General features: G+C 56.2%; 49 protein-coding genes, 1 tRNA gene and 1 pseudogene (1 of these 51 running past the window's edge). 19 read left to right on the top strand and 32 right to left on the bottom strand.

What is annotated here, in order from left to right:
• The first annotated feature begins 23 nt into the window (after positions 1-23).
• On the top strand, positions 24-1,802 hold the full coding sequence (gene sppA / locus ACESTR_RS02615) for a signal peptide peptidase SppA (RefSeq protein WP_130062893.1): 1,779 nt from the start codon (positions 24-26) through the stop codon (positions 1,800-1,802).
• 116 nt (positions 1,803-1,918) lie between these two features.
• Here sppA and ACESTR_RS02610 read toward each other — a convergent pair whose 3' ends face one another.
• The 3 genes from ACESTR_RS02610 to ACESTR_RS02600 all read right to left on the bottom strand — a co-directional run bounded on the left by ACESTR_RS02610 (position 1,919) and on the right by ACESTR_RS02600 (position 5,261).
• On the bottom strand, positions 1,919-2,908 hold the full coding sequence (locus ACESTR_RS02610; RefSeq protein ID WP_014775353.1) for an AraC family transcriptional regulator: 990 nt from the start codon (positions 2,906-2,908) through the stop codon (positions 1,919-1,921).
• 218 nt (positions 2,909-3,126) lie between these two features.
• Complete coding sequence (locus ACESTR_RS02605) at positions 3,127-4,761, bottom strand: leucine-rich repeat domain-containing protein (protein ID WP_279066112.1); 1,635 nt, start codon at positions 4,759-4,761, stop codon at positions 3,127-3,129.
• A 116-nt stretch (positions 4,762-4,877) separates the two neighbouring features.
• The gene (locus ACESTR_RS02600) at positions 4,878-5,261 is read right to left on the bottom strand and encodes an InlB B-repeat-containing protein (RefSeq protein ID WP_254654384.1); all 384 of its coding nucleotides are present in this window, start codon (positions 5,259-5,261) and stop codon (positions 4,878-4,880) included.
• A gap of 425 nt (positions 5,262-5,686) precedes the next feature.
• On the opposite strand from ACESTR_RS02600, the gene ACESTR_RS02595 reads away from it, so the two are divergent.
• Both ACESTR_RS02595 and polA read left to right on the top strand, forming a co-directional pair.
• Positions 5,687-6,139, top strand: coding sequence for a 6-pyruvoyl trahydropterin synthase family protein (locus tag ACESTR_RS02595; RefSeq protein ID WP_278714413.1), 453 nt, complete (start codon positions 5,687-5,689; stop codon positions 6,137-6,139).
• A 96-nt stretch (positions 6,140-6,235) separates the two neighbouring features.
• Positions 6,236-9,112: a DNA polymerase I gene (gene polA / locus ACESTR_RS02590; protein ID WP_302268533.1), complete on the top strand. Its 2,877-nt coding sequence runs from the start codon at positions 6,236-6,238 to the stop codon at positions 9,110-9,112.
• A 153-nt stretch (positions 9,113-9,265) separates the two neighbouring features.
• Here polA and ACESTR_RS02585 read toward each other — a convergent pair whose 3' ends face one another.
• Together ACESTR_RS02585 and ACESTR_RS02580 are read right to left on the bottom strand one after the other, a co-directional pair.
• A complete protein-coding gene (locus ACESTR_RS02585) occupies positions 9,266-9,898 on the bottom strand; it encodes an outer membrane beta-barrel protein (RefSeq protein ID WP_009598337.1) in 633 nt (210 codons plus the stop codon).
• 24 nt (positions 9,899-9,922) lie between these two features.
• Positions 9,923-10,564: a DUF4136 domain-containing protein gene (locus tag ACESTR_RS02580; RefSeq protein ID WP_279063724.1), complete on the bottom strand. Its 642-nt coding sequence runs from the start codon at positions 10,562-10,564 to the stop codon at positions 9,923-9,925.
• 435 nt (positions 10,565-10,999) lie between these two features.
• On the opposite strand from ACESTR_RS02580, the gene ACESTR_RS02575 reads away from it, so the two are divergent.
• Positions 11,000-13,324: a PAS domain-containing protein gene (locus tag ACESTR_RS02575; protein ID WP_279063726.1), complete on the top strand. Its 2,325-nt coding sequence runs from the start codon at positions 11,000-11,002 to the stop codon at positions 13,322-13,324.
• 97 nt (positions 13,325-13,421) lie between these two features.
• On the opposite strand, the gene folE is transcribed toward ACESTR_RS02575, so the two are convergent.
• The 3 genes from folE to ACESTR_RS02560 form a co-directional block, all read right to left on the bottom strand.
• Positions 13,422-14,030: a GTP cyclohydrolase I FolE gene (folE, locus tag ACESTR_RS02570; RefSeq protein WP_227042265.1), complete on the bottom strand. Its 609-nt coding sequence runs from the start codon at positions 14,028-14,030 to the stop codon at positions 13,422-13,424.
• A gap of 81 nt (positions 14,031-14,111) precedes the next feature.
• Positions 14,112-14,693: an RdgB/HAM1 family non-canonical purine NTP pyrophosphatase gene (rdgB, locus tag ACESTR_RS02565; RefSeq protein WP_014775358.1), complete on the bottom strand. Its 582-nt coding sequence runs from the start codon at positions 14,691-14,693 to the stop codon at positions 14,112-14,114.
• Between the two features lie 65 nt (positions 14,694-14,758).
• The gene (locus ACESTR_RS02560) at positions 14,759-15,598 is read right to left on the bottom strand and encodes an HAD family hydrolase (RefSeq protein ID WP_278714415.1); all 840 of its coding nucleotides are present in this window, start codon (positions 15,596-15,598) and stop codon (positions 14,759-14,761) included.
• A gap of 77 nt (positions 15,599-15,675) precedes the next feature.
• On the opposite strand from ACESTR_RS02560, the gene ACESTR_RS02555 reads away from it, so the two are divergent.
• The gene (locus tag ACESTR_RS02555) at positions 15,676-16,203 is read left to right on the top strand and encodes a nitroreductase family protein (RefSeq protein WP_009596196.1); all 528 of its coding nucleotides are present in this window, start codon (positions 15,676-15,678) and stop codon (positions 16,201-16,203) included.
• Between the two features lie 14 nt (positions 16,204-16,217).
• Here the strand turns inward: ACESTR_RS02555 and ACESTR_RS02550 are convergent, their stop codons facing one another.
• The 6 genes from ACESTR_RS02550 to ACESTR_RS02525 all read right to left on the bottom strand — a co-directional run bounded on the left by ACESTR_RS02550 (position 16,218) and on the right by ACESTR_RS02525 (position 25,483).
• Positions 16,218-19,367, bottom strand: coding sequence for an ATP-binding protein (locus tag ACESTR_RS02550; protein WP_022044219.1), 3,150 nt, complete (start codon positions 19,365-19,367; stop codon positions 16,218-16,220).
• A gap of 154 nt (positions 19,368-19,521) precedes the next feature.
• On the bottom strand, positions 19,522-21,288 hold the full coding sequence (gene recJ, locus ACESTR_RS02545) for a single-stranded-DNA-specific exonuclease RecJ (RefSeq protein WP_009596137.1): 1,767 nt from the start codon (positions 21,286-21,288) through the stop codon (positions 19,522-19,524).
• An 8-nt stretch (positions 21,289-21,296) separates the two neighbouring features.
• A complete protein-coding gene (lipB, locus tag ACESTR_RS02540) occupies positions 21,297-22,055 on the bottom strand; it encodes a lipoyl(octanoyl) transferase LipB (protein ID WP_009596134.1) in 759 nt (252 codons plus the stop codon).
• Complete coding sequence (gene lipA, locus ACESTR_RS02535; protein ID WP_009596228.1) at positions 22,052-22,939, bottom strand: lipoyl synthase; 888 nt, start codon at positions 22,937-22,939, stop codon at positions 22,052-22,054. The genes lipB and lipA overlap by 4 nt, the downstream gene beginning before the upstream one ends.
• 487 nt (positions 22,940-23,426) lie before the next feature.
• Entirely contained in the window at positions 23,427-24,344 is a 918-nt protein-coding gene (locus tag ACESTR_RS02530; RefSeq protein WP_009596129.1) for an AraC family transcriptional regulator, read from the bottom strand.
• A 158-nt stretch (positions 24,345-24,502) separates the two neighbouring features.
• Complete coding sequence (locus ACESTR_RS02525; RefSeq protein ID WP_009596141.1) at positions 24,503-25,483, bottom strand: hypothetical protein; 981 nt, start codon at positions 25,481-25,483, stop codon at positions 24,503-24,505.
• Positions 25,484-25,776: 293 nt separating this feature from the next.
• Here ACESTR_RS02525 and ACESTR_RS02520 point away from each other — a divergent pair, with 293 nt between their 5' ends.
• The 6 genes from ACESTR_RS02520 to ACESTR_RS02495 all read left to right on the top strand — a co-directional run bounded on the left by ACESTR_RS02520 (position 25,777) and on the right by ACESTR_RS02495 (position 31,551).
• On the top strand, positions 25,777-27,000 hold the full coding sequence (locus tag ACESTR_RS02520) for a site-specific integrase (protein WP_005775881.1): 1,224 nt from the start codon (positions 25,777-25,779) through the stop codon (positions 26,998-27,000).
• The gene (locus ACESTR_RS02515) at positions 26,997-27,386 is read left to right on the top strand and encodes a hypothetical protein (protein WP_004328110.1); all 390 of its coding nucleotides are present in this window, start codon (positions 26,997-26,999) and stop codon (positions 27,384-27,386) included. Before ACESTR_RS02520 ends, ACESTR_RS02515 begins: the two co-directional genes overlap by 4 nt.
• A gap of 277 nt (positions 27,387-27,663) precedes the next feature.
• Positions 27,664-28,869 (top strand): primase-helicase family protein, encoded by a 1,206-nt coding sequence (locus ACESTR_RS02510; protein WP_004328112.1) that lies wholly within the window; start codon positions 27,664-27,666, stop codon positions 28,867-28,869.
• A 257-nt stretch (positions 28,870-29,126) separates the two neighbouring features.
• Positions 29,127-30,065, top strand: coding sequence for a toprim domain-containing protein (locus ACESTR_RS02505; RefSeq protein ID WP_005775883.1), 939 nt, complete (start codon positions 29,127-29,129; stop codon positions 30,063-30,065).
• Between the two features lie 176 nt (positions 30,066-30,241).
• Entirely contained in the window at positions 30,242-30,607 is a 366-nt protein-coding gene (locus tag ACESTR_RS02500; RefSeq protein ID WP_004329306.1) for a MobC family plasmid mobilization relaxosome protein, read from the top strand.
• Positions 30,604-31,551 (top strand): relaxase/mobilization nuclease domain-containing protein, encoded by a 948-nt coding sequence (locus ACESTR_RS02495; protein WP_007560543.1) that lies wholly within the window; start codon positions 30,604-30,606, stop codon positions 31,549-31,551. The genes ACESTR_RS02500 and ACESTR_RS02495 overlap by 4 nt, the downstream gene beginning before the upstream one ends.
• Positions 31,552-31,572: 21 nt before the next feature.
• On the opposite strand, the gene ACESTR_RS02490 is transcribed toward ACESTR_RS02495, so the two are convergent.
• Complete coding sequence (locus tag ACESTR_RS02490) at positions 31,573-32,232, bottom strand: helix-turn-helix domain-containing protein (protein WP_004329304.1); 660 nt, start codon at positions 32,230-32,232, stop codon at positions 31,573-31,575.
• A gap of 62 nt (positions 32,233-32,294) precedes the next feature.
• Here ACESTR_RS02490 and ACESTR_RS02485 point away from each other — a divergent pair, with 62 nt between their 5' ends.
• Positions 32,295-32,444, top strand: a complete 150-nt coding sequence (locus ACESTR_RS02485) for a hypothetical protein (protein ID WP_004329303.1) — start codon at positions 32,295-32,297, stop codon at positions 32,442-32,444.
• 47 nt (positions 32,445-32,491) lie between these two features.
• Here ACESTR_RS02485 and ACESTR_RS02480 read toward each other — a convergent pair whose 3' ends face one another.
• Entirely contained in the window at positions 32,492-33,391 is a 900-nt protein-coding gene (locus ACESTR_RS02480; protein ID WP_004329302.1) for a helix-turn-helix domain-containing protein, read from the bottom strand.
• Between the two features lie 130 nt (positions 33,392-33,521).
• Here ACESTR_RS02480 and ACESTR_RS02475 point away from each other — a divergent pair, with 130 nt between their 5' ends.
• The 6 genes and pseudogenes from ACESTR_RS02475 to ACESTR_RS02450 all read left to right on the top strand — a co-directional run bounded on the left by ACESTR_RS02475 (position 33,522) and on the right by ACESTR_RS02450 (position 39,826).
• Positions 33,522-34,298: an MBL fold metallo-hydrolase gene (locus ACESTR_RS02475; RefSeq protein ID WP_004329300.1), complete on the top strand. Its 777-nt coding sequence runs from the start codon at positions 33,522-33,524 to the stop codon at positions 34,296-34,298.
• The gene (locus tag ACESTR_RS02470) at positions 34,295-34,963 is read left to right on the top strand and encodes a radical SAM mobile pair protein A (protein ID WP_004329299.1); all 669 of its coding nucleotides are present in this window, start codon (positions 34,295-34,297) and stop codon (positions 34,961-34,963) included. Before ACESTR_RS02475 ends, ACESTR_RS02470 begins: the two co-directional genes overlap by 4 nt.
• Positions 34,960-35,835: a radical SAM mobile pair protein B gene (locus ACESTR_RS02465; RefSeq protein WP_004329298.1), complete on the top strand. Its 876-nt coding sequence runs from the start codon at positions 34,960-34,962 to the stop codon at positions 35,833-35,835. The genes ACESTR_RS02470 and ACESTR_RS02465 overlap by 4 nt, the downstream gene beginning before the upstream one ends.
• Positions 35,836-37,197, top strand: a pseudogene (locus ACESTR_RS02460) (hybrid sensor histidine kinase/response regulator); the annotation flags it as partial. It abuts the gene before it with no gap.
• The gene (locus ACESTR_RS02455) at positions 37,190-38,512 is read left to right on the top strand and encodes a sigma-54-dependent transcriptional regulator (protein WP_005775887.1); all 1,323 of its coding nucleotides are present in this window, start codon (positions 37,190-37,192) and stop codon (positions 38,510-38,512) included. The pseudogene ACESTR_RS02460 and the gene ACESTR_RS02455, both read left to right, overlap by 8 nt.
• A 714-nt stretch (positions 38,513-39,226) precedes the next feature.
• Positions 39,227-39,826, top strand: a complete 600-nt coding sequence (locus tag ACESTR_RS02450) for a ribonuclease HII (RefSeq protein ID WP_279063207.1) — start codon at positions 39,227-39,229, stop codon at positions 39,824-39,826.
• Positions 39,827-39,937: 111 nt separating this feature from the next.
• On the opposite strand, the gene ACESTR_RS02445 is transcribed toward ACESTR_RS02450, so the two are convergent.
• The 7 genes from ACESTR_RS02445 to dprA form a co-directional block, all read right to left on the bottom strand.
• Positions 39,938-40,408: an ExbD/TolR family protein gene (locus ACESTR_RS02445; RefSeq protein ID WP_014775364.1), complete on the bottom strand. Its 471-nt coding sequence runs from the start codon at positions 40,406-40,408 to the stop codon at positions 39,938-39,940.
• A gap of 3 nt (positions 40,409-40,411) precedes the next feature.
• Positions 40,412-41,017 carry an ExbD/TolR family protein gene (locus ACESTR_RS02440; RefSeq protein WP_014775365.1) on the bottom strand — a complete coding sequence of 202 codons (606 nt, stop codon included), beginning with the start codon at positions 41,015-41,017 and terminating at the stop codon, positions 40,412-40,414.
• Positions 41,018-41,031: 14 nt separating this feature from the next.
• Positions 41,032-41,451: a hypothetical protein gene (locus ACESTR_RS02435; protein ID WP_009596184.1), complete on the bottom strand. Its 420-nt coding sequence runs from the start codon at positions 41,449-41,451 to the stop codon at positions 41,032-41,034.
• Between the two features lie 31 nt (positions 41,452-41,482).
• Positions 41,483-42,220 (bottom strand): MotA/TolQ/ExbB proton channel family protein, encoded by a 738-nt coding sequence (locus ACESTR_RS02430; RefSeq protein ID WP_227042266.1) that lies wholly within the window; start codon positions 42,218-42,220, stop codon positions 41,483-41,485.
• Between the two features lie 362 nt (positions 42,221-42,582).
• Positions 42,583-43,611 carry an asparaginase gene (locus tag ACESTR_RS02425; protein ID WP_278433465.1) on the bottom strand — a complete coding sequence of 343 codons (1,029 nt, stop codon included), beginning with the start codon at positions 43,609-43,611 and terminating at the stop codon, positions 42,583-42,585.
• A gap of 18 nt (positions 43,612-43,629) precedes the next feature.
• Positions 43,630-44,418 (bottom strand): TatD family hydrolase, encoded by a 789-nt coding sequence (locus ACESTR_RS02420; RefSeq protein ID WP_278714421.1) that lies wholly within the window; start codon positions 44,416-44,418, stop codon positions 43,630-43,632.
• Positions 44,415-45,518 (bottom strand): DNA-processing protein DprA, encoded by a 1,104-nt coding sequence (dprA, locus tag ACESTR_RS02415; protein ID WP_195559100.1) that lies wholly within the window; start codon positions 45,516-45,518, stop codon positions 44,415-44,417. The genes ACESTR_RS02420 and dprA overlap by 4 nt, the downstream gene beginning before the upstream one ends.
• A gap of 223 nt (positions 45,519-45,741) precedes the next feature.
• Between dprA and ACESTR_RS02410 the strand changes: the two genes are divergently transcribed.
• Positions 45,742-45,812 (top strand) — tRNA-Cys (locus tag ACESTR_RS02410).
• Between the two features lie 365 nt (positions 45,813-46,177).
• On the opposite strand, the gene ACESTR_RS02405 is transcribed toward ACESTR_RS02410, so the two are convergent.
• From ACESTR_RS02405 to ACESTR_RS02365, 9 genes are all read right to left on the bottom strand, one after another.
• A complete protein-coding gene (locus ACESTR_RS02405; protein WP_373178756.1) occupies positions 46,178-48,295 on the bottom strand; it encodes a Tex family protein in 2,118 nt (705 codons plus the stop codon).
• Positions 48,296-48,399: 104 nt separating this feature from the next.
• Positions 48,400-49,548, bottom strand: coding sequence for an aldo/keto reductase (locus tag ACESTR_RS02400; protein WP_244077063.1), 1,149 nt, complete (start codon positions 49,546-49,548; stop codon positions 48,400-48,402).
• A 1-nt stretch (position 49,549) separates the two neighbouring features.
• Positions 49,550-50,515, bottom strand: a complete 966-nt coding sequence (locus ACESTR_RS02395; protein WP_244077062.1) for a DUF362 domain-containing protein — start codon at positions 50,513-50,515, stop codon at positions 49,550-49,552.
• Between the two features lie 11 nt (positions 50,516-50,526).
• The gene (locus tag ACESTR_RS02390) at positions 50,527-51,039 is read right to left on the bottom strand and encodes a hypothetical protein (protein WP_039939443.1); all 513 of its coding nucleotides are present in this window, start codon (positions 51,037-51,039) and stop codon (positions 50,527-50,529) included.
• A gap of 162 nt (positions 51,040-51,201) precedes the next feature.
• Positions 51,202-51,639, bottom strand: coding sequence for a DUF1893 domain-containing protein (locus tag ACESTR_RS02385; protein WP_373178754.1), 438 nt, complete (start codon positions 51,637-51,639; stop codon positions 51,202-51,204).
• Positions 51,640-52,010: 371 nt separating this feature from the next.
• On the bottom strand, positions 52,011-54,218 hold the full coding sequence (locus tag ACESTR_RS02380; protein ID WP_014775373.1) for an alpha-galactosidase: 2,208 nt from the start codon (positions 54,216-54,218) through the stop codon (positions 52,011-52,013).
• A gap of 274 nt (positions 54,219-54,492) precedes the next feature.
• Positions 54,493-55,065: a hypothetical protein gene (locus ACESTR_RS02375; RefSeq protein WP_014775374.1), complete on the bottom strand. Its 573-nt coding sequence runs from the start codon at positions 55,063-55,065 to the stop codon at positions 54,493-54,495.
• A gap of 11 nt (positions 55,066-55,076) precedes the next feature.
• Positions 55,077-56,384 (bottom strand): phenylacetate--CoA ligase family protein, encoded by a 1,308-nt coding sequence (locus tag ACESTR_RS02370; RefSeq protein ID WP_014775375.1) that lies wholly within the window; start codon positions 56,382-56,384, stop codon positions 55,077-55,079.
• Positions 56,381-57,671 carry the 3' portion of a C45 family autoproteolytic acyltransferase/hydolase gene (locus ACESTR_RS02365; RefSeq protein ID WP_373178753.1) on the bottom strand. Its footprint extends 368 nt past the window's final position, so only the last 1,291 of its 1,659 coding nucleotides appear in the window; the start codon falls outside the window, past its right edge; it ends in the stop codon at positions 56,381-56,383. The genes ACESTR_RS02370 and ACESTR_RS02365 overlap by 4 nt, the downstream gene beginning before the upstream one ends.

The following is a 57,671-nucleotide window of genomic DNA, read 5'->3' as shown; positions in this document are numbered from 1 at the left end:
GGACAAACAATAAACGATACGTTATGAATTTTATCAAGACTTTTCTGGCTGCTATCCTCGCCTTCGTCGTGGGGTCGTTTCTGGTGTTTTTTCTCTGGATATTCATTCTGCTGGGCATAGCCGGCTCGATGGAGAAGACGGTGGCCGTGCATGCGGAGTCGATCCTCAAGATCGACTTTTCGGATGTGCTGACCGACGCTCCGTCGAGCGATCCCTTCGCCGGGATCGACTTCGCCACGCTGCGCTCCACGCGCCAGCTTCCGCTGATGAAGGCTCTGCGCGCGCTCGAAGCCGCCAAGGACGACAGCCGCATCAAGGGCATTTACCTGCGGATGAACGGCAACGGCGGCGTGATGGGCGCGGCCCTGCTGGAAGAGCTGCGCGAAGCGGTCGTCGATTTCAAGCAGAGCGGCAAATTCGTCGTCGCTTACGACGAGACCTATTCGCAGGGGAAATATTACCTCGCTTCGGCGGCCGACAAAATCTACATGCAGCCCGAAGGCGCCATGGACTGGTCGGGTCTCGCGTTCAACCTGATGTTCTACAAGGGCCTGCTCGACAAACTCGACATCAAGGCCGAAGTCTTCCGCCCCACGGCCTGCAAATACAAGAGCGCCGTCGAGCCGTATATCCTTCCCAAAATGTCGGACGCCAACCGCGAGCAGATGCAGGCGCTCGTGAATTCGATGTGGAACACCATCGCCGGCTCGGTCGCCGAAGCCCGCGGCATCGACCTGAAGGAGCTGAACCGCATCACCGACAAACTGGAGGTTTCGCTGCCTGAGGATGCCCTCGAACACGGCTTCGTGGACAGCCTGATCTACGAGGACCAGATGAAGGACATATTCGCCGAACTGGGCGTAGCGTCCGATTCCGACGGAGAGTATAATTTCATCACGCTGGGCGAATACGCTTCGCAGGTAGGCGCCGACCTCAAAAACATCTCGGCCGATCAGGTGGCCGTCGTCTATGCCGACGGCGCGATCGTCGACGGCGAAGGCTTCGGAAAGGAGATTTACGGCAATACGCTGGCTGCGACGCTGGCCGGCGTGCGCGACGACGAGAAGGTCAAGGCCGTGGTGCTGCGCGTGAACTCCCCCGGCGGCAGTGCACTGGCTTCGGACGTCATCTGGCGCGAAATGGAGCTGCTGAAAGCCGAGAAACCGGTGGTCGTTTCGATGGGCTCCTATGCCGCCAGCGGAGGTTATTACATTTCGTGTCCCGCCGACGTCATCGTGGCCGACAAACTGACCCTTACGGGTTCGATCGGTGTCTTCGGCATGTACCTCAACACCATCGACGCCTTTAAAAACAAGCTGGGAATCACGTTCGACGCCGTGAAGAGCAACACCTCGGCCGGTATGGGGGCGACCTCGCCGCTGACCGCCGCCGAACGGGCTTCGATCATGCGCGGCGTGGACAAGGTCTATGAGACCTTCACGACCCATGTAGCCGAAGGGCGCAACCTGCCGGTCGAGAAGGTGCTCGACATCGCCGGGGGCCGCGTCTGGTCGGGCGAAGATGCGCTCGGCATCGGTCTGATCGACACCTACGGAGGTCTGAAAACGGCCATCGCCATCGCCGTGGACAAGGCCGGTCTGGGCGACAGCTACCGGGTGACCGAGGTGATCGAGGAGCCGACGGGATTCGCCGCCTTCATCGCGTCGCTCAACATCAGCGTCCGCGAGGCCATGACCCGTTCGGAACTGGGACTGCTGATGAAGGAGTACAAGCAGGTGCAGGAGGCTACCAAACAGCAGGGAGTCGTCATGTACTACCCCTATAAGCTGGAGCTGCGTTGAGACCGCACCGCAAACCGATGGACTGAACCTGCGCGGACGCTGTCCCGCAAGCCGATACGAAAAGCGGCCCCCGTGCGGGGCCCGCTTTCTATTTTGACCGGGAAAGCGGGTTCAGATTACCTCTCCCCGTTTTCCGAAGAGGTCCCGGAGGGCGGATTTCCCCCCCCCTCGGACAAACTCCCGCCGTTGCGTAAATCGTCGAGTTTGCGGCCTATCTCCTCGACCTGCTTCCGGTCGGGTGAAATCACCGTCGAGCCGAATTTGCGCCGGTATTCGCCCGGCGCTGAGCCGATGCGCTCGCGGAAGGCGTGGTTGAAATTCGAGATGTTGTGGAATCCGCACCGGGTGCTGATTTCCGAAATCGGAGCGTCGGTCTCCACGATCATCTGCGCGGCGCGCACGATGCGAAACCCGTTGATATAGGTCCAGAGATTCTGGCAGGTGTTCTTCTTGAAATAGCGGCATACCGACGAAGGGGACATGCCCACTTCGGCGCCGATGTCTTCGAGCGTGATTTTGTTGTGGTAGTTGTTTTCCACGAACTGCAGGATTTTCTTGATGCGTTCGTTGCCGTCGGCCTGCGTCTTGTAATCCGTCGTTCCGATAATGTGCATTTCGTCCGGTCCCGCCGTGGCGAGGTCGTTGAGTATGTCCAGAAAGAGCGCCACCGACTCGAATCCCCGCAGTCCGGGCAGCTGCAGCAGCCGTTCGCGGACCCGGTCCACCACCATTTCGGAGAAATGAAGACCTGCGACGGGCAGGCTCAGCATCTTCTGAATGGGTTGCAGGTACTCGGTTTCGAAAAGCTGCCAGTTGGGCATGTCGCGGCTGAACTGCACAGCCACGGCTTCGCAGTCGATGTCGGCATAGGCTTCGTCGCGCGTGTAGCAGTGCGGAACGCCCGGAAAGATGATGATCAGGTCCTTTTCGGTGAAGTCGTCGGCCGTACGGCCCGTGATGCGTGTGCCCCTGACGTTCAGGGTCAGGCTCAGCATGTAGTCCTCGTGGAAATGCAGCGGCGGATCCGACTGTTTGTCGGACCAGTACTGCGTGATGAACAAGTCTTTTTCAGGCCGTGGCGCAAGGTCTTTTAAAACATATTTCATATGTCGGGACTTTTAACAAATATACGAATTAATCGGATATAAAACGCAAACCCCGTGTGATTTAATCTGCCGGAAGGCGAAAATAAAATACGACGAACCCGTCTCCATGTTCGGAGACGGGTTCGTTGCAGATTATCGGATAATTGTTTGCCGGTACGCGCGGCGGCTGTTTTCTAAGACATGGGAACAGCGCTCCGGCGTGCTGACGCCGCCCCTGCTCAGGGGATGTAGGAGGCGATGGATTTCCAAGTGAGGTTTTTCCATTGCTGCCCGGCGGCGGTCGGGTATTCCACGCCCGCAGCGTTGAGGAACAGGTTGCAGGCGGCGGGAACGTCGGCCGAGGTGAATGTGTCGGTGGCCAGCGTGATGGCCGTCGTCGCACCCAGCTTCAGGGTCGTCAGGGCGGTGCATTTGTCGAAAGCCTTGGTTCCGAGCGAGGTGGCTTTGGGAAGATCGACCTCCTTGAGCTTCGGGTTTTCGGCGAAACAGAAGTTTCCGACCTTCTCGACATTGGGAAGCGAGATGCTCTCCAGAGCGTCGCACCCGCGAATGGCATTCATACCCAGCTCTTTTGCGGCGGGCAGGTCGATTGCCGTCAGGCTCTTGCAGTTCTGGAACAGCGACGAGGGGACCGTTTCGAGCGTGGCCAAAAGAGGAACGTCATAACTCGTCAGGCCGGTCATTCCGCTGAATGCTCCGCCGGTGAAGGTCTGAAGCGCCGGAAGAGAAATGGAGGTGATGAGCGAGCAGTTGTTGAAGACGGTTCCACCGATGCTTTTCACGTTGGGGAGATTGACCGTCGCGATATTTACACAATTGCTGAACGCTCCGGCGACCACGGTCTCGACCGTGGGCATATCCACTTTCGTCAAACCTTCGCATTTGTTGAAAGAGAAGTTTTCCACCTTCTTGAGTACGGGCATATCTATGTCCGCAAGAGCGGTACATTCGGCGAACATATATAAGGACATGTTCTCCAATACCGGAGCGCTCACCTTGGTGATATTCTTGCATTCGCGGAAGAGGTATTTGCCGGGTGCGGTCAGCTTCGGCATGTTCAGCTCGCCCGTGAAACCCCAGCACCTGAAGAAGGCGTAATCGCCCGTTGTCGTGACATTGGAGAGATCCACGTTCTTGAGCGTGATACATTCGCGGAAGGCACGTTCGCCCACAGTCGTGACTTTGGAAAAGTCCACCACGTCTTCGAGCGCCTTGCATCCTTCGAATGCGCTCGTACCGATGGTCGTGATATTGGACAGGTCGATCGTCTTGAGCGTCGAGGTGCAGACGGAGGCCTGCGCGATGAAGAACATCTTGTCGCTGATGGCGGTGCACAGGGGAAAATTGACCTTTGTCAGCGATTCGCAGTCGATGAAGCAGCCGCTTCCGAAAGCCGTGGCCGCGGGGAACGAAACCTCCTTGAGGGCGTAACATCTTTCGAAGCACTGGGCGCCGACGGACTCGACTTTTTCTCCGCTGAAGCTCAGCAGGCCGTTGCAGGCGTACATGGCCATCTTCTCCAGCTTTTCCACGTTGGGGATGTCGATTTGCGTCAGTTTGGTCGAATAGGCGAAACACGACTCTCCGGCCGTCTTGAGTTTGGGCAGCGAGATGCTCGTCGGACCTCCGCAGTAGAAGAAGGCGCTGCCTGCCTCTTCGAGCGTCCACAGGTCGCTGAATGTCCGTTCGCCGATGGTCTGCACCTTGGGAAGGTGAACGGTGCGGAGCGATGAATTGTTGACGGCGGTGAGGACGCTGTTGCGAAACGCATTTACGCCTACCGACGTTACCTCCGGTGCATTCAGCTCTTCGAGTTTGGTCTGTTTCGGTGCGCGTGAGCCGGCATCGTACATGAAATTGTCGGGAATGGCTTTGGCGTCGGTGAGTTAGAGGAAGAGAAGATTCTGGAATTTGTCGAAGATCGCGGCGGTTACCTCGTCCGTCAGGTCGCCGCTGACGGACAGTCTGGTTACCGTGGCCGCTTTCTCTGCGTCATACGCGATGATTTCGGAGGCTGCAAGCGAAAGCAGATCGGTGAATTCGGCTCTGATTTCGATATTCCCCCTCCCTCCGGCAGGGTGAACGTCGTCGGGTTTTCCGTCGGATTTTCCAGTTCGATACCGCCGCTGAGGACCGTCCATTTCAGGAAGAAGAAGTTCTCGGCGGGCGTTGCCGTCAGGGTTACCGTTTCGCCGGGAATGGCCGACGCGGGGTTGGCTTCGGCCGTGCCGTTGCCGTCGTCGGTTACGGCAGTCGTGTACAGTTTCGGCTCTTTCGTCTCATCGGAACAAGAGGTGGCCGTCAGTGTGCAAACCGTCGCTGCGTAGAGAAGCGCGGATTTCCAAAATTTCATAGCATAAGGGGTTTTTAGTTAAAAAATAGGGATAAAATATTGTTGATGGTGTTCGAGATGACATAGTGCCCGAATGATAATGTACTTTCGATTTGTTATTAAAAAACCGTATTTGGTAAAAATATCGTACTTTTTATGGAGAAATAGCGCGTGATTGTTCGTTCGGGCTGTGGTGTATCTTTCTCGTTATTAGTGTTTTATTGTTGCAATGTAATAATAATTTCTGAAAGTGTAAATTTGTTACCGCATGTTTCGGCCGAAAATCGGTCCGGCACGGCGCGACCCGATACGGCGTTCCGGCGAACGCCGGAAACACCCTTCTGCCGTTGCGATTTACTCCGTCCGGGGGCGGAGAAGCGGACGCGGGACGCTGAAAAATCAGAAATCCTTTCCGCCTTTCGCATTTAATGAATATCTTTGCGCATATGACAGTGATCAGATTGACAAAAGAGTTCTCCTTCGAGGCGGCGCACGCTTTGGACGGATACGACGGGCCCTGCCGTGAGATTCACGGCCACTCCTACCGGCTTTTCGTGACCGTCAAGGGACGGCCTGTGGCCGGCGAAGGAGACCCTAAATGCGGGATGGTGATGGATTTCGGGGTGTTGAAGCGCATCGTCAACGAAGAGATCGTGTCGCACTTCGACCACTCCCTCGTCCTGCGTCAGACGCCGTGCAACGCGTCGCTGCGGGCCATGCTCACCGAACGTTTCGGCAATATCGTCACGGTGGACTACCAGCCGACCTGCGAGAATATGCTCGGCGATTTCGCCCGCCGCATTTCGCGCCGACTGCCGGAGGGCGTGGAGCTGCATTCGCTCCGCCTGCATGAAACCGCGACTTCGTTCGCCGAGTGGTTTGCCGAAGATAACCGGTAAGGTGTCTCATTCGGAACACATGCCGTATGCGCTTCGCTCCGTCCGGGCCGTGCGGCGTCATCCATGCGAAACTATTATTGACGCGACTTCTTATATATGAAAAAACTTTTTCTCGTTGACGCCTATGCGTTGATCTTCAAGTATTACTATGCTTTTCTGGGCCGTCCGATGCGCAACCGCGCGGGCATGAACACCTCGGTGGTGTTCGGCTTCGTCAAGTTCCTGCGCGACATTCAGAAACGCGAACGGCCCGACCTGCTGGGCGTGGCGTTCGACCCCAAGGGCGGCAGTTTCCGCCGCGAGGTTTTTCCGGAGTACAAGGCCAACCGCGCCGAGACTCCCGAAGACATCCTGCTTTCGGTTCCTTATGTGAAACGGGTGCTGGAGGCGATGTGCATTCCGATTCTGGAGGTCGAAGGCTACGAGGCCGACGACGTGATCGGCACTCTGTCGCAGAAGGGCGTCGAAGCCGGTTACGAGGTCTTCATGGTGACCCCCGACAAGGACTACGGCCAGCTGGTGCGCGACAACTGTAAGATTTACAAGCAGAAAGGCGCGGACGGAAGCATCGAGATCGTGGACCGCGATTCGATCCGCGAGAAGTACGGCATCGACGATCCGGTCCTTGTGCGCGACATCCTCGCGCTGTGGGGCGACGCTTCGGACAACATTCCCGGCGTGCCGGGCATCGGCGAGAAGAGCGCCTGCAAACTGGTGCAGGAGTGGGGAACGGTGGAGAACATCCTCGACAACGTGTCGAAGATCAAGGGCAAGCAGGGCGAGAAAATCGCCGCGTGGGGCGATAAACTGCGTCTCGCCAAGCACCTGACCACGATCTGTCTCGACGTGCCGATTCCCTTCCGGCCTGAGGACCTTACGGTCTGCGATCCCCATATCGACGAACTCAAGGCCGTTTTCGCAGAACTGGATTTCAAGGCGTTTATGAACGACCTGACGAACCTCGCCCCTCCCGAAACCCTGCCCGAAGGTCCCCGGCAGGAGGCGCAGACGCAGCTGGCCGAGATGGCCCGCGCCAAGTCGGCGGCCGCGAAACGGGCCGCGCTGGTCGGTCAGGGCAACCTCTTCGGCGACCCGGTCGTGGAGATGCCTGCGGCGTCGGACGTTCCCGCCGCCGAATTGCAGGCCGAAGCCGAAGCGATGCAGTTCAAGACGGCGCAGACCACGCCTCACGACTACAGACTCGTGGAGGACGCCGCGCAGCTGCGCGAAGTGGTGGACGAAGTCGGGAAATACGAAGAGTTCTGCTTCGACACCGAGACGACGGGATTCGACATCTTCAACGACCGCATCGTCGGCATGTCGCTGGCCGTGAAGCCTTTCGAAGCGTGGTACATTCCTTTCAAGGAGGAGAATACGGCGGAATACGCCGAAATCGTGCGGCCGCTTTTCGAAAACGACCGGATCGCCAAGATCGGCCAGAATATCAAGTTCGACCTGATGGTCCTGCGGCAGCTGGGACTCGAAATCCGGGGCCGCAAGTACGATACGATGATCCTGCACTACCTGCTCGATCCCGAATCGCGCCACAACATGAACGCCCTTGCGGAGAAATACCTCAACTACAAGCCGATCGAGATCGAAACCCTGATCGGCAAAGGCTCCAAGCAGCTGACGATGGATCTGGTGAACGTCGAGCGGGTCAAGGAGTACGCCGCCGAGGATGCCGACGTCACGCTGCGGCTCAAGCATGCGCTCTATCCGCAGATCGAAGAGCTTGGCCTGCAGCACCTCTATTTCGAAATCGAGGAGCCGATGATCGCCGTGCTGGCCGATATCGAGATGGCGGGCGTGCGGATCGACTCCGAGGCGCTGGCCGTCTATTCCGTGGAGCTGAGCCGCCGGCTGGCCGAGCTGGAGGCCGCGATCCGCGAGGAGGCCGGCGAATCGCAGCTCAACATCAACTCGGCGCGTCAGCTGGGCGAGGTGCTGTTCGGCAAAATGCGCATCGCCGAGAAGCCCAAGATGACCAAAACCAAGCAGTTCTGCACCGACGAGGATTACCTGCAGTCGTTTGCGCACAAACACCGCATCGTCGATCTGATCCTCGAATACCGGGGTGTCAAGAAACTCCTCTCTACCTATGTCGAGGCGCTGCCCCAGCTGGTCAATCGCCGCACGGGACGCATACACACCTCTTTCAATCAGGCTGTTACCGCTACGGGACGCCTTTCGTCCACGAATCCCAACCTGCAGAATATCCCCGTGCGCGAAGAGATGGGCCGCCGTATCCGCAGGACGTTCATCCCCTCCGACGAGGAGCATCTGCTGCTCTCGGCCGACTACAGTCAGGTCGAACTGCGGCTGATGGCGCACCTTTCGGGCGACGAATCGTTGATCGCGGCTTTTGCCCACGGCGAGGACATCCACGCCGCGACGGCCGCCAAACTGTTCAACAAAACCCTCGGCGAAGTGACTTCCGAGGAGCGCCGCCGCGCCAAGACCGCCAATTTCGGCATCATCTACGGCATTTCGGCCTTCGGCCTGAGCCAGCGGCTGGAGATTCCCCGCAAGGAGGCCAAAGAGATTATCGACGGCTATTTCGCATCCTACCCCAAGGTGCAGGAGTATATGGACAAGGTGGTTGCCAAGGCCAAGGAAGAGGGCTTCGTCTCGACGATTTTCGGCCGGCGCCGCTACCTCAACGACATCGCTTCGCACAATGCCATCGCCCGCGGCCTTGCCGAGCGAAACGCCGTGAACGCTCCGATTCAGGGTTCTGCGGCCGACATCATGAAGATCGCCATGATCAACGTACACCGCCGTTTCGCCGCCGAAGGCATCCGCTCGAAGGTGATCCTGCAGGTGCATGACGAACTGGTCGTCGATATGCTCCGCTCCGAGCAGGAGCGCGTCGTGGCCATCGTTACCGAAGCCATGGAGTCCGCCGCCGCGCTCAAAGTCCGTCTGGTGGTGGATTACGGCGTGGGTGGCAACTGGCTCGAAGCGCATTGATCGGAATATCTGACGATGCGTTTTGCGCGCTTATATCGAAAATCCCCCTTTCCAAAGGGGGATTTTTATGTCGTATCTCTTTATGCGTCTCTCCCCCAAAACGACAGGCCGGACCCGTCGGGTCCGGCCTGCTCGCGTCGTGTTCCGGAGGCGTCAGAACGATATACCGACGCGTATGCCGAAGTTGTTGAGGTTGTTTACCGAATAGGTCAGGATATCGCCGCTGTTGGTGGCGTAGCTGTAGTAGAGCGCCACGTGGAAACCGAAGCGGTAGTCCGGACGCGGGAAGATGCTAACGCCGATTTCGGGCGAGAGGTAGAATCCCCATGTGTCGGTGTACTGCTTGATTACGTAGTAGTAGGACGAGAATTCTGCATAGTTGGCGCCCAGCTTCAGACCCGCATAGGGCTGGAATACGCTGTCCGGAAGCCATGTGTAGCGTCCCGTGACGCCGAACGGCAGCTGGAACGAGCCGTGTTTCTGATTGACGGTCAGGGCCGAGCCGTCGCCCAGATCGAGCGTCTGGCGCGGAATGCTCGAAAGGTTGGTCTGGTAGGAGATGAAGGGACCTACGGAGACCGACGGCGTGATGAAGTAGCCGCCTTCGAAGTTCATGCCCCATCCCGACGCCTTGTCGGCATAGGCGCTGCCCAGCGGCACGCCTACCTGCCAGTCGACGTTGATGTAGGAGTTAGGGAAAATCTGCGCCTTGCCCGTACGCGCGGCTGCGAGCAGCACGACACAGAGTGCGATGGTTTTGAGAACCTGATATTTCGATGTTTTCATAATCGGACGTGTTTTGCGGTTAAATTATTTTTTCAGATAAGGCGACTGATCGAAAGCCTGTTGCACGGCGTCCACCGTGCGCTGCTGGTTCAGCTCCTCCGACGAGGTCAGCAGCCCGCCGATAAAGCTGTCCCAGATCACGGGCAGCTTCTTGCCGCTCTCTTGATCGGCTTCGAGATTCATCATCTCCACGAGTAGCGAACCGGCCGTATATCCGTAGTAAACGCTGTAGGGATAGTGCCAGCCGGCCCAGTCGCCCCAGTAACCGGGCGTCCAGTAATAGGGATAGTACCACCACCAGTAGGGATAGTCGTAACCCACGAAATAGGTCACTTTCTGCACGTAGCTGAGCTGCAGGCCGAGATTGGCCGCATCTTTGTCGTCGGTACGGGTGTAGCCTGCGGCGTTCATGCGTCCTACGACGGTATTGACGATCTCCAGCGCATTGGCGTCTTTCCAGTATTCCGTCTTGTCGGCGGAGCCGATCAGCAGGATGCTGTCGGGAATGTAGTAGGTGTCGAAGGCGGCGAAATCGACGTCGGTGTCGTGAGCGGTGTAGACCAGATAATCTTTGTGGAGACTCGATGTCGAGGGCTCTTTCTGGCACGCGCAAAACGCAACTGCTGTGAGTGCGAATGCAAGGTAGCGTAATTTTTTCACGGTCATGATTTTGAATTTTTAGTTTGCTGTCAGATACCGTGTTCAAAATTCGTTCCGCAACCTCCGTTTTGCGCCGTGTTGTCCGATCGGGCTATAAAGAAGCGGATTTGCGGTATGAAAAATCGGGCGGCGCAGAGCGGACCGTCCGGTTTTCCTTCCTGAACGGATTGGCTCTCAGCGGACAGGCGCCTGCCGCCGCTGATGCTCGTCGGGGTGTGTTCCGCCCGGAACGCATCTGCGGTTTGCACGCCGCCGGGGCGGTTCCGCACTGTGCTGCCGGTGGCGGTTCCGCACTGCGCCGGCGTGGAATTCGGGATGTCGTTCACGTGCGGAGGAGCATTTGTCGAACTGGTTCCGGCGATAATCCGTTTTATCCGGAAAAAGACGCCGACTTCCGGGAATTATGTTACCTTTGTAAGACCCACCACAATTTCGTGACATATGAGCCATTATGATAACTGCTCCCGCGAGGAGCTTATCGGCAGGATCGAAGAGCTTGAGGCGCGGCTCGCTTCGGCGGCCGACACCGCGGGCCGCTTCCGCGACCGGTACGCCTGTAAGATTCTGGATTCGATTCCCGACATGCTGACCGTGCTGAGACGCGACGGGACGCTGGTCGAACTGGTCTCCTCCGAGCAGACCAATCATGTCGGGATCGAAGGTCCCCGGCTGGTGGGCCGGAATATCCGGTCGATGCTCTCGCCCGAAGTGTGCCGCAACGTGAAGGACAACCTCGAAAACGTTTTCGCGTCGGGGAAGGGTTCCTCTTCGCATCACGACATCACGCTCGACGGCCGGACCCGCAATTACGAAAACCGCATCATGCCGCTCGACGGCGAACACGCCCTCTGCATCTGCCGCGACATCACCGAGGCCGAAGTCGCCAAGCACGAGCTGGAGATGGTCAAGTATGCGCTGAACAATGTCGATGAGGAGATTTACGCATGCGCCGTAGACGGGACGATGGAGTACGCCAACGAACGTTTCCGGAGGCGGCACGACCTGAAGGGCGATCTGTCGCGGCGCAAGGTGTACGAGTTCTGGTCGATCGACGCGACGCGGCAGTTGTGGGAGGAGCGGCTGGCGAAGATCCGCCGGGACAACGGCGCATACAAATACACCGTCCGTCTGAAGAACGCTCAGGGGCGTATCGTGGCGTGGGACATCGTGGCCTATATCATCTACGACCACTTCAAGGAGCGTGAAATCGTCTGGTTCTTCGGCCGCGATATCACGCGGCGCATCGAACACGAAAACAAGGTCAAGGAGATGAACTCCATCCTTGACAGCATCCTCAACAACATTCCGGTCTATCTCTTCGTCAAGGACCCCGGCAACGAGTTCCGTTATCTCTACTGGAACCGGGCTTTCGAGGAGTTTTCGCATATCCCCGCGTCGAAGGCGCTCGGATATACCGATTACGAGGTGTTTTCCAGTCCGAAGGATGCGGAGCATTTCCGGCGCGACGACCTCGAACTGCTGCGCACGGGCGAGCGCATGGAGTTCATCGAAGAGTATGTCTCGGCGAAGGGGGAGACGCGCATCGTCAACACCTCGAAATCGCTGGTTCCGGTCGAGAACCGTCTGCCGCTGATTATCGGCGTGTCGTGGGACATCACCGAGCAGAAAAACGCCGAGCTTAAGGTCATCGAGGCCCGTATCCGCGCCGAGGAGTCCGACCGGCTCAAGACGGCGTTTCTGGCCAATATGAGCCATGAGATACGTACGCCGCTCAACGCCATTGTCGGCTTTGCCAAGCTGATGGGCGAAGCGGAGACCGAGGAGGAGAAACAGCAGTTCATCGACATCATCGACACCAATTCCAGCCTGCTGCTGCAGCTTATCGGCGACATTCTCGACATCTCGAAAATCGAGGCCGGAACGCTCGAATTCCACTTCAGGCCAATGAATCTCAACGATTTGTGCCGATCGGAATACGAGATGCACAAGGGCCGGACGAATCCGGGCGTGAAACTCGTTTTCGACGAGCGGATCGAGAACGTGGAGATCGTCTGCGACCAGAACCGGTTGGCGCAGGTCATCTCGAACCTGATAAACAACGCCTCCAAGTTTACGACCGAGGGCGAAATCCGCTTCGGATTCGACCTGCGCGAAGGGCGCGTGGAGTTTTTCGTGGAAGATACCGGCACGGGAATCCCTGCCGAAAAGGTCCGCGACATTTTCGACCGTTTCGTCAAGCTCGACGATTTCGTCTCCGGCACGGGGCTCGGACTGGCTATTTCGAAAACGATCGTCGAGAAGCTCAACGGCACGATCGGCGTGGAGTCCGAATTGGGAAAGGGTACGCGGTTCCATTTCTCGATTCCCGTCGTGCAGTGCGACGTACAGTGCGAACCGGCTCCGGCCGATATGGGCGCCCTGAAGGGCGGCGTTTCGTGGACCCTGCTGGTCGGCGAGGACTCGGACATCAGCTTCAAACTGATCGAGGCGATGCTGAGCGCGCGTTTCCGGCTGGTGCGTGCGCGCTCCGGAGCCGAGGCTGCGGAACTGTTCCGTTCGGAGCGTCCCGACGCCGTGCTGGTCGATACGCGGCTGCCGGTCATGGACGGATTCGAAGTTACGCGCCGCATCCGGGAGAGCGCTCCCGATCTGCCGGTCGTCGTCATGTCGGCCTACCCTTCCGACCGCGAAGCCGAAAGCGCCGTCGCCGCCGGATGTACCGGGTTCCTGCCCAAACCGTTCACGCAGGCCGAACTGCATAAAATGCTGAACACCTGTCTGGTGAATCTCGAAAGCCGGGAATAGTCCGCGGATGCCGTCTTCATCCGCAGGTGCGCCTTTCGGCTAAAATCCCCGCAACGTCACAAGCCGCGAGGATTTTTATTCCATCCGGTGCTGAATCCTACCGGTATTTGTGCGATATGAGGGTCATGAACTCCTCGCGCGTGCGGTGGTCCGAGAGGAAAATGCCCGTGAATGCCGACGTGGTCGTCGCCGACTGCTGTTTTTCGATGCCGCGCATCTGCATGCACATGTGGCTGGCTTCGATCACCACGGCCACGCCCATCGGGTTGAGCGCCTCCTGTATGCAGTCGCGGATCTGCACCGTCAGCCGCTCCTGCACCTGCAGGCGGCGGGCGTAGCACTCCACGACGCGGGCGATTTTGGAAAGTCCCGTGATGTGTCCGTTGGGAATGTAGGCGACGTGCGCCTTGCCGTAAAACGGCAGCATATGGTGTTCGCAGAGCGAGTACAGCTCGATGTCCTTCACGAGCACCATCTGTTTGTACTCTTCGCGGAACGTCGCGGAGCGGATGATTTCGAGCGGATTCTCTTCGTATCCCTTCGTCAGGAACGACATCGCCTTGGCGACGCGTTCGGGGGTTTTCAGAAGTCCTTCGCGCGTGGGATCCTCTCCCAGCCGCCGCAGGATTTCGGTGTAATGGAGCTTCAGCGCCTCGATGGTCCGGGCGTCGAAACGTTCCTCTTTGTTGTAAGTTCTCTCTTCCATTGGAGGGCAAAGATAGATAAAGTAGCGTGCAAAAGCAAGCGTGCATTTTTCCGGATCGCGCCCGTGTGCCGTAAAGAGGCCCTATTTCCCGGCGGAATGCAAATAGGCCGCGAGTTTGCGTACGGCGCGGGCGCGGTGCGAAACCTCGTTTTTCTCTTCGGTGGACATCTGGGCGAAGGTCTTGTCGTATCCGTCGGGTATGAACAGCGGATCGTACCCGAAACCTTCGTGCCCCTCTTCGCGGTCGATGATGCGCCCTTCGACCACACCTTCGAAAAGATGTTCTTCGCCGTTGAGGATCAGCGAAATGACCGTTCTGAACTGCGCCCGGCGGTCGGTCGCTCCTTCGAGGTTTTTCAGCAGCAGGCGGTTGTTGGCCGCGAAATCGTGTCCGTCGGTGGCGTAACGGGCCGAATGCACGCCCGGAGCGCCGCCCAGCGCCTTCACTTCGAGTCCGGTATCGTCGGCGAAGCAGTCGAGTCCCGTGCGGTCGTTGAGGTAATGCGCCTTCTGCGAAGCGTTGCCTTCGAGGGTCTGCTGCTCTTCGGGAATCTCCTCCGTGACGCCGCATTCGCGGGGCGTCACCAGCCGGAAGCCGGGACCCAGCACGGCCTGCACCTCCATGAGTTTATGCGCGTTATTCGTAGCGAAGAGGATATTCACTGCGTCTGTTTCGGATTGTGACATATTTGTTGTGTCGGATGGTTGTATCTGCGTTCGCTTCCCGGTCATTTTACGACCTCCAGCTTTTCGAGTTTGTCGTCGAGGTCGATCTTGTCGATGATGGCTTTGACCAGCACGTCCATGTCCGACCCTTCGGAGTAGTCGGCCGGGCAGACGTGGCTCACGCGGTTGTCGTGAATCAGCGAAGCCATCTCCCGCCGCGCCCCCTTCTGGTCGGGGTTGTAGACGGCGATGGAGTGTCCGCCGGAGTTCTTCACCAGCCGCATGCAGGGGATGTCGGTCGTTCCGTCGCCTACGTAAATCATGTGTTTGAACGGTATGGGACGCTCGTTTTCGGGGATGTAGCGGTTCACCAGCTTGCTGTCGAAAACCGACTCGACGCCTTTGTTGATCTTGAAGATGAACTGCGTCTTGTTGGTGTAGTTGACCGCCACGGCGGGCCAGTAGGCGATGCCGTCCACGTCGTAGAGAAACGAGCAGGCGTATATTTTCCGGAATTCGTGGGCGATCTCCGTGCCTTCGATGATCTCCTTCATGCCCGACGAATTGATGTAGTGCAGAATCCGGATGCCGCGTGCGGCCCCGTAGGCGTTTATCCGCCCGAACCACTCCCGGACCCCCTTGTAAAGCGTCACGCGGCGGCCCGACTCCTGAAAGGCTTCGCGCCGCAGCGACAGTCCTTTCGATTTGGCCTCCTGAAGCATGCGCGCCATGTAGGTCAGGACCATGTCGGCGTCCTGCTCCTCGGCCAGCGTGTTGGCTTCGGTCCAGAACTCCTTGTTGCTTTTGCCCACGGCGGGGATGAAGTCGTACTCCTGCATGTTGCCGGGGGCGAGCGTGCCGTCGAAATCGTAAATCAGGGCGATGTTGAATCGGTAATCCATTCTTCGGGGTGTTTTGAATTTCAAATATACCTATTTTTCACTACTTTTGCAAAAGCGAGACCGAAAAGACAAAACAAATGGAATTCAAAGAGTTGATCGAAAAACGCCGCAGCATCCGAAAATTCTCGGACCGGGCGGTGCCGCGCGAGACGGTGGACCGCATCCTGCGCGAGACCCTTACGGCGCCTTCGGCGCGCAACACCCGGACCACGCGTCTCATGGTGGTGGACGATCCGGCCTTGGTGGCCCGCATGGCCGAAATGCGCGATTACGGGTCGGCGTTCATGAAGGGTGCGCCGCTGGCTTTCGTCGTGCTGGGCGATACTTCGAAAAGCGATCTCTGGCGCGAAAACGCCGCGATTTCGGCCACGCTGCTGCAGCTCGCCTGCGTGGACGAGGGACTCGGCTCCTGCTGGGTGCATATCAACGGCCGGCCGCGCCGCAAGGATGAACCCGACGGGCAGAGCGCGGCCGATTACCTGCGCAGTTTCCTGCCCGTCCCGGCGGACTGCGAACCCCTCTGCGCCATTGCGGCCGGCTACTCCGACTTCACGCCCGCTCCCCTGCCCGACGCGGACGACGCGGCGCGGATCATCCGCCTTTAAACAGTTTTTTCCGGCTACAGCAGGACCACGTGTTTGCGCAGCATGTCGACGATCTGCGTCCGCAGCTGCAGGGCGTTGATCGGCTTGGCCATGTAGCCGTCGAATCCGCTCTTGAGCACCTTCTGTTCGTCGGAAGCGAATGCGAATGCCGTCACGGCGATGATCGGGACGCTGTCGGAGAGTTTGCGTATCTCGGCCGCCGCCTCGTAACCGTTCATCACGGGCATGTTGATGTCCATCAATACGAGATGCGGACGGCGCTGCCGGTATATTTCGACCGCTTCCTGCCCGTTCCATGCGTGCAGAAGCGTGTATTCTTTGCGCAGGATCGATTCGAACAGCCGGTAGTTGCTGTCATTGTCTTCGGCGATCAGAATCACCAGTTTGTCCTTTTCGACCGAGATGACGGGATATTGCTCCTCCGTCCTTTGCGCCGCGGCCTTTCCCGGAACATAGGGCAGGATAAACCAGAATTTCGATCCTTTGCCCTCTTCGGATTCCACGCCGATACGTCCGCCCAGATGCTCGACGATCATCTTGCAGATCGACAGACCGAGTCCCGTGCCCTGCTTGAAGGTGTTGAGTTTGACGAAGCGTTCGAAAACCTGTTCCGTTTTGTCTGCGGGGATTCCGCTGCCGGTGTCCGAGACCCAGAAATAGAGTTCTCTGCCGCGCATTTCGTATCCGAACCGGATGCTGCCCGTCTGCGTGAACTTCGCGGCGTTGGTCAGCAGGTTGATGATCACCTGCGAGAGCCGGTTGCGGTCGGTGCAGACGGAGCATTGTTCGTATTTCTGCTCGAAGAGCAGTTCGACGCCCTCCCGGACTTTCATGCGGATGACGTTTTCCTTCTCCCGCATCAGTTCGTTCAGGTCGAAGTCCGTGTGGATGAAGTCGAGCGTCCCCGCCTCGATTTTCGAGAGGTCGAGGATGTCGCCGATGAGCTGCAGCAGCAGGGCGTTGTTGTTTTCGATGATCGAGACGTATTCCTGCTTCTCCTGCTCCTCGTCGGTCGAGGCCAGAATGCCCGAAAATCCGACGATGGCGTTGAGCGGCGTGCGTATCTCGTGGCTCATGTTGGCCAGAAACGCCGTTTTCAGGCGGTTCGACTCTTCGGCGCGGTCGCGGGCCGAGAGGAGTTCCTGCTCCATGCGTTTGCGTTCGGTGATGACCTGCGACGTTCCGACGAGCGTCTTGGGCCGTCCCTGCGCGTCGAACGACTCCACGGCGGCCAGCGCTTCGACCCATTCCATGTGCCAGTGTCCGCTTTCGTTGGAGATCACGCGGTACTCTTCGCAGACCTTGTCCGTACGGCCGGCTATCAGGTCGTCGTAGGCCTGCCGTATGCGGTCGCGGTCCTCCTTGTGTATCTTCGAGAAATAGCATTCGTCGCTTACCGAAAGCGAAGCTTCGTTCTGCAGGATCGCCTCTCCGGAGGCGGCTTTGACCGGTTTGTTGATGTCGCAGAGGATGGTGCCGTTGTTCAGGTCGCATTTCCACGGAACGATGTTGGCCACGTCGAGCGCCAGCGAGAGCTTGTGGTTGATCGAGTCCAGTTTCTGCTGCGCCTTGTGCAGCGCGGTGCCGTCCAGACAGAAGATGTCGATGTGGTCGGTCAGGTACGAGCGGCTCAGAATCACTTCGAAAAAGATGTCCAGCGGTTTGTAGTAGAAGGGATAGGTGACGGTCCGGTTTTCCGTCAGGACGATGTTCACGAGCCGCAGGAACTCGGAGAACGAATCGGCGAAAAGTTCGCTCCCCCGTTTGCCGACGACCTGATTCCGGGGCAGGAACGTCCGTTCGAAGTAGGCGTTTATGTCGCTGAATTCCGTATCGGCGGGATAGTGTTTCTCGTCGAATATGACCCGTTCCTGAATGTAGATGATCGGCATCCGGTTGAACAGGTTCGCATATTTTATCTGGCTTTCCGATTCCCGTCGGCGGGCCGCTTCGACCTTTCGCATGACGCGGATGCGCCATTGCTGGAAGAGGATGAACAGCAGGAAGAAACCGCCGCATAGGATGATCGCCGTTCTGTTCCGCTCCGCGAATGTCTCCGGTTTGTCGATGAATACCGAATCCGGGGGACATATTTCGGGTGAAATCTTGTTGCGCAGCATCGCCGGATAGTTGAACGTCGGGTGTGCGTCGGTCGGGGTGTAGAACGGAATGTCGCGCGGCTGGCGTCCCTCCAGAATGGTGTTGAACGTCTTGATGATCTGCCGGTTGTATACGCTCACGTCGTATGTGAATCCGCCTACCACGCCGCTGTTTTTCACCGAAGAGGGCCATAGTGCGAACAGCGGAGCCGTCGAACTTGCGATGATCTTGAAGGGATTGGCCGTTATCTCGGTATTGCCGGCGATATTTCTTGTGTAGTGCCACGAGGAAAAGAGCACGCCGGTATGCCGGGTGTCGGTGACGTTCAGCGAGTCGAGCAGCTGGTCCACGCTCATGTTCGAGGCCTTGTAGGAGGTGAACCGCATTCCCGGATAATCGGTGTCGAGCAGTTTCCTCAGCTCGTCTTCGTATTGCTGGTTGATATAACGGCCGTCGCGGACGAATACGAGGCGGTTCATCTCCGGAATCATGCGGCGCATCAGCTCGATGGTCTGTTCGAGGTAGATCGGGGCGTAGAGCAGCGTCAGATTGTATTCCCCGCTCAGCTCCCGGAGCGGAATGCGCTCGGAGTGCGGGATGGCCCGCTTGCTGACATAGTACTTGTCGGGGCCGATGAAATCCTCCTCGGCGCAGATGATCGACGGGATGCCTTTCCCCCACTCCTTTTCGGCGAAGTCCCGCATGATGAAGGCCGGGGCGCCGATGTATATCAGCATCCGGGGCGGATTCTTGCCGTATTCACGGGAGAGATTCGTCCGGAAATTGTCCAGATCCGACTGCTGGTCCATCAGGAGCGTGTTCATATGCTCGACGTATACTTCGAGGTTTTCGATCTGCTCTATCCGGGCGGTGATGTCGGTGATTATCTCCCATCCCCACGAGGAAGATTCGTTGTAGCTGTTGATTATCAGTACGTAATCACGTTTGTCTCCCGGAGGGCTGCTGGTGGCGTTGGTGAAAGGATGAGCCAGCAGGCATCCGAAAATCATGACCCATAGCAACGCCTGAAGCGTCAGTCCGAACGGTTTTTTCAGTAAGTTCATGGTGTGGGACGGGTTCCGTGTGCCGAGCGCGGGGACCGGATGCGGAGATTAGGGGTGAGACGACGCAGGTTTTTAGTGAAAAGAGACGCAAAAAAAGAGGATCGGAGCCGTAAAGACCCGCCGTGCGGCGGGTCTTTACGGCTCTCCGAATCATCTATTTGTTTAAAACGGGTTTAATGTCCTTGATACGCAACTGGGTGGTTACCGTACCGCGGTAGTGGTTTTCGACGATCTGGTAGCATACGTCGATCGGGCGTCCCGAACGCACCCATTCGTAGTGCGTGGGCTGCTGGAAGGCGATCGACTGGATCTTGGTGTTGGGCTTCTGCCGCTGGATGAGGTCCATGCGCAGGTGCTCGCACTCCACGCCGACCAGTTTGGCGTCGCCGTGGTTGCTGACCCCGTACGTTGCGAAGACCGGCGCCGTATTGCCCGGCCCGAAGGGCTGGAAGCGGTTGAGGTCCTTGCGGAACGCGGGCGTGATGTCCGAGAAGAGCAGTTCGCTGTCGATGTCCACTTGTGGCATCAGCATCTGCGGGTCGATATTCTCCTCGACATAGGCGTTGAAGCGCCGGGTGAACTCGTCCACGTTTTCGGGCCGCATCGTCAGTCCTGCGGCGTACATGTGTCCGCCGAAGTTCTCCAGCAGGTCCGAGCACGATTCGACGGCCTGATAGAGGTCGAAGCCCGGCACCGAACGGGCCGATCCGGTCACGAATCCGTTGCTCATCGTCAGCACCACCGTGGGCCGGTAGTAGGTTTCGATCAGGCGCGACGCGACGATGCCCACGATGCCCTTCATCCACTTGGGATTGTAGATCACGGTGCTCTTCAGCTGCTTCATTTCGGGGTTGCGCTCGATGAAGTCGTGCGCTTCCTGCGTGACGGAACGGTCGATCGACTTGCGGTCCTGATTGTAGGCGTCGATGACGTTGCCGAACTCCGCGGCGATGCTTTCGTTACCCTCGATCAGCAGCTCGACGGCGGCGTGACCGCCCGAAGGCGACGCATTCTCGTCGTTCTCGTCCATGCGCATGCGCCCGGCGGCGTTGATGCGGGGACCGATCTTGAAGACGATGTCGTCGATGGTGATGTTGTGCTTGTCCAGACCGCAGATCTTGATGATCGACAGCAGGCCCTTCGACGGCTCGCGGTTGAGGTCTTTGAGGCCGAAATGCGCCAGAATGCGGTTTTCGTCCACCAGCGGCACGATGTCCGAGGCGATGCTCACTACCAGCAGGTCCAGCAGCGGGCTGATCTGCTCGAAGGGAATCCGGTTTTTCTGGGCGTAGGCCTGCACGAGTTTGAATCCCACGCCGCAACCCGACAGTTCGTCGAACGGGTAGGAACAATCGACCCGCTTGGGGTCCAGAACGGCTACGGCGCGGGGAATTTCCTCGGCCGGGAGGTGATGGTCGCAGATGATGAAATCCACGCCCTTGCTCTTTGCATAGACAATCTTTTCCGTGGCTTTGATACCGCAGTCCAGAGCGATGATAAGCCCCACGCCCTTGCGGGCCGCGAGGTCGATACCTTTGACCGAAATGCCGTAACCTTCGGTATAACGGTCGGGAATGTAGAACATCAGGTTTTTATGCCCGATCTGGCGCAGGAACTTGTACACCAGCGCAACGGCCGTGCAGCCGTCCACGTCGTAGTCGCCGTAAACCATGATCTTCTCATTGTTACGAACGGCCTGTTCGACCCGCTCGACCGCCTTGTCCATATCCTTCATCAGGAACGGGTCGTGGAGGTCGGCGAGGCTCGGTTTAAAGAACTTGTCCGCCTTTTCTACAGTGTCTATGCCTCTCTGTACGAGCAGATTCGCCAGCACGGGGGATATCCTGAGCACGGAGGCGAGCTTCGCCACCGCCTCGGAATCGCCCTGCGGTTTCACTACCCATCGTTTTTCTATAGGCATACGATTTACTATTTATATATTCTAACATTTAATATCTCACTTAAAAATTTCACGACGAGTCTTTTGACATCGTCCATCGGGACTTTGGCGCCCGTTTCCCTTTCGATCGAGGTCGCGCCCCGGTCGGTGAATCCGCAGGGGTTGATGCGCGAAAACCACTCCAGATCGGTCGTTACGTTCAGCGCGAACCCGTGCATGGTAATATAACGCGACGAACGGACTCCTATTGCGCATATCTTGCGCGGAGCGCCCGCCGGCGTGCATTTTCCGCCGCCGTCCGCGGTCCGGTGATCGCCTTCTTGCGCGATTCCCGCTCCCACCCAGACGCCCGAAGCGCCTGCGATGCGTTCCGCCCGGATGCCGTATTCGGCCACGGTGCGGATGACGGACTCTTCCAGCGCGTCGATGTATGCCCTCAGCCCGATGCCTAACCTTTCGAGGTCCAGAATCGGATAGCAGACCAGCTGTCCGGGTCCGTGGAAGGTGATGTCGCCCCCTCGGTCTATGTGAAAGAACTGCGCGCCCATCGCTTCGAGCGCTTCGCGGCCCACGAGCAGGTTCTCGGCGTGGCCGCTTTTGCCGAGCGTGTACACCGGCGGATGCTCCACCAGCAGGATCGTGCCCGCCTCTTCCGAGGACGGCGTTGCGCTCTCCGGCGCTGCCGTCCGGTTCGTTTTTCCGGCTGTCAGGGCGTCGAACAGGGTCTGCTGCAAATCCCAGCAGGCTTTGTAGTCCATCTGTCCGAGGTCCCGGCAGTAAACGTTCATCGCTGCAAACTTTTAACGCTTTTCAGGGCCTCTTCCGCCAAATACGACGAGCGGACCAGCGGCGCGCTCGCGCAGTAGGCGAAGCCCATTTCCAGCGCTTTGAGTCTGTACCATTCGAATTTTTCAGGAGTGATATACGCCGCCACGGGGTAATGCTCCAAAGTTGGACGAAGGTACTGACCGAGCGTTACGATCCCGACGCCCGCTTCGCGCAGGTCGTGCAGGGTTTGTAATACTTCGTCATCGCTCTCGCCAAGTCCGACCATCAGTCCGCTTTTCGTTGCGACGCCCTGCCGGCTCATGTGGCGCAGGGTCTCCAGACTCGTGCGATATTTCGCTCTGGAACGGACCACGGGGGTCAGCCGCTCGACGGTTTCGATGTTGTGCCCGATTATATCGGGCTTCGACGCGATGACCGTGTCCAAGAGGTCGGGCCGTGCGTCGAGATCGGGAATAAGGAGCTCAATTGCGGCGTCGGGATTCTGTTTGCGGATGGCGCGGACGGTTTCGGCCCAATGTGCGGCGCCGCCGTCCGGCAGGTCGTCACGCGTTACAGAAGTTACGACGACATACCTCAGTTTCATCAGCGAGACGCTTTCGGCTACCCGCCGGGGTTCCTCGGCGTCCGGGGCAAGGGGATGTCCTGTTCTGGTGGCACAGAAGCGGCAGCCCCGTGTGCAGATATCGCCCAGAATCATGAAGGTCGCGGTTCTGCGGCTCCAGCATTCGGCCTTGTTGGGACACATGCCGCTGCTGCAAATCGTGTGCAGCGCATGTTTTCGGACTATCTGCTGAACCTCGGCGTATTCCGGGGTTCGGTGGAGCCGGATCTTCAGCCATCCGGGTTTTTTCAGTACGTCTACCTTGTCATAAAACTTCGGCATTTAAGATCATTATTTTCCAATTGATGCAAAAATACGAAAAAATAATTGATATTCCCTAAGAATGGTTCATTTTCTTTGACAGCCCTGCGCCGGACGCTTCTGCGCCGGCATCCGTCCGTTTTCGGGCTTTTCGGGGCGGATCTTCGAAGGGGGAACCGCTTTCCGCCCTCCCGTCGTCGCCGCGGGGAGAAAGCATATTAAAAAATAAAAAAACGCACCTGCCGAAACTGCAATAATTCATTATCGGAGCCTTCTCTCCGCCGCTTCCGGACACGAGAAAGGGGTTCGGTACCTGGCAGTAGCGAACCCCTCTGGTTAGGTTAGTTAGGTTAATGAGAGTGGGAGAATCCCACGTTTTGTTATACAAAGATAAACTGAAATTCACAATTCACCAAATCTTTTATAACATTTTTTCAAACTAACCTGAAGAAATCTGTTAAATTATAATTAAAAAATTTAAAATAATAGCCGATTTATAAGTTTTTGATTAAAGCGCTTCGCGTATTTCCGCGTTCTGCACCGTTTCGGGCTGCTTCTCCGGGGTGAGCGAAGTGATGTGGCGGTTGCGGTAAGCGGCCGGCGTCATCTGGTATTCCTTTTTGAAAAGTTTAATAAAATGCGACGTATTGGGGAACGTGCAGGCGTTGCCGATCTCCGAAATGGATTTCGAGGTCGAGATCAGCAGCAGACGCGAGTGCATCAGCCGCTGGCGGATGTACCACTTGTGGGGCGGCATCTGGAAATGACGGCGGAACTCCTTCTTGAACGAAGTGAGCGAACGGTTCGTCAGTTTCGAAAGCTCCTCGATGGAGATGTCTTTGAAGATATGGTCGTAGACGATCTGTTCGAAATTCTCTTTCGCGGCGTCCATGTTGCTCAGCAGCTTGCTTTTGATGCAGCAGTCCTCGTGCGAGGCGATCAGATAGATCAATTCGGTCATCTTGATGTTCTCGGCCGTCTCGTCGCGGTGGAAATCTTCGTCGCGCAGGTCGTTGTTGGTATTGACGAAAAAGTTGCGGATCGAATTCCATGCGGGCATGGCGACGTGCGTGCGGTTGCGGCAGTTTTCACACGAATGTTCGTTCGAAATGTTCAGGCCGTAGGTGATGTTCAGATGCATCAGGATACGCTGGAGGTCCGCCGGCGTATAATAAAAGAGCACTTGTTCGAAGGGCTGGCCGTTTTCCGGGAAGTTCTCGATATAGTGATGCCCGATGCCGAGGTAGAATACGTCTCCGCGTGTGAGCGTCTGGCGCTTATCGCCTTCGTAGATGTACTTCGTACCACGAAGAATGTAACCGATTGCATAGCGCGAAAGCGCCTGAGACTGGATTCCGTTGTGAAGTGCTTCGACATACTTCACGATCATCGGCTGCTGAGCCGACGAATTCAATGAATTCTTCATACTAAATCGTATTTTAAGTTTCTATGAACAATAAGTTGCGTCACTTTTGTTCAACTCCAAATATACAATTTAATATTTGTTTTATAAAAGAATTAATACGCTAAAAAGGCGCATTAAGGCAAATAGGACTGTTTGTATTACCTTTGTGACTAAATAGATTATTGTAATGTTGCAATGTAGACCGACGCGGCCAGCAGAATCAGGTAAACGGGCAGTGCGATTCTGCGGTCTATCCGCACGAAAAACACCGGGAAAAGCAGGGCGGCGGGAACCGCCGTCAGGGTGAATGCTTCGGGGGTGACCGACGGGGTGCAGAGCAGGGCGAGAGTCATCGCCAGTATACCTGTATTGAAAATAAGGATGAAGCGGGGTTTGGTTCCGGCGGCATAAATGTCCGAGAGAAAGAAAAGGAGCGCCGTCAGGGCAAGCGCCGCGATGACGCACAACATGACGAGCGACGGGAGCGGAAGGCCCTTAAAGATCCACAGCGGAACGCCCGATACGAGCGCATCGGCCAGCGTCATGACCGGAGCCGTAAATTCGTCACCCATGCCCCAGCTGACATAGCAGGCGGTCAGGAGGGGCAGTATCAGCCCTGCGGCGGCGACTACCGCTTCGCGGAAGGTACGCTTGAAAAGCAGTATCGCCAGCGGAAGGATCAGCACCGGCGGCGTCGCGGGAGCATAGACCAGCGGCAGCAATCCCAGATACAGGGACGCGCGGAAAATGGCGTCGAATCCGTAGCCGTTGCAGTACGAACGGCAGTAGTTCTTGGCGGCGAGCGCCAGCAGCATCGAAGCGGCGAATGCCGTCAGGTAGTTCCCGCCGGAGAAGATTCCGCAGGCGACGACGGCGTAGAGCGGAATCGGCAGGCATGTGCTGACGCCATAGAGGTTGTAGCGGATGGCGATCCGCCCCGTGCACATTCCCGTGAAGAGGATCATGAATCCGGCGGCCAGACGTGCCCACACCGGATATGCTGCCTGAAACCGGGTCAGCGCTCCGCCCAGCAGGGGCATTGTCTCCGGCGCGCCGGCGGACACGCCGTTTCCCGCCCCGCCCCACATGGCCGTGACTGCGAGTGCGAAGAGGGTGACGAAGGCCGGGACCAGCGGTTGTCGGGCGATATCTATCTTCATGCGGCGATTTCTGCTTTCGGCAAAAATACGGAAAATCTCTGGAAAAGACGAATAAAAAGGGACAAATGTCTTCGTAATGCCTGTCAATAAGGCGTTTGCGAAGACAAATGAGGACAGGCGAAAAATCGAGGTAACGTAAAGGAAAGCGGATTTATGAAGAAGAACGGTCTCCAAATCATTACCCGCCGAATGGTGATTTTTAACACACCGTGTTGTATTTGGCAGCTTGTGGCACAGGTTGGCATATCAAGGTCTAACTCGTTGAGTAATAACTTTGCAAACAAAAAACGAGTATGGCAAGAAGCACATTCAAGGTTCTGTTCTACGTGAACGGCAGCAAGGAGAAAAACGGTATTGTCCCCATCATGGGACGAGTGACAATCAACGGGACTGTGGCGCAGTTCAGTTGTAAGCAGAACATCCCGAAAACGCTTTGGGACGTGAAAGGAAACAAGGCGAAAGGCAAGAGCCGCGAGGCACGAGACATCAACCTTGCCCTTGACAACATCAAGGCGCAAATCATCAAACATTACCAGCGCATTTCAGACCGCGAGGCATTTGTTACGGCTGAGATGGTGCGCAACGCCTATCAGGGAATCGGCAGCGAGTATGAGACGCTGCTAAAAGCATTCGACCGTGAGAACGAAGTGTTCAAGAAACGGGTAGGCAAAGACAGGGTAATGGCTACCTATCGGGCACGTGTACGGGCAAGAAACCATGTAGCCGCCTTTATCAAGTCGTTTTACAGACGCAGCGATATGTCCATGTTGGAACTTACTCCCGATTTCATCAAGGAGTTCGCCGCATACCTCTCGACTGAAGCCGGATTGCGGAACGGTTCGATATGGGCAAACTGTATGTGGCTGAAAGGCGTGGTCATGAAAGCGCATTATAACGGGTTGATACCGCGCAATCCTTTCATCCAGTTTCATATCAGCCCCAATGTGAAAGAACGGGAATATCTGACGGAGGATGAACTGAAAGCGGTCATGACACATGAGTTTGCAGACAGCAAGCTCGCATACATCCGTGACATTTTCATCTTTGCCAGTTTCACCGCCTTGTCATTCGTGGACATTCAGGAACTGACGAATGACAACATCGTGGAGGTGAACGGCGAGAAGTGGATATTGTCCAAACGCCACAAGACAAAAGTCGCCTTCCAAGTGAAGCTGCTGGATATACCCTTGCAGATAGTCGAACGCTACCGACCGATGCAGAAAGACAATCGTATATTCCCCGGCTTGAACTATTGGTCTATCTGCAAACCGTTGAAACGGATGATAAGGGAATGTGGCATAACCAAGTCAATATCATTTCATTGCAGTCGTCATGGCTTCGCAACATTAGCTTTGAGCAAGGGGATGCCCATTGAAAGCGTAAGCCGTGTGTTGGGACATACGAATATAGTCACGACCCAACTCTACGCAAAGATAACCACGCAGAAGCTCGACAACGACCTGACCATGTTCGGCGACAAACTGAGTAAGACGTTTAACGGAATAACGATGTCATGAGTATGAGAAGAAACAGCATAACAGTGAATGAATCCGGCAATATCATCATGCCGGAGAATGTCTCAAACATTTGGATGAGCGAGCCGGAATTGGTGGAACTGTTCGGAGTAATTGCTCCGACACTTCGTTCTGCCATCAGAAACATCTATAACAGTGGAGCATTAAAAGAATACGAGGTACAGAAGTATGTTCGGCAGGAGAACGGGTATCATGCCGATGTGTTCAGCTTTCCGATGATAGTCGCACTTGCTTTCCGCATTGACAGCTTCGGTGCGGAACAGGTGCGCAATGCCATATTTAAAAGGCTGTACTTGCGAAAAGAGAAAACAAATATCTTCTTTTCGCTGGGTATAAATGGTTGGGATATGTCTAATTATCAGGCATAAGTTCTAATGATATGACGACATGAAGTAGTGAGACCTATGCGTATTCCCATTGCCAACAATGTATTTATACGAGTATGTGAATAGGTGTATTGCCATTCATACGTACGATTACGACAAACCCGAAGAAAAATCCATTAGAATGGCATTTCTTCGGGCTTTTGTTGTATGTCATAAAGCCAAATCCAAGAAAATCTTACGTGAGGTATGCGTGAGTTGTTAATCCGTTCTGCGCTAATTGCCGAGTTTTGCACTGATTAAACAAAAAAATGAAGTGCTAATGAAACAAGGCAACTTTGAAAATGAGGAGTTTATCCGTGTGGGTACTACCCTCTACAAGTTAGTGAACCAGCCCCGTCTGAACGGAGGCTATGTGAAGAAGCGCATCGTGTGGAACAACGAAACACTGCGGCAGGACTACGGCAAGGACTATCTCGCCACCGTGCCGAAGTACGACGGCTTCTGCACCGTCCCCGACCATGTGGACTACCGTCCCGTGGTGGACAAGTTCCTGAACCTCTACGAGCCGATAGGACACCGTCCGCAACAAGGCGAGTTTCCCTGTATCCGGTCATTGGTGCGCCATATCTTCGGTGAACAGTATGAATTGGGCATGGACTATCTTCAATTGCTCTACCTGCAACCCGTGCAGAAACTGCCTATCCTGCTGTTGGTATCAGAAGAACGCAACACGGGCAAGAGTACATTCCTGAACTTCCTGAAAGCTGTGTTTCAAAACAATGTCACTTTCAATACCAACGAAGACTTCCGCAGCCAGTTCAATTCCGACTGGGCAGGAAAACTGCTCATCGTGGTGGACGAGGTATTGCTCAACCGCAGGGAGGATAGCGAGCGGTTGAAGAACCTCAGCACCACACTTTCCTACAAGGTGGAAGCCAAAGGCAAAGACCGTGACGAGATAGCGTTCTTTGCCAAGTTCGTGCTATGCTCCAACAACGAGTATCTGCCTGTTATCATTGATGCAGGTGAAACACGCTATTGGGTGCGCAAGATAGACCGTCTGCAATCCGATGACACAGACTTCCTGCAAAAGCTGAAAGCTGAGATACCTGCCTTTCTGTATTACCTGCAATACAGACAACTTTCCACCGAAAAGGAAAGCCGTATGTGGTTTGCGCCCTCTTTGCTGCATACCGAAGCCTTGCAGAAGATTATCCGCAGCAACCGCAACCGATTGGAGATAGAGATGTGCGAACTTATCCTTGACATTATGGAAAGTGTCGGCACGGACACATTCTCGTTCTGCCACAACGACATTCTTCTTTTGCTGGTACATTCGCAGGTAAAGGTGGAGAAGCACCAAGTCAGAAAGGTATTGCAGGAATGTTGGAAACTTACTCCTGCCTCTAACGGGCTTACATATACCACTTACCAATTCAATTACAATCGGGAGTGCCGATATGAGCCGATAAAAAGAGTCGGTCGTTTCTACACCGTCACAAGGGAACAACTTGAATCCCTGTAATACTATTCTTTTTTTGTTGAATTGATGAATAATGATATAACCATACTGATAATAAACAGCATACACTCTCAACAAATTCTCAACAATCGAAAAGAAAAGTTGAGAGGGAAACAGCATCAGTTTGTTGGATTCTCTATTTGTGAGTGGTTTGTTGAGAAGATGTTGAGAATATAAAGCATTAACGTATAGGACAATACATATCTCATTCATCAAATCAACGTTTTTACAGTCATCATCAAATCCATAGAAATTATATCATGAACATCCAAGAAGCAAAACAAATCAAAATTGCGGACTATCTGCAAAGTTTGGGTTATTCGCCCGTAAAGCAACAGGGAAACTGCCTGTGGTATAAATCCCCGTTCCGTCAGGAAACGGAAGCCTCGTTCAAGGTGAACACCGACCGCAACCTGTGGTTCGATTATGGACTGGGAAGAGGTGGTAACATCATCGCACTTGCAGGGGTACTGTACGCATCCGACCATGTGCCTTATCTGCTTGGCAAGATAGCGGAACAGGCACCACACATCCGTCCCATATCTTTCTCTTTTCGCCAGCAGGCATCCGAACCGAGTTTCCAACATTTGGAGGTGGGCGAACTCACCCATCCGGCATTGCTCCGATACTTGCAGGAACGGGGCATAAACATCGCTTTGGCAAAGGCGCAATGTAAAGAGCTCCACTTCACCCATAACGGCAAGCCCTATTTCGCCATCGGTTTTCCGAATGTGGCGGGAGGATTTGAAGTGCGTAACCGTTTTTTCAAAGGCTGTGTCGCACCCAAAGACATCAGCCATATTCGGCAACAGGGAGAAGCGAGAGAGAAATGCCTTGTATTCGAGGGCATGATGGACTATCTTTCATTCCTCACGTTGCGGAAGAGGAACTGCTCGAACTTGCCCGACCTTGACAGGCAGGATTACGTCATCCTCAATTCGACCGCCAATGTTTCCAAAGCTATAGATGTGCTGCACGGGTATGGACGTATCCACTGCATGCTCGACAATGACGAGGCGGGAAGAAAGGCGTATCGGGAATTGGAAAGGAAGTTCGCCGGACGCATCCGCGACTTCTCCGACAACTACAAAGGGCATAAAGACCTGAACGATTACCTGCGTGGAATCCGGCAGAAATTAGCCGTTAGTCCACCGCCAAGAACTATCGTAAAACCCAAGAAGAAAGGGTTGGGATTATGACATCCCGAATGAGAAAAACGGGAGATGCCCGAAACTCATTCCTTAAGGATTGGGAGGTAGCAAGTTTGTGTTTCGGGTGTACCGAAACCGCTTGCCACCCACCATCCAAATTGCAGGAGGTGGCATCCCGTCGGTCTATACAGTTGAATCAGTAACCGAATTAAAAGGAATAAAATATGGAACAGACAAAGGAACACAAGGAACGCAACAAGGGAGGTCGCCCCAAGAAGGAAGCAACCGAGAAACTGAAATACCGTATCGCAGTGAAAATGACGGCAGCCGACTACTTCCGCCTGCTGACACGATCGCATGAGGCGGGCGTATCACCAAGCGAGTACATGAGGGAATGTTTCCGTAACGGTCATGTGAAAGAACGGCTGTCGGAGGAACATGCCGGATACATCCGCCAACTCTGCGGCATGGCTAACAATCTCAACCAGCTTGCGCGTAAGGCAAACGCCGGAGGCTTCCACGATGAACGGTGGGACTGCAAGGTGGCAGTGGCAAGGATTCATGAACTTATAACCAAGATAGGGATATGATGGCGAAAATCGTAAAAGGAAGCGACTTCAAGGGTGTGGTGGATTACATCATCGACAAGAAGAAGGATACGCAGATAGTAGCAAGCGAAGGCTTGTTTATGGAAAATCTGGAAACTATCGCCATGAGTTTCAATGCCCAGTCACGGATGAACGATAAGGTGACAAAACCTGTCGGACATATCGCGTTGAGTTTTTCCAAAGAGGATGAGTTACGGCTGACGAACCGTATCATGGCAGGCATCGCGCTTGAATATATGGAACGGATGGGAATCAAGAATACGCAGTTCTTCATCGCCCAGCATTTCGACAAGGAGCATCCGCACGTGCATATTGCTTTCAACCGCATAGACAACAACGGCAATACCATATCGGACAGGCACGAGCGTCTGCGCAGTACCCGCATCTGCAAGGAATTGACCTTGAAATACGGCTTGCATATGGCTGGCGGAAAGGACAATGTCAAACGCAACCGCCTGAAAGAGCCAGACAGGACGAAATATGCGCTTTACGACATCATCAAAATGGAAGTCGGCAGATGCGGCAACTGGAACGTGCTTATCGCCAACCTGAAACGGCAGGGAGTGGAAGTACATTTCAAGCATAAGGGGCAGACCAGCGAGGTGCAGGGTGTTGTATTCTCCATGAATGGCTACCATTTCAACGGCTCCAAAGTGGACAGGCGTTTCAGTTATTCCAAGATTGACGCGGCTTTGCAGCACAACAGATGCAGGGAACGTATGGGAATAACAGCCGGAATATATGAAACGGCTACACCAAGCGCACCGTCCGGCACGGCACAAAGCGAGTTGTTCAACGGCTCTTGGGGATTGCTAAAAAGCAGTGGCTCATCTTATAACGCTGCTGATGCGGAAGCCAATCAGGAAATGGTGGATATACTTCGCAGAAGGAAGAAAGTTAAGCGCAAGAGAGGTGTTGGGTTCTAATATTCTGTACTAATCCAATTCTCACGACACTTGCGCTCTATATTCATTCGGAGTGTAACCTACCTCTTTCTTGAACAGTCGGGTAAAATGTTGCGGGTACTGAAAACCGAGATTATAGGCGATTTCATTAACGGTGTCGTCTGTAGATGCAAGTTCCGTCTTGGCTATTTCAATAGACTTGTCATGAATGAAATGCAGGGCGGTTGAACCTGTTTCTTTTTTCAATAAATCACTGAAATAGTTGGGCGAGAGGCAGAGCTTGTCTGCACAATACTGTACAGTGGGCAAGCCTATCCGTTTAGCAGCCCCATCATGGAAGTATTCGTCAAGCAACCGCTCAAATCTTGCGAGGATGTCTCGGTTTTGGTTGTCGCGTGTGATGAACTGGCGGTCATAGAAACGTGTGCAGTAATCAAGGAACGTCTTGATGCTGTCTGTGATGAGGTTCTTGCTGTGACGGTGTATCGGATGGTTCAATTCATATTGAATCTTGTGGAAGCAATCCATGATGATTTGCCGTTCTTCCACACTAAGGTGCAATGCCTCGTTTGTCTCGTAGGAAAAGAACGAATATTCACGCATTATCCGCCCGAGAGGTGTATTCCGCAGCAGGTCGGGATGGAACATAAGCAGGTAGCCATCTGGTTGGAACTGCATGCCGTCATCTTCCGCACCGAACACCTGTCCGGGCGCGATAAATATCAGTGTGCATAATTATTCCTAAGTCTGTGAAACCGGAACGCATGAAGCAGAATCTCGACATATTAGACTTCACCCTGTCGGCCGACGACATGGCACGGATAAAGACGCTGGATACCGACAAGCCTTTCTTACTCGGCTCGCACGAAGATCCAGAAATCGTAAAATGGTTCATGCAGTACAAAAACGCCTGAACATCAACAACCATATTTCGATAGCCGCTATCGACTATATTAAGAAGTTATTCGTATATGCCTTTATTGTAATCCGTCATGTACTGAGTAAATGTTTTGCCTGTTTGCTGTTTGAAGAAGCGCATGAGATGGCTCGGATCAGAGAAATTGAAATCATCCGCCATTTCACTGACAGTGCGGTTGGAGAATAGCAATTCGTTCTTCAGTTCCTCAAGCAGACGTTGTTTTATCAAATGGGTAGCTGATACTCCGAATTGGGCTTTTACTGAGTTATTGAGTGTGATGCGACTGACATGAAGCATGTCTGCATATTCCTGCACCCGCTGGTGGGTGCGGATATTCTGTTCCAACAAGTCCTTGAACCGAAAAGCGAAATTGTTTTTAGCAATTTCAGCGGGCAAGCAATAGGCGGCAGCGTATGTACGATTGATAATCAGCAAAAGATAATATAGTAAGGAAACAATGATATTGTACGTATCGGACACTGGATTCATCAGCTCATACTTAATCTTTCCGAGCAGCCGCATATATTCCTTCATTTCGTCATGTGTGGCATTGATGTAAGGCGGCGTATCTGTCTGGTAACAATACAAAAGGCGAAAAACGAAGAACTTGTCGGCGATAAAAGTACGCATGAAATCTTCGCGGAATATAAGGAACGTGTAATCCAACGCCGTCTCATCTACATGCCACTCTTGTTGCTGATGGGGTGAAAGCAGGAGAACCATGCCGTCGCGCAGTTCAATCTTGCGGAAGTTCAGTAGCAAATATCCGTTTGCCTTACGGAAAAAGTAGAAGCTGAAGAAGTCTGTCTTAAACCGCTTGTTTTCTGTCAGCACAAGTCCGATGTCCTTGTTTATGGCAGTATTGATGTAAAAATCCACGCCGCAGCGTGTCTTGTTGAACGGTACGCTGACCAGTCGATCAGGGTTGATTATCTCGTCCATATCCTTGTCGTTTTTGCAAAGATAATAATTTCATTTATCAAAATGGCATAATTACCGTTTTTTCAGGCATAGATGTTTCGCCGGATTCTTCCGAACTTTGCACCCGTAATCAATAACAAGACATATAGTCATGAAAAAGACATCCACAGTACAATTGGTGCGCAATGCCACCTTGAAAATCAGGTATGCGGGACACACCATGCTAATTGACCCCGTTTTAGCCGACAAAGGCACTTTGATATCGGCCCTCGGTGTGAATAAAACACCGAGGGTACACCTCACCATTCCTATTCAGGATATTATCGGAGGCGTGGACATGGTGCTCCTGACCCACAATCACATCGACCATTACGAGCCGAGTGTCCCCACACATTTGCCCAAAGAAATTCCTTTCTACGTTCAGCCCCAGGACGCGGACGCCATCAGAAACGACGGATTTACAAATGTGATACCCATCGAAGAAATAAAAACAATAGACGGCATATCCATTTACCGCACGACCGGACATCATGGTTTCGGGCAGATCGGGCAGATGATGGGACCTGTATCAGGTTATGTGCTAAAAGCCGAGGGCTTCCCGACCGTTTATATAATGGGTGACTGCCGATGGGAAGCATGTATCCGAGACACCGTGGAACGGTTCAATCCTGACTATATCGTGGTAAACTCCGGAGGTGCAATCTTTCCCGAATTTTCCAAAACGGACGGTCCTATCATCCCCGACGAGAACGAAGTGATGCAGATACTTGACGAATTGCCTTCGCATATCAAGCTGATAGCCGTACACATGGATGCCATCGACCATTGCCAGACCACCCGTGCAATTCTGCGCAATGAGGCAACGCATCACGAAGCCGACATGAGCCGGCTGATTATCCCGGAGGACGGAGAAACAGTTGTGTTATGAGTGTCTGCATTAAATCCCTGATAAAAAACATGAACATAGTGGTAGGGTGCACTATAGGATGCCCTTACTGCTATGCCCGTAACAACTGCCGCCGTTTCCACATTACCGACGACTTTTCCGTGCCTGAATACATGGAACGAAAACTGCGCATCATCGATACGTCCCGTCCTCATGTGTGGCTCATGACAGGAATGAGCGATTTCTCCGATTGGAAGCCTGAATGGAACGCAGAAATTTTCGAGCGGATCAGCAGCAATCCCCAGCACGCCTATATCTTTCTGACGAAGCGCCCTGACAAAATCAGTTTCTCCTCTGACGACGAGAACGTATGGATGGGCGTGACCGTCACGCGCAGTTCCGAGAAAAGGAGGATTGATGATTTGAAAAAGAATATCAAAGCACGACACTACCATGTCACGTTTGAACCTCTCTTCGATGATATCGGCGAGATTGATTTCGAGGGAATTGACTGGATTGTCATAGGCACAGAGACCGGAAACCGAAAAGGAAAGTCATATTCGCGCCCCGAATGGGTGCTTAGCATTGCAGAACAGGCAAAGGCTCATGGCATACCGGTGTTCATGAAAGAGGATTTGCTGCCGATTATGGGCGACGAAAGAATGATTCAGGAATTGCCGGAACAATTTACCAGACGAATACAATGAATATGGATACAATAAAGGAAATAGATGTAAAGAGTGTAATGACCAAATCCTCTCTGCCGGTGGGAGGATATTCGGTCAACCCTTATGTAGGGTGTCCCCACGCCTGCAGGTATTGCTACGCATCGTTCATGAAACGGTTCACCGGGCACACCGAGCCGTGGGGTACGTTTTTAGATGTAAAAAACTGGAAGCCGATAACGAATCCTCATAAATACGACGGTGAACGTGTTGTAATAGGGTCTGTGACGGACGGTTACAATCCGTATGAAGAAGAATTCCACCGTACCCGAAGGCTGCTCGAAGAGCTGCGAGGAAGCGATGCCGAGATTATGATATGCACAAAGTCCGATCTTGTCCTTCGCGATCTCGACCTGTTGAAGAGTTTTCCCAAAGTGACTGTGTCATGGTCTGTCAATACGCTCGACGAGCAGTTCTGCGCAGATATGGACAACGCCGTAAGCATTGAACGCCGTCTGAAAGCGATGCGTCAGACATACGAGGCAGGTATCCGCACCGTATGCTTCGTCTCGCCCATATTCCCCAGAATAACAGACGTGAAGGCAATAATAGAGGAGGTAAAAGATTATGCTGATTTAATCTGGCTTGAAAACCTGAATTTACGCGGGCAGTTCAAAGGCGGGATAATGACGTATATCCGTGAGAAGTATCCTGACCTCATACCGCTTTACGAGGAAATTTACAATAAAAAAAGGCTTGAATACTGGCAGGCATTGGAGCAGGACATTTCAAATTACGCCAAGGAGCAGGGCTTCCCGTATCGTATAAACGATCTGCCATACGGACGCTCGGAAAAAGGCAAACCTGTCATCGTAAACTACTTCTACCACGAAAAAATACGATTGACAAAATGAGGCTATGCCGGACTGATGCAGAAAAGTTGTAGCGCGGATAAAAGCACCATGTATGTGGATAATATCCGGCAATCTTCCGAGCGTATGCGGGAGATGCTCAACACGCTGCTGGATTTCTTCCGTCTGGACAACGGCAAGGAGCAACCCAACCTTTCCCCTTGCAGGATTTCCGCAATCACGCATATTCTTGAAACGGAGTTCATGCCCATTGCCATGAACAAGGGTCTGACTTTGATAGTGGAGAGCCACACCGATGCGGTGGTTTTGACCGACAAGGAACGTATCCTGCAAATCGGCAACAACTTGTTGTCAAACGCCATCAAGTTCACGGATAACGGTAGTGTATCATTGGCAGCGGATTATGATAACGGTTTGCTGAAACTTATCGTTGAAGATACCGGTACGGGCATGACCGAAGATGAGCAACAACGAGTATTCGGTGCATTTGAACGTCTTTCAAATGCCGCCGCAAAAGACGGCTTCGGATTAGGATTGTCCATCGTGCAGCGTATTGTGGCGATGCTCGGTGGAACTATACGCTTGGAAAGCGAGAAAGGCAAAGGGAGCCGCTTCACGGTGGAAATTCCCATGCAGACAGCCGAGGAACTGCCGGAACAGACAATTCAAGCGCAAATGCGCCATAATCATATCTGCCATGATGTGATTGCCATCGACAATGACGAGGTACTTCTCCTTATGTTGAAAGAAATGTATGCCCATGAAGGGATGCACTGCGATACCTGTACCAATGTTTCGGTACTGATGGAGCTGATACGAAAAAAGGAATACAGCCTGCTTCTGACGGATCTGAATATGCCTGAGATAAGCGGTTTTGAACTGCTGGAACTGTTGCGCTCATCCAATGTAGGCAACTCGAAGAGTATTCCCATAGTCGTGACAACCGCTTCGGGCAGTTGCAGCAAGGAGGAACTTATAGGGCGTGGATTTGCCGGATGCCTGTTCAAGCCGTTCTCCATATCCGAACTGATGGAGATTACGGATAAATGCGCATTAAGCAGCATATTGGATGAAAAGCCGGATTTTTCCACTCAGCTATCTTATGGCAATGAATCCGTCATGCTGGACAAACTGATAGCGGAAACCGAAAAGGAAATGCAGGCGGTCAAGGATGCAGAACAGCGTAAAGACCTCCAAGAACTGGACACACTTACACACCATCTGCGAAGTTCATGGCAGATTCTCCGTGCCGACCAGCCATTGAGGGAACTTTACGCCCAACTTCATGGAAGTGCCACTCCAGATGACGAAGCGATATGCAAAGCGGTGACCGGCTGTGCTGGATAAAGGTGCTGAAATTATCCGGCAGGCAAAAGAAGAAAGGAAAAATACGAAAATGGATAAAACAAGAATCATCGTGGTGGAGGACAATATCGTGTATTGCGAGTTTGTCTGCAACCTGCTGGCACGGGAAGGATTCCGTACCGTGCAGGCTTACCACCTCTCGACCGCGAAGAAACTTCTGCAACAAGCCTCAGACGGGGACATCGTGGTTTCTGACCTACGACTACCCGACGGTGACGGCATCGACCTATTACGATGGATGCGCAAGGAAGGCATGACACAACCGTTAATCATCATGACCAACTATGCCGAAGTGCATACGGCAGTCGAAAGTATGAAACTCGGCTCGCTGGACTATATCCCCAAGCAGCTTGTGGAGGATAAACTTATGCCTCTGCTTCATACCATCCTGAAAGAACGGAGTATCGGACGAAATCGTATGCCCGTTTTTGCCCGTGACAGTTCCGCCTTTCAGAAAATCATGCAACAGATAAGATTAGTTGCCCCTACTGATATGAGCGTGCTGATATTCGGAGAGAACGGCACGGGCAAGGAGCATATCGCCCACCATCTGCATGATAAGAGCAAAAGGGCAGGGAAACCGTTTGTGCCTGTGGACTGCGGTTCACTCTCCAAAGACCTTGCGCCCTCGGCATTCTTCGGACATGTCAAAGGCGCGTTTACGGGTGCGGACAGCACAAAGAAAGGATACTTCAATGAGGCAGAGGGTGGCACATTGTTCTTGGATGAGGTAGGCAATCTCGCATTGGAAACCCAGCAGATGTTACTCCGTGCCATACAGGAACGGAGATACCGCCCTATAGGTGACAAGACGGACAAGAGCTTCAATGTCCGCATCATCGCCGCCACCAACGAGGATCTGGAGAAAGCGGTCATTGAAAAACGTTTCCGACAGGATTTGCTGTACCGTTTGCACGACTTCGAGATAACTGTTCCGCCCTTGCGTGACTGTCAGGAGGACATCATGCCGTTGGCGGAGTTCTTCCGTGAGATTGCCAACAATGAATTGGAATGTAGCGTGACTGGGTTCGATGCGGAAGCCCGTAAGACATTGCTGACCCATCCGTGGCCGGGTAATGTCCGTGAGCTTCGGCAGAAGATAATGGGCGCGGTGTTGCAGGCACAGACGGGAGTTGTCATGAAAGAGCATCTGGAACTTGCCGTAACGAAACCGACCTCACCTGTCAGCTTCGCCTTGCGAAACGATGCGGAGGACAAGGAACGCATCTTACGCGCGTTGAAGCAGGCAAACGGAAACCGCAAGGTTGCCGCCGAATTGCTCGGAATCGGACGTACAACGCTGTATAGCAAGTTGGAAGAGTATGGATTAAAGTATAAATTTCAGCAATCATAGCCCGCAACTTGCCGAAAATAGAAGTAACGGTTAAACCGGATTATTCAGCGAAGATAAAAAACGTCCTGTGATAAAAATCATGGGACATTTTGATGTGTATCCGATTTTTATTGCTACTTTTGTACCAAGACGAGAGACATTGACAGCAACTCACAGCAGAACGTAGAAATAGACAGGGTTGCCAAATCATTACCTCATTTTTACCTTATCCTCAGAACTGCTTGCTAATAAAGTGGTTATAAAAATCTTCCAGAATTACGGAAAAAAGCTGTACGGGACTAAATAATTGCTAACTTTGTTGTAGCCGGAATCCTGCGGAGGGTGTTTCTTTTCCAGTCTTGCGTATGGTTGCGGCCCGTTCGCAGGAGCAACACGGCATGTTTCGGCTGTCCGGCTGTCCGGCTGTTCGGTTGTTCGGTTGCTCGGCTGCTCGGCTGTTCAGTTGCTCGGCCGCTGGGCGGAATTGGTGGGGCGGCCGCTGGGCGGATCGACGTCTCCGGAGATGCCGGTTGCATTCCGGCGGTTCTGTCCGGAATTGGGTTCCGACTCGCTTTTCGGACCAGCTTTCCGGGCCTGTTTCGGGATTTGCTTTTCCGGTCGCAGGATTCGTCTGTGCAATTTTTGCCGCAGCAGCTTCCGGCGGCGGGCGTGTAATAGTTTGTTGCCGGTTTTCCTTGATTTGTGTCGGGTGCCGATGATTTAATGTTTTTGGCTATGCTTGAAAATTGCTTTCAATACGATCTTCCCGAAGCGGGATGCGACGAGGCCGGGCGGGGGTGTCTCGCCGGGCCGGTTTTTGCCGCGGCCGTGATGCTGCCGCCCGATTTCCACGATCCCCTGCTCAACGATTCGAAGCAGATGACCGAGCGCAACCGCGAGAAGCTTCGGGCGGTTATCGAACGCGAAGCCGTGGCATGGGCCGTCGAAGCGGTCTCCGCCGAGCGGATCGACGAGATCAACATCCTGAATGCGTCGTTCGAGGGAATGTCGCTGGCCGCGGCGCGGCTCGATCCCGCTCCCGGCTTTCTGGCCATCGACGGCAACCGCTTCCGGACCCGGCTCGAACTGCCTTACCGCTGCATCGTCAAAGGCGACGGCAAGTATGCCGACATCGCCGCCGCTTCGGTGCTGGCCAAAACGCACCGCGACGAGTATATGCTGCGTCTGGCCGAGGAGTTTCCCCAGTACGGCTGGCGGAAGAACAAAGGTTATCCGACGCGCGAACACCGTCTTGCAATCCGCGAGTACGGTCTCACTCCACACCACCGGCTGACCTTCAACCACGAAATCGGCCAGCTGGAATTGGCGTTCTGATCCGGCGGCGTATCATTCGTATTCGAAACGCCGAAATCCCTCTTCATACGGCAAAACAAAAAGAGCTGAAGTCTTGACTTCAGCTCTTTTTCAAACAATTTTCCTCGGATTTTAGTATCCCAGCGACTTGGAAGCGGCGTAGGAGACTTTCAGTGCGTTGGCACGGCGAAGCTCCTGCTTCACGTCGGTTACGATACCCATTTTCGTGGTCTGGTCTGCCTTGAGACAGATCGTCATCGAAGCACGGTCGGCCTCGCTGAGGTTATCGCGCTCTGCGGCGACGAAATCCAGAATATCCTTGGTCGTTTTGTACGAGTCGTTCAGCTGGATACGGGGTGCAGTGCCGAATTTGGCCTGCATCGCCAGCGAAGGCTGTCCGATGTGGATGTAGCTGACGAGCGATTTCTTCTCCAGCTTCTGCACCTCGGTAGCCTCAGGGAGTTTGTATCTCACGAGCAGTTCCTGATCGCGCATGGTCGTCGATACCATAAAGAAGAAGAGGATCATGAAGATCACGTCAGGAAGCGATGCGGTCGAGATAGGGGGCAAACCTTTGTTGCCCTTCTTTTTCATTACTGCCATAGCTTACTTCTTTATATTACGCGGTTCTGCCTCCGAGATCTTCAGCGGAACGGCTTTTGATACTGCGTTGCGGTTCTCTTCGGGAAGGTCGGCGAATTTCGAGCCGAATTTCCGCATGGCGACCTCGTCGCGTACTTCGTTGAATGCGCGGGTGAGTTCGTTCTGCACCATGATGTACGACTGATAGCCGGTATCACGGGTGGTCTGAAGCGAAACGACGCCCTGACTTTCGGGATATACCCACTTGCTGCCGTCAGCCAATTCGATTTCCTTATCGGCTTTTTCAGGAAGGTTTTCATCATCCATCGGATTGAGGATGAATTCCTTCGTTCTGTCCTTGAGCTGGTGCAGGTCGATGATCTCCTGCTTGCCCGCGGGGCCTGCCATGATGTTGCCGCTGCCCGAAATAAGCACGAGGAAGAGGTTGCGTTCCTTGACCTTGATGTCCTCCTGCTGTTTCTCATCGGGGGGCATAGGCGGGAGCATACGCACCAGACCTGTATCGACATTCATCGTAGTGGCCACAAGGAAGAAAATCAGCAGCAGGAAGGCGATGTCGGCCATCGAGCCGGCATTGATTTCCTGTATTTTCCTTTTATCTGTTGCCATTGTTGTTCACTCCATTATTTGAAAGCGCCCCAGATTTCGGTTACTACGGCCGTCAGGAAAGCGGCGACGAAAGCAACGTACGTCACGAGAATGCTCGTTTCGGTAATTACGGTTTCACCGTGGCCGAAGAAACCATTGGTCTGGAGATCGACGATGTTCACCGTGTGGCCGGCAGCGTAGAAGTACGACACGCCGACGACGATGATTATCAGCGCCAGAGAGAGGATGGTTCCCTTGATGCCTGCCGGGTTCTGAATCATTCCGAAGATGGCGCAGAACAGGGCTGCGGCGACAGCGAACACGAAGAGGAAGTATCCCCATACGAGGTTCAGGCTGATCGCAGCATCCGAGCCGCCCGTAGCGATCGCGTATACCAGAAGTACCACGGTGATCGCCATCAGAATGCCCAGCAATATGTTCAATATCTTTTTCATAATTGCTTTTTAACTCTTTAAATCGTTGGGATTATTTCTTGCTGTATGCCGTCAGGATATCCATCAGCGTGATGGACGAATCCTCCATATCGTTCACGAGCGAATCGATCTTCGAAACGATATAGTTGTAGAACAGCTGAAGAATAACCGCAGCGATAAGACCCATGAGGGTGGTCAGAAGGGCGACCTTGATACCGCCTGCAACGAGGGTCGGGCTGATATCGCCGGCAGCCTGAATGGCGTCGAACGCCGCGATCATGCCGACAACGGTACCCATGAAGCCCAACATCGGCGACAGAGCGATGAACAGACCGATCCACGAAAGACCCGACTCCATCTGGCCGGTCTGAACCGAACCGTAGGAAACGACAGCCTTCTCGACCGAATCCAGACCCTGATCGTAGCGGTCGAGACCCTGATAGTAGATCGAAGCGATAGGACCGCGGGTGTTGCGGCAAACTTCTTTGGCAGCTTCGATGCCGCCGTTCTTCAGTGCGTCCTCAACGGCAGCGATGAGCTTCTTCGAGTTGATCGTTGCCAGCGACAGGTAGAGGATACGCTCGATAGCGACAGCCAGACCGATCACCAAGCAGAGAAGAACCGGGAGCATCCATTCCCAACCGCCTTCGAGGAATTTCTGCATCATGATGTGGTGCATGCTGTCACCTGCGAGTGCGGTTTCGGCAGCGGCAGCGGCTTCCTGCGCGAAAGCGTTAACAGTACCCAGTGCGAACAGGGCCACTGACAGAATCAAAAAAAGTTTTTTCATAGTTGTGTTGGATAAAATTAAATTTGATTAGTTGTTTATTTGTTTGTGTCTTTTTTGGTTTATTCCATATCTCGGTTTCCCGACTTCTTCAATTTCTTATTTTTCCCTAAAAAAATCCTAAAAAAATCTTTTTTTTCACGCTTCCGGAATTTATCCGGCGTTTTTTGGTCGCTGTCCGCATATTTTCCGTACCGGTTTCACGCAGGCAGCCGAATCCCGAATCTTTCATTCTGAACTCATGCAATTTCCTGCCGATCAACTTGTTGCGATGTTCGCATCTTTCCGTCCGCCGTCACCGGGGGCCTTCTAAGGATACATTAGCAGTGCGAAATATAGAAAAAAAAATCGTTCCGTGCAATGGCTTAGGCCGTAAATTCTCCCCGCAGGGGGCGGCGCAGCAGCGCGCGCGTCCGGTCGTCCGGCAGGTCGAGTCCCAGCACGTACATCAGTTTGGTCACGGCGGCTTCGGTGGTCATGTCGTGGCCGCACAGGACGCCGATTTCCTGCAGGCGAAGCCCCGTTTCGTAAAGTTCCATCGAGACTTTGCCGCCGCCGCACTGCGTGATGTTGAGAATGATGATCCCGCGGCCGATCGCCTCCTTCAGTACGCGGATGAACCACTCGTTGGTCGGGGCGTTGCCCGCGCCGAAGGTTTCGAGCACCACGGCTCTCAGTCCGGGCGCCGAGAGCATGGCCCGGAGGATGTTTTCGCCCAGTCCCGGAAAGAGTTTGACCACCTCGATTCCGTCGGCCAGCCGCGTGGCGATGCGCAGCTGGGGCGAAACCTCCGTCGGATGCAGGATGGCCGGGAGGTTGTAGGCGATATTGACCCCGACCTCCGCCAGCGGCGGATAATTGTAGGAGCGGAAGGCGCTCAGCGCTTCGGCGCTGCGCTTGGTGGTGCGGTTGGCGCGGAACAGCCGGTTCTGGAAATAGAGCGACACTTCGGGCACTTCGGGGCGTCCGCCGATGTGCGCGCCCGCGATTTCGATGGCCGTGATGAGGTTCTCGCGGCCGTCGGTCCGCAGTACGCCGATCGGAATCTGGCTTCCGGTGAAGACGACCGGCTTTGCGAGGTTTTCGAGCATGAAACTCATGGCCGACGCGGTATACGACATGGTGTCGGTGCCGTGCAGCACGACGAATCCGTCGTAGCGCGCGTAGTTGTCGCGGATCAGTTCGGCAAGTGCGGCCCAGTTGGCGGGCGTGACGTTCGACGAGTCGATCACGGGGTTCATCGTCAGTACGTCGATGTCCACGTTGAGCCGCTTGAGCGACGGGAATTCGTCGTATATGGCGCTGAAGTCGAACGGCACCAAGGCTCCGGTTTCGGCGTCGTTCTTCATGCCGATCGTGCCGCCCGTGTAGATAATCAGGATAGAGGATTTCATCGTGTATGGTCGTATTCTTTATTTTCCGAAAATGCGTTCGGCATTGGCCGTCGTCGCTTCGGCCGTCTCGCCGGGCGTCAGCCCCTTCAGCTCCGCGACTTTTTCGCAGACGTACCGCACGTAGGCCGATTCGTTGCGTTCGCCGCGGTGGGGTGCGGGCGTCAGGTAGGGGCAGTCGGTTTCGAGGACGATGTCGCGCAGCTCCATCTCCCGCACCGCCTCGGCCAGCTTGCTCTTTTTGAACGTCACCACCCCGCCGATTCCGAAGACGAAGTCGCCGTACTCCTTCAGTTTCCGGTAGGTGTCGGCCGTGTCCGAAAAGGCGTGGAAAACGCCCCGGACGCCTCTGCCCTTGTATTCGCGCATCAGCTCCACGGTTTCGGGCCATGCGTCGCGCGTGTGGACCGCGATCGGAAGACCGTACTCCAGCGACAGGTCGATCTGGCGGCGGAAGGCTTCGAGCTGTTCGGCCCTGAAATCACGGCTCCAGTAGAGGTCCAGCCCGATTTCGCCCACGGCGCAGAAGCGGATCCCTGCGGACGGCGTTTCGAGATAACGCTCTACGAGCGCCAGCTCCTCGCGCCAGCGTGGATTGTCGTTCACCGACGTGGGGTGCAGGCCCATCATCGGGGCGCACCGCTCCGGATGGCTGCGGCACAACCCGAACAACCGTTCATGGCTTTCGGAGTCGATCGCTGGGAGCAGCAGTCTCTCCACCCCGGCGTCGGCCGCACGTGCGAGGGCCTCCTCGCGGTCCGCGTCGAATTCGGGGGCGTACAGATGCGAATGTGTATCGGTAAGTCTCATATCAGTTTCATGTATCTGTTGCCGGGCAGCTGGCGTACGGCGCCCGCCAGTTCCAGCCCCACGAGCAGCGTCGCCAGCTCGCCGGGATCGAGTCCGCTCAGTTCCGAAAGCGTTTCGTGCGACAGCGGATCGTCCGTGCGGAAACAACCCAGCAGTCCCGTTTCGTCGGGCGTGAGCTGCGGTGTGGCGGGTTTCGGCCGGAGCGTCGCCGGTTCCGCGCCGAGGTCCCACATCAATTCGCGGACAATGTCGTCGGCCGTCAGCACCAGCTGCGCTTTACGGTTGCGGATCAGGTGGTTGGTCCCTGCCGACATGCGGTCCGTGGCGCGGCCCGGTACGGCCATCACCGAACGGTCGTAATCGTCGGCGCAGTGCGCCGTGACGAGCGATCCGCCGCTGTCAGGCGATTCGACGACGATACATCCGGCGCTAAGCCCGGCGATGATGCGGTTGCGGGCGATATAAGCCGTGCCGTTCTGCCGGGTCTGCGAGTGAAGCTCCGTGACCAGCGCCCCGCCGTGATCGAGGATGTCGCGGGCTACGGCCGTATGCTGTGCTGGCGTCACTTCCGGCAGCGGGTTGGCCAGCACGGCGACGGTCGGCACTCCCGCCGCCAATGCCGCGCGGTGTGCCGCGACGTCGATCCCGAAAGCCAGTCCGCTGACGATGCAGAGTCCCGGCACCTGCGCCGCGAGTCCCTCCACGAGCCGGTTGCACATGGTCTGTCCGTAGGGCGTCGCATTGCGCGTGCCGACCATCGACAGACAGCGTGCCGAAAGGGCTTCCGTATCACCTTTTATGTATAGGACATGGGGATAGTCGGGGATTTCCCGCAGGAGCGGCGGGTATTCCGGATCGGTCGAGGCGATGGCCGCGATTCCGTTGCGGCGACAATGCTCCAGCTCCTTTTCCGCGGCGGCGAATCCTCTGCGGCGGACGATTTCGCGGGCTATCTCTTCGCGCAGGCCCGCTTCGCCCGCCAGTTCGTCCGGAGCCGCGGCGAAAATGTCTCGTGCGCTCCCGAACACTCCGAGCAGATGCACGGCGCCCTTCACCCCGATACCCGGTGTCATCTGAAGGGCGATATCCTCGATTGTCATAGCCGCAAAAGTCGTTTAACGTGTCGTAAAAGTAAATATTTTTGGGAAATAACGCAAAGTTGAGCCGAAGTTTTGCAGATTTTAGAAATGTTTGTATATTTGCACTCCGATACGCCTGAGCGTAACCCGGAAAACACCTGAGACGGTGAAGCCGGGGGCTGAATGAAATCAGCGGCCGCTGCCCGTACAACGGTCTGCGAAAGACGGATCGGAAACGAAAAATGGTCTGATGGCCGAGTGGCTAGGCAAAGGTCTGCAAAACCTTGTACAGCGGTTCGAATCCGCTTCAGACCTCACTAAAACGCCGTTGTAGTAATCTACAACGGCGTTTTATTTTTAGCTTGTCATACATTTGTCATACATCTTCTGACATTCGCATTATCCGAGTCTTAATTGAGACCGTCGCGGAGATGCATTCATGTATAAATAACTATCGCAATCTGATTCATTCAATTCTAATTTTGGGCTAGTTCTGATTTTGTATAATTTAATTCATTTATATGCATTTTAACCATTTGGCGCAATAAAGTTGGTTTATCGGCGGAATTCATCCGGGCGTTGGGAAATCATGCACGCGCATTGGTCTTTCGTGTCGCCTGAGTAGTGAACGGGATGCTATGTGAAAATCGGCGTTCGGAATTACCCGGACGCCGATTTTATCAGCCGTTCTTGCGCATCGACAGTGCAATGCGGTTGCGGACCGTGTCGATGCCCGTCACGCGGACTTCGATGTGCTGTCCCAAATGGACGACATCGGCCGGCGATGCGACGTAGCGGTCGGCCAGCTGCGAGATATGCACCAGCCCGTCCTGCTTGATGCCGATATCGACGAACGCGCCGAAGGCCGTGATGTTGGTGACGATGCCGGGCAGCGTCATGCCTTCGCGCAGGTCGGCGACCGAGTGCACGTCGGGATCGAACGAGAATGCCTGCAGCTGTTCGCGCGGGTCGAGACCCCGCTTGTCGAGCGCTTCGAGAATGTCCGTCACGGTCGGCAGCCCCACCTCGGCGTCCACATATCTTTCGGGTTTTATGGCCTTGCGCAGCTCCGTGTCTGCCAGCAGTTGCTCGACCGTCACGCCCGCGTCGGCGGCCATCCGCTCCACGATATGATACGACTCCGGGTGCACGGCGCTGTTGTCGAGCGGATTCCTGCCGCCCACCACGCGCAGGAATCCCGCCGCCTGCTCGTAGGCTTTGGCGCCCAGACGCGGCACTTTCAGCAGGCTTTTCCGGTCTTTGAAATCGCCGTTCGCGGCGCGGTATGCGACGATGTTTTCGGCCAGCGCAAGCCCCAGACCGGATATGTAGGTCAGAATATGCTTCGATGCGGTGTTGATGTTCACGCCGACCTTGTTCACGCAGCTCTCGACCACCGTGACCAGTCTGGCCCTGAGCTTGGACTGATCGACGCTGTGCTGGTATTGTCCCACGCCGATCGACTTTGGGTCGATCTTCACCAGCTCCGACAGCGGGTCCATCAGCCTGCGGCCGATGCTGACTGCGCCGCGAACGGTCACGTCGTGATCGGGGAACTCTTCGCGGGCCGCGGCCGACGCCGAGTAGACCGATGCGCCGTCCTCGCTCACCATGAACACCCCGACGCCCTCCAGCCCCAGTCCGCGGACCAGCTGTTCGGTCTCGCGCCCTGCCGTGCCGTCGCCTATGGCGAAGGCTTCGGCCTTGTACCGGGCCGCCAGCGACCGCAGCGTTTCGGCGGCTTCGGCGTAACGGTTCTGCGGCGGATGGGGATAGACGGTGGTGTTGTGCAGCAGGTTGCCCTGCGAATCGAGCGCCACGACTTTGCAGCCCGTGCGGAATCCGGGGTCGACGGCGATGATGCGCTTCTGTCCGAGCGGCGCCGAGAGCAGCAGCTGCCGCAGGTTTTCGGCGAATACCCGGATCGCTTCGTCGTCGGCCTTCTCCTTGGCCGCCGCCAGCAGTTCGGTCTCGATCGAGGGCCGTATCAGACGTTTGAACGAGTCCGCGACGGCGGCTTCCATCCATTCGCGCGTCGCCGAGCCGTGGCGTACGAACTGGCGGCAAAGCCCTTCCGTAATGCGGTCGGCGTCCATCTCCACCGAGATCTTCAGGACCCCTTCGTCCATGCCGCGCCGCATGGCCAGAAAACGGTGCGACGAAACGGTACGCAGCGGCGACGCCGCATCGAAGTAGTCCGAATATTTGACGCCTTCCTGCTCCTTGCCTTTCACGAGCCGGGAGTGAACTGCGCCTTCGCGGGCCGCCGTGCGGCGCACGCTGTTGCGGGCGCGCTCGTCCTCCGACACCCGCTCGGCGATGATGTCGCACGCCCCGGCTATCGCCTCCTCCGGAGTCGGTACGTCGGCCGTGACGAAACGCTGCGCCTGCCGTGCGATGTCGTGCGAATTTTGCGCCATGATGCTGTTTGCCAGCGGCTCCAGCCCGCGTTCGCGCGCCACGGTCGCCCGTGTCCGCCGCTTGGGCTTGTAAGGCAGGTAAATATCCTCCAGCTCCACGGCCTCCCAGCACGCTTCGATGCGTTTGCGAAGTTCGTCGGTCAGTTTGCCCTGCTCCCCGATCGTCGAGAGGACGGTCTGTTTGCGGGCTTCGAGTTCGGTGAGTTTGTCCAGCTGCTCCTTGACGGCCCCGACCTGCAGTTCGTCGAGCGAACCGGTCGCCTCCTTGCGGTAGCGGCTGATAAAGGGGATCGTCGCGCCGTCGCGCAGCAGGCGTACCGTGCCCTGCACCTGCCGGAGGGCGATTCCGAGTCTTTGTGCTATGATTTGTTCGGTCATTGTCGGTGTGTGTCGATCGGCAAAGATAGGAAATTGTCGCGATTTCGGAAGCCGGAATCGCCGCCGGATTCGCTTTTTCGCCCGCTCCTCCCCCAGAATGCGGATCAGTACCCGAATTTCGCGGCCGCCAGCCGCATATGTCCGATGATATCGACTCCGAACGGGCAGTTGCTCTGGCAGCGGCCGCAGGCGATGCACTCCGAAGCGTGGTGCGCCAGCAGGCTGTAATGTTCGCGCACGGTTTCGGGCACTTCGTCCTGCGCCAGCGTCAGGTTGTAGTATTTGTTCACGCTTGCGATGTCGATCCCCGCCGTGCAGGGGGCGCAGTGGCCGCAGTACATGCAGTGTCCTTCCCACGAGAACCGGCCGAGTCCGGTCAACGCCTGCGTGTAGTCGCGCTGGGCGGCTGTCGCCGTACACCATGCGAGCGCCGCCTCGATTTCGGTCCGGCTGCGGCATCCGGCCATCACGGCCGCCACGCCGGGGCGCGTCAGGGCGTATTCGATGCACTGCACCGGTGTCATCGGCTTCCCGAACGGCGAGTTGGTCCCGCTCAGCAGGTCCCCGCCGCCGTACGCCTTCATCACGTCGATCGCCACGCCTTCGCGTTCGCAGAATTCGTAGAGCCGCTGGCGTTCGGGGTCGATGTTGTGCAGCTCCTGCGCATAGCTTTCGTCGGCCCAGAGCGTGTCCACGTCGTCGCTCGGCGGCAGCAGGTCGTAACAGGGATTGAGCGAGAACATCAGCACGTCGATCAGTCCGGTTTCCGCGGCCTGCCGCGCTACGGCGGGGTTGTGGCTGCTGATGCCGATATGGCGGATGCGCCCCTCCGACCGGAGCCGCAGTGCCAGTTGCAGGATCGGCCCGTCCAATACCTTCCGCAGGTCGGCCTCGGCATCGACGTAGTGGATCATGCCTATATCGACGTAATCCGTCCCCAGCCGCGCGAGCAGGTCGTCGAATGCGGCCTGCGCCTTCTCCGGATCGCGCGTGCGGAGATACTGCCCCTCTTCCCACACCGAGCAGAGGTGCCCCTGTATGACGAACCCTTCGCGCCGCCGGGCCAGTGCCGCGCCGATGCTGCTGCGCAGTTCGGGGTTCGAAGCGTAGAGGTCGAGGAAGTTGATCCCGTTTTCGATTGCGAAGTCGAAGTCGGCCCGCACCTCTTCCTCCGGCCGGTTCATAAATCCCTCGCAGCCCAGCGCCACGGCGCTGACGCGCAGTCCCGTGCGGCCCAGTGTCCTGTACTCCATGCTATTTCAGTTCCACGAGTCGGTACTGCTGCGAACCCAGCCCTATGGCTTCGGCGTGTTCGAGCGTGTGAATGCCGTGGCGCGACTCCATGCGCTCGATCAGGTGCGATTTCCCCGGATCGGGCGATGCGTACACCAGATCGACGCACGCCTTGTCCAGCGCTACGGGATCGAGCGAGGCGAGGATGCCGATGTCGCCCATCTTCGGCTCTTCGGGATGGGCGTCGCAGTCGCAGTCCACCGAGAGGTTGTTCATCACGCTGATGTAGAGAATCCTGTCGCCGCAGTGGTCGGCGACCGACTTGGCCGACTCGGCCATCGACTCCAGAAAATCGTCCTGCGCCGGGAGGTCGCTCCACATTTCGGCGGCGTTTTTGGTCTTGCCCGCCGAGTGTATCCACGCTTTCCCGGCCGACGACGCGATGCCGATCGAGATGTTCTTGACTGCACCGCCGAAGCCGCCCATCGCATGCCCCTTGAAGTGCGACAGCACGACCGTGAAATCGTAGCGGGGGTAGTGCGAGCCGACGAAGTTCTCTTTCAGGTGTTTTCCGCCTTTCACCGGCAGGCTCACCTCTCCGTCGGCGTCCATGATGTCCACCGGGGCGATGGCCGTGAAACCGTGGTCGGCGGCGGCCTTCAGGTGATCCTGCGTGCGTGCGCGTCCGCCGCCGTAGGCGGTGTTGCACTCGACGATCGTGCCGCCGACTTGGGTCACGATCTCCTTTATCAGCTCCGGTTTGAGGTAATTGTGCCCGCCCGGTTCGCCCGTCGAGAGCTTGACGGCGACCTTTCCCGTCGCGGGACGTTCCAGCGCTTCGTAGATGCGCACCATGTTCTGCGGCGTAATCTCGCGGATGAAGTATACTTTGGGGGTTTCGGTCTTTTCGCCGCCGCCCTGAGCCGACCCGCATGCCGTGAAAGGCAGGACCGACAGCAGTGTGATCACATACATTCTATTGATCATGTCGATTGGATTTATTTGCGTAACAGATAGTTGATAATCAGGTAACCGCCCGCCGCCTGCGCGAGCATGCCGGGAATCCCGATGCGGAAATCCTGCACGGCGGCCGTCGCCGAACCCGTGAAGGCCCATTCGCCCAGCGCACCCACCGTCTGGTAGAAGAGCACCACGCCCGCCAGCAGCGGCAGCGTAGCGCGCCCGAACCGCCGTGCGGCGAATCCGGCGGCTGCGGCCAGCAGTACGGACTTGAGCAGAATCGCCGGCAATGCCGCCGCGGCGGGCATTCCGAACAGCGCGGAGTTGACCAGCGGCGACAGCACGGCGGTCAGCAGGCCCACGCGCCAGCCGTATTTGTAGGCTCCGACGAGCGTGAAGAAGTAGATCGGCAGCCACCGCAGTCCGCCCTGTGGCACCGAGTGGCAGATTTGGGGCAGGAGGATGTTGCCCGCGACGAAGAGTGCCGCCGCGAGGTAGGTTTTCGCATCGCGGTAATCGAGCGAATAGAGTTTTACAGCCGTTGTTTCCATTTTGTCTTTTGTTTGTTCATATTCAAAAACAGTGCTTTTCGTGCGGTTTTGAAAATCGAGGTTCACGCCCCCGAAGAGCGTCGTCCGGGGCATCGGGTTCCGGCGTCGATCCCGTCGCTGCGCCAGCGGAAAATCCCCGTGCCGGGCAGTGGCGAACCCCATCTATTCGTTTCGCTCCTGCATTTTGCGGATGAATCCTTCGATCAGCGGCAGACACTCCCCGGCCGTCTGCGCCTCGGCGCAGAGCCGCTCCACGGGACATATCCCGTCGTCCGCACGGTTGATGATATGGGGCACGGCGACCGTGTAGGCGACCGCTTTTCCCGCGGCGGCGAGCAGGTCGAGGGCCGCACGGCTCACCACGTCGGCGAAAAGCTCATCCACGCCGCCCAGAATCATCAGCGCCGCCGCGCCTTTGCCGACCACCTTGTCGGCCACGAAAGCCCCGTCGAGCAGCTGCGGCTCCTCGCGCAGCAGCCTGTAGAGGTCCTTCACGCCCCGTTCGCGGAAAATCCGCACCTCGTCCCCGTTGCGGACGACGCACGAACACTTCTCGGCGAACAGCAGTCCGATCGTCTGCTCCTTCTGTTCCTTCGTCATAGCGTATGCCGTTTTTTCGGGTCCGCACCGCTTTTTGCGGTCCGCCCGTAATTCCACATTGCAAAGATATTCGATTTCGCGTTATTGCCGGCTACCCCGATTACGGTTCGTCATACCATTTTTACGGAATCGTACGCCGGCGGCCGCAGAAGGGGTGTTTTTTCCGCCCGCTTCTGCCGTCCGATCCCGCTTCTGCCGTCCGATCCCGTTTCTGCCGTCCGGTTTCGCTTTCGCCATCCGGTCCCGTCCCCGCCGTTTTTTCCCGCTTGTGCCGTCCGCTTCTCCGGCCCTTTGCCGGGCGACGAAAAAGCCTGCGGCCATAACAGGGCCGCAGGCTTTCCGGAGCAGGCGCTTCTCCCCTTCGGGGAGCGCTATTCGGCTTCGAGCACGAATACGGCGCTGTCGTAAATTTTGTTCAGATTGGGGTTGATGCCCGCATGGTTGAGGTATTCGCCGGTGAAGGTGCCGCCGTCGAACCAGAACCGTTTCTTATCGACGTTCTGCTCCCTGATCTTGTAGCGGGTCTGCGCGTCGAGTCCGTAAAGCCGGTATTTCGGAACCAGCGTGCGGCTCTGGTAGAGGGTGCAGTAGGTGAACAGCACGGCTTTTTTCTTGTCTTTCGATACGTACATCACCCCGTAGTAGCCCGTATCGTCGTAAGGCGTGCCGATGCGGTAGAGGTCGCCCTCCATGACGATGTCGCGGTATCCCTTGTAGCTTTCGATGGCTTTGCGCGCGAAGGCCTTCTCCTCGGCGTTCATCTGCTTGGGCTGCAACTCCATGCCCAGACGGCCCGCGCAGGCCATGTCGAAGCGGAATTTGATCGGCGTGATGTTGCTGGTCTGGTGGTTGGGCGTGGCCGAGACGTGCGAGCCCATGACCGTCGCCGGGTAGAACAGGCTGGTGCCGTACTGGATGCGGGCGCGCGAAAGCGCTTCGGTGTTGTCGCTGGTCCACACCTCGTTGAAGTACTTCATCGCGCCGTACTCCACGCGGCCGCCGCCCGAAGCGCAGGCTTGGATCAGCACGTCGGGATATTTGGCGCGGATGCGCTCCATGACCTTGTAGAATCCCTGCACATAGTCGATCCAGAAGTGCGACTGCCTGTCTTTGGGCAGGAATTCCGATCCGGCGTTCTCCGCATGGCGGTTGGCGTCCCATTTGATGTAGTCGATGTTGGGCGAGAGCTTCATCGTGTTGTCGAATACCGAGAATACGAAGTCCTGCACCTTGGGGTTGGTCAGGTCCAGCAGCCACTGGTTGCGCATCCGGGGCATTTCGCGGTCGCCCGACCTGACGATCCAGTCAGGATGTTTCTCGGCCAGTTCGCTCTTGGGGTTGACCATCTCCGGCTCGATCCAGATGCCGAATTTCAGCCCTTTGCGGTGTGCGTGCGAAGCGATGTAGTCGATGCCTTCGGGGAGTTTTTTTGCGTTGATCTGCCAGTCGCCGAGTCCGGCGTTCGCATCGTTGCGCGGATATTTGTTGCCGAACCATCCGTCGTCCAGCACGAACATTTCCAGTCCCATGTCCGCCGCGTCGTCGATCATGTCCGTCAGGGTCTTGGCGTCGAACGTGAAGTAGGCGCCCTCCCAGCTGTTGAGCAGCGTCGGGGCGTACGTATGGCCGTGCCATACGCCGTAGTTGCGCGCCCAGTCGTGCAGGCTGCGGCTCGCGCCGCCTGCGCCCTCGAAGCTGTAGGTGTAGACCATTTCGGGCGTGGTGAACGATTCGCCCTTGGCGAGCGTGTAATCCGAAGCGTAGGGGTTGACTCCCGCGAGGATGTTGAGCACGTTGAATTCATCGACCTCGAAGTTGAGCCGGAAGTTGCCGCTCCATGCCAGCGCGCCGGCGATCACCTCGCCGTAGTTCTCGTCGAAGGCTTCGCTGTCGAGCGTGACCATGAAGGCCGGGTTCTCGGTGTGCGTCGTGCGCACCAGCTTGCGCGACTCGATGCTCTTCGAGCCGTGGGTGAGCAGCGTGTGGTCGGTCTGGCTCTCGCGCGCCCATGAGCCGTAGAGGTGGGTCAGCAGGTAGCTGCGCGCCTTTACGGGCAGCGACGACGAATAGAAGGCGTGCAGTACGGCGTCGCCCTTTTCGCGGTTGCGGATCACGGTGTGGGTCGTGATGACGTTCTCTTTGGCATAGGCCGTATAGACCAGTTCGACGTCCAGCGCCTGATTGGTGTCGGTGAGTTTGACGACCGTTTCGCTGACGTTCTTGTCGGCCAGCGTGCGCGTGGCGTGCGACACGTAACGCAGTTCGGTGTTCATGTCCCCGTCGGCGTGGGTCACGCGCAGCGCGGGTTCGCGGAAGTTGCGGCCGCCCATCGTCGAGTAGGCGAGGTTGTCGGTGCCGTGGTCCGTGCGGCGGTAGCTTTTGATGCCTGCGGCGGGCGATGCGTCGTCGATGCGTCCTCCGAAGTGGTGGAACAGCACTTCGCCGTTCGGAGCGACGCTCATGACCATCGAAAGGTCGTTGGTCCGGATGTTGATGACCTGCGGTTCGGCGGCCTTGGCGCCGGTGCAGACCATGCCCGCGAACAGGGCCGTGAAGAGCGGTTTCAGCAGTTTTTTCATAGGTTTGAGTCGGTTACGTTTAGGATAATGCGTGCACACGCGTACAGCGCATTTTCGTTGTGTGGGGATAAAGTTACGAAAAAAATTGCGTTGCGGTCAAAAAACCGCCGCATAATCTTTCGTTGTGAAACTTCCGGCCCGACCGGAACTCTTCCGCTGTTTCGTATCGAATTCCAATGGTCCGCCGTGCACGGCGTGCGCGGTTCCTTTCCGCCGGGCAATGAAAAATCCCTGCACGGAAACGTGCAGGGATCGTTTCAGGACGGGACCTCTCCTACTTGGTCAGGTATTTTCCCTGTTTTTTGAGGGCGTTGTAAACCGAACCTGCCCAGTAGTTGCGCAGGCCGAAGCCGCCGGGCTTGCCGACCATGTCCATCTGGGTGATTATCTCGTGCGTCGCGGGATCGAACAGCACTGCGGTGTAGTAGCCCAGACCGTTGCCCTTGTCGAGCGTCGTGGCGACCAGCACCAGCCCCTTGTTGCCCGAACCGTTGTCGTAGCGGGCGACGATCTGCGGCAGCTGCGTCTGCCAGTCGGTTGCTGCGCTGCGGGGCGTGAACTGCTCTGCGGCCAGTGCGCCGAGCGATTCGTTGGCCTGCTCTACGCCGGTCGAGAGGATGTCGATGCCGGTGAACCCTGCCACGTCGTATTTCTTCGGTTCGCTCAGGAAGAGCCTGTTGATGGCTTCGAACGCCTTGATGAAGGCGCCCGGTTCCTCGTCGGCGCCTTTGACGTTGACGCAGCTGTAATCCACGCCGTAGAAATCGGCTGCGATCTTCTCTTTTCCCTTCTGGGCGTAGCCGCTGACTGCGACGAGGCACAATGCCATGGCCAGTAACTTTTTCATTGTCGGATTTTTTATTTGGTTTGTTCGCGTAAATCTACGAATTTAATTTGTTTCCGGCTAATCTGGGGCATCTGTTTTTTCGCAATGTACTCCACGGGTTCGAAAACCACCTCCGGGGCGACGCGCACTTTCGAGCGGAACGTGTCCTTTATCTCCTTTTCGAAAGCTTCGTCGCGGCGCGCGCTGCCGATGCGCAGCACGATCTGGTCGGTGCCCAGACTGCCCGTGAAGACCTCGATGATGTAGTTGCTCACGCCCGGAATGTTCTCCAGTATGTCGTACAGCGCGGGCGGATAGAGCGTCGTGCCCTTGAACTTGATCATCTGCCCCTTTCGGCCGATGACCGACGAAAGCCGCATCGTGCCGCGTCCGCAGGCGCACCGCTCCGTGTATCCGATGCAGATGTCGCCCGTGCGGAAGCGCAGCAGCGGCATGCCCCGCACGCCGAGCGTCGTAATGACGACCTCTCCCTCCTCGCCTTCGGCGACGGGGTTGTTCTGCTCGTCGAGCAGCTCCACCAGAATCAGGTCGGCCGGCACGTGGCCGCCGCAATGGTGCCCGCACTCGGTGATCGAGGTCTGCATCTCGGTCGAAGCGTAGGTCGAGAAGAGCTCCAGTTCAGGCCACAGCTCGGTAATCTTGGCCCCCAGCGTGTTGTTGCCGAAGGCGGTGTCGCGCAGCGCTTCGCCGATGCAGATCGCACGGCGCAGCGACGAGCGGCGGTAGTCGATGCCGTGCTCCTCGGCATAGGCGACCAGTTTTGTCAGGAACGACGGCACGACGATGCAGCCCGTGGGGCCGATGCGCCGTATGGTGTCCCACTGCAGTTCGGGAATGCCGTTCCCGACGCGGATCACGCCGCACCGGAGCTTCCGCGCGCCCAGAAAATAGGCCAGCCCCGCCATGAAGCGGCGGTCGATGGTGGTCATCAGCTGCAGCACGTCCTCCGGCGTGCATCCCGCCGTGGTGAAGGATTCGGCTTCGTTGTAGGCCAGCCGGTCGAGGTCCTCCTCCGTGAGGGCGAACGTCACCGGGTCGCCGAGCGTTCCCGAAGTGGTCACGTAGTCGATGATGCGGCTGCGGGGTACGCAGATGAAATCCTGCGGGTGGAGCTGCAGGTCGGTCTTGGTGGTCACCGGCAGCCGCCGCAGGTCCTCCTGCGTGCGGATGTCGCCCGGACGCGCGCCGCAGTGGTCGAACATGCGCCGGTAGTAGGGTGAATTTTCGTACAGATAGGCGATCTCTTCGCGCAGGCGTTCCTGCTGGAACGCGGCGATCGCATCCGCCGATGCGAATTGTATTTCCGGATTTCTTATCATGGCTTACATTCCGATTTTAGTCTTTCAACCGCTTCCCGCTCGTCGGTGCGCGGGATTCCGCTCTGCAGCGCCTTGTCGAAGCATTGCGCCGCCCGGACGTCGTCGCCCTGCGAGCGGTAGTATTCTCCCAGCAGTTTCCATGTGTGGAAATTCTGCGGATTGGTCCGTTCGAAACGGTCGAGCGTCGCGGCGTCGGCGGCGGTCTCTTCCCGCATGGCTTTGCGGATTTCTCCGCCCAGCCGCCTGTATGCCACCACGCGCGGATAGTCGTGCGCGAGGTAGGCCGTGTCGGCGGCTATCTCCTGCGCCGCGTCGCAAAGCTCTCCGGCCGGATCGGGATCGCGCATGACGGCTCCCAGATCGTAGCAGATATAGGCGCCGCCCTGCCACGGCGAGGTCGAAACCCACATTTTCAACGCCGAGGGCCGGAATACCACCGAGTGGTGGGCGATCGACTGGTTGACCGAGCAGTCGTTTCCGACGCCGATGTCCGCGCCGCCTTCGCCCCGCTGGTCGCGCAGCATGGCCACGGCCGCCTGAGGTGTGAGCGGCGCGTTTGCCGCCGTCAGCTCCTCCAGCCGTGCGAAGCGGCAGGGGCTGTCCGTTCGGGCGAGGTTTTCGAGGTTGTGTTCGTCGCCGGCCAGTTCGGCCGACTGGTAATGGTTCGTGCAGAGGAGGTATTCGCCGCCGCTTTCGTACAGGGCGGTCTTGCGGGGCGTCTTCTCGATGATCGCGGCCCTTCCGTCGCGCGCCGATGCGATGAGCAGCGATTCGCTGACGAAGGTGTCGCGGCGGCGGGCGATTTCGAGGGCTTCGCCGATCGTGGCCGCATGCTGCAGGATTTCGCGCGCGAGGATCGAAATCGGGGTCGCCGCCGAGAGCGGAACGGGACCTTTGGCGGCGTTGATCGTCACGGTCAGCCCCTTGTCGTTCATGCCCGACAGTACGCCGATCATCCCGGCCCAGCCGATGCTGACGAAAGGGTGCCCGGCCTGCGGACGGCAGAAGGTGACGATTTTGTGGCGGGCGAAGTCGTCGCCCATGTAGAAGTCGAAATTGCGGCCGACCACCAGCTCCCCGTCGGCGCTCATGCCGCCCCATGCCGCGAACGAACTGCACCCGACGAGCATGTACTGGCTCATGGCGTGCCCGATGTCGTGCGCCGCATGGTAGTTGAGCTGACGCTCGTAAGGGGTGCCTATGGCGTCGAAGTCGTGCGAGCAGTAGAGCGACCGGGCGTATATCTCGCGCCGGTACTCTTCGGGGACGTGCCGTCCCAGATTGCGG

It is taken from the genome of Alistipes sp. DJF_B185 (assembly GCF_964250025.1).
GTDB lineage: Bacteria > Bacteroidota > Bacteroidia > Bacteroidales > Rikenellaceae > Alistipes > Alistipes finegoldii.
The sequence above is the reverse complement of the archived record's forward strand: the minus strand, read 5'-3'. Positions and strand labels throughout refer to the sequence as shown.

Coding starts and splice junctions, on each gene's coding strand:
- sppA (WP_130062893.1), top strand. CDS start 24: ATGAATTTTATCAAGACTTTTCTGGCTGCTATCCTCGCCTTCGTCGTG.
- ACESTR_RS02610 (WP_014775353.1), bottom strand. CDS start 2,908: ATGAAATATGTTTTAAAAGACCTTGCGCCACGGCCTGAAAAAGACTTG.
- ACESTR_RS02605 (WP_279066112.1), bottom strand. CDS start 4,761: ATGTACGATGCCGGCTCACGCGCACCGAAACAGACCAAACTCGAAGAG.
- ACESTR_RS02600 (WP_254654384.1), bottom strand. CDS start 5,261: ATGAAATTTTGGAAATCCGCGCTTCTCTACGCAGCGACGGTTTGCACA.
- ACESTR_RS02595 (WP_278714413.1), top strand. CDS start 5,687: ATGACAGTGATCAGATTGACAAAAGAGTTCTCCTTCGAGGCGGCGCAC.
- polA (WP_302268533.1), top strand. CDS start 6,236: ATGAAAAAACTTTTTCTCGTTGACGCCTATGCGTTGATCTTCAAGTAT.
- ACESTR_RS02585 (WP_009598337.1), bottom strand. CDS start 9,898: ATGAAAACATCGAAATATCAGGTTCTCAAAACCATCGCACTCTGTGTC.
- ACESTR_RS02580 (WP_279063724.1), bottom strand. CDS start 10,564: ATGACCGTGAAAAAATTACGCTACCTTGCATTCGCACTCACAGCAGTT.
- ACESTR_RS02575 (WP_279063726.1), top strand. CDS start 11,000: ATGAGCCATTATGATAACTGCTCCCGCGAGGAGCTTATCGGCAGGATC.
- folE (WP_227042265.1), bottom strand. CDS start 14,030: ATGGAAGAGAGAACTTACAACAAAGAGGAACGTTTCGACGCCCGGACC.
- ACESTR_RS02560 (WP_278714415.1), bottom strand. CDS start 15,598: ATGGATTACCGATTCAACATCGCCCTGATTTACGATTTCGACGGCACG.
- ACESTR_RS02555 (WP_009596196.1), top strand. CDS start 15,676: ATGGAATTCAAAGAGTTGATCGAAAAACGCCGCAGCATCCGAAAATTC.
- ACESTR_RS02550 (WP_022044219.1), bottom strand. CDS start 19,367: ATGAACTTACTGAAAAAACCGTTCGGACTGACGCTTCAGGCGTTGCTA.
- recJ (WP_009596137.1), bottom strand. CDS start 21,288: ATGCCTATAGAAAAACGATGGGTAGTGAAACCGCAGGGCGATTCCGAG.
- lipB (WP_009596134.1), bottom strand. CDS start 22,055: ATGAACGTTTACTGCCGGGACCTCGGACAGATGGACTACAAAGCCTGC.
- lipA (WP_009596228.1), bottom strand. CDS start 22,939: ATGCCGAAGTTTTATGACAAGGTAGACGTACTGAAAAAACCCGGATGG.
- ACESTR_RS02530 (WP_009596129.1), bottom strand. CDS start 24,344: ATGAAGAATTCATTGAATTCGTCGGCTCAGCAGCCGATGATCGTGAAG.
- ACESTR_RS02525 (WP_009596141.1), bottom strand. CDS start 25,483: ATGAAGATAGATATCGCCCGACAACCGCTGGTCCCGGCCTTCGTCACC.
- ACESTR_RS02520 (WP_005775881.1), top strand. CDS start 25,777: ATGGCAAGAAGCACATTCAAGGTTCTGTTCTACGTGAACGGCAGCAAG.
- ACESTR_RS02515 (WP_004328110.1), top strand. CDS start 26,997: ATGAGTATGAGAAGAAACAGCATAACAGTGAATGAATCCGGCAATATC.
- ACESTR_RS02510 (WP_004328112.1), top strand. CDS start 27,664: ATGAAACAAGGCAACTTTGAAAATGAGGAGTTTATCCGTGTGGGTACT.
- ACESTR_RS02505 (WP_005775883.1), top strand. CDS start 29,127: ATGAACATCCAAGAAGCAAAACAAATCAAAATTGCGGACTATCTGCAA.
- ACESTR_RS02500 (WP_004329306.1), top strand. CDS start 30,242: ATGGAACAGACAAAGGAACACAAGGAACGCAACAAGGGAGGTCGCCCC.
- ACESTR_RS02495 (WP_007560543.1), top strand. CDS start 30,604: ATGATGGCGAAAATCGTAAAAGGAAGCGACTTCAAGGGTGTGGTGGAT.
- ACESTR_RS02485 (WP_004329303.1), top strand. CDS start 32,295: ATGAAGCAGAATCTCGACATATTAGACTTCACCCTGTCGGCCGACGAC.
- ACESTR_RS02480 (WP_004329302.1), bottom strand. CDS start 33,391: ATGGACGAGATAATCAACCCTGATCGACTGGTCAGCGTACCGTTCAAC.
- ACESTR_RS02475 (WP_004329300.1), top strand. CDS start 33,522: ATGAAAAAGACATCCACAGTACAATTGGTGCGCAATGCCACCTTGAAA.
- ACESTR_RS02470 (WP_004329299.1), top strand. CDS start 34,295: ATGAGTGTCTGCATTAAATCCCTGATAAAAAACATGAACATAGTGGTA.
- ACESTR_RS02465 (WP_004329298.1), top strand. CDS start 34,960: ATGAATATGGATACAATAAAGGAAATAGATGTAAAGAGTGTAATGACC.
- ACESTR_RS02455 (WP_005775887.1), top strand. CDS start 37,190: ATGGATAAAACAAGAATCATCGTGGTGGAGGACAATATCGTGTATTGC.
- ACESTR_RS02450 (WP_279063207.1), top strand. CDS start 39,227: ATGCTTGAAAATTGCTTTCAATACGATCTTCCCGAAGCGGGATGCGAC.
- ACESTR_RS02445 (WP_014775364.1), bottom strand. CDS start 40,408: ATGGCAGTAATGAAAAAGAAGGGCAACAAAGGTTTGCCCCCTATCTCG.
- ACESTR_RS02440 (WP_014775365.1), bottom strand. CDS start 41,017: ATGGCAACAGATAAAAGGAAAATACAGGAAATCAATGCCGGCTCGATG.
- ACESTR_RS02435 (WP_009596184.1), bottom strand. CDS start 41,451: ATGAAAAAGATATTGAACATATTGCTGGGCATTCTGATGGCGATCACC.
- ACESTR_RS02430 (WP_227042266.1), bottom strand. CDS start 42,220: ATGAAAAAACTTTTTTTGATTCTGTCAGTGGCCCTGTTCGCACTGGGT.
- ACESTR_RS02425 (WP_278433465.1), bottom strand. CDS start 43,611: ATGAAATCCTCTATCCTGATTATCTACACGGGCGGCACGATCGGCATG.
- ACESTR_RS02420 (WP_278714421.1), bottom strand. CDS start 44,418: ATGAGACTTACCGATACACATTCGCATCTGTACGCCCCCGAATTCGAC.
- dprA (WP_195559100.1), bottom strand. CDS start 45,518: ATGACAATCGAGGATATCGCCCTTCAGATGACACCGGGTATCGGGGTG.
- ACESTR_RS02405 (WP_373178756.1), bottom strand. CDS start 48,295: ATGACCGAACAAATCATAGCACAAAGACTCGGAATCGCCCTCCGGCAG.
- ACESTR_RS02400 (WP_244077063.1), bottom strand. CDS start 49,548: ATGGAGTACAGGACACTGGGCCGCACGGGACTGCGCGTCAGCGCCGTG.
- ACESTR_RS02395 (WP_244077062.1), bottom strand. CDS start 50,515: ATGATCAATAGAATGTATGTGATCACACTGCTGTCGGTCCTGCCTTTC.
- ACESTR_RS02390 (WP_039939443.1), bottom strand. CDS start 51,039: ATGGAAACAACGGCTGTAAAACTCTATTCGCTCGATTACCGCGATGCG.
- ACESTR_RS02385 (WP_373178754.1), bottom strand. CDS start 51,639: ATGACGAAGGAACAGAAGGAGCAGACGATCGGACTGCTGTTCGCCGAG.
- ACESTR_RS02380 (WP_014775373.1), bottom strand. CDS start 54,218: ATGAAAAAACTGCTGAAACCGCTCTTCACGGCCCTGTTCGCGGGCATG.
- ACESTR_RS02375 (WP_014775374.1), bottom strand. CDS start 55,065: ATGAAAAAGTTACTGGCCATGGCATTGTGCCTCGTCGCAGTCAGCGGC.
- ACESTR_RS02370 (WP_014775375.1), bottom strand. CDS start 56,384: ATGATAAGAAATCCGGAAATACAATTCGCATCGGCGGATGCGATCGCC.